The 57,671-nt window shown below is 73.6% G+C and carries 45 protein-coding genes (2 of these 45 only partly in view); 19 read left to right on the forward strand and 26 right to left on the reverse strand.

What is annotated here, in order from left to right; genetic code table 11:
- From MT994_RS00540 to MT994_RS00565, 6 genes are all read left to right on the forward strand, one after another.
- A protein-coding gene (locus MT994_RS00540) for an amino acid permease (RefSeq protein WP_354804621.1) crosses the window boundary here: on the forward strand, positions 1-963 show its 3' portion. It extends 534 nt beyond the left edge of the window; 963 of the gene's 1,497 nt are visible here — the last part of the coding sequence; the start codon falls outside the window, past its left edge; it ends in the stop codon at positions 961-963.
- Positions 964-991: 28 nt separating this feature from the next.
- Positions 992-1,882, forward strand: a complete 891-nt coding sequence (locus tag MT994_RS00545; protein ID WP_354804622.1) for an aminoglycoside phosphotransferase family protein — start codon at positions 992-994, stop codon at positions 1,880-1,882.
- 77 nt (positions 1,883-1,959) lie between these two features.
- Complete coding sequence (locus tag MT994_RS00550) at positions 1,960-3,753, forward strand: AMP-binding protein (RefSeq protein WP_354804623.1); 1,794 nt, start codon at positions 1,960-1,962, stop codon at positions 3,751-3,753.
- A 255-nt stretch (positions 3,754-4,008) separates the two neighbouring features.
- A complete protein-coding gene (locus MT994_RS00555; RefSeq protein ID WP_228485103.1) occupies positions 4,009-5,325 on the forward strand; it encodes an NAD(P)/FAD-dependent oxidoreductase in 1,317 nt (438 codons plus the stop codon).
- A gap of 123 nt (positions 5,326-5,448) precedes the next feature.
- The gene (locus MT994_RS00560; protein ID WP_354804625.1) at positions 5,449-6,003 is read left to right on the forward strand and encodes a PASTA domain-containing protein; all 555 of its coding nucleotides are present in this window, start codon (positions 5,449-5,451) and stop codon (positions 6,001-6,003) included.
- Between the two features lie 110 nt (positions 6,004-6,113).
- Entirely contained in the window at positions 6,114-6,797 is a 684-nt protein-coding gene (locus MT994_RS00565) for an SDR family oxidoreductase (RefSeq protein WP_061267841.1), read from the forward strand.
- A 3-nt stretch (positions 6,798-6,800) separates the two neighbouring features.
- On the opposite strand, the gene MT994_RS00570 is transcribed toward MT994_RS00565, so the two are convergent.
- Both MT994_RS00570 and MT994_RS00575 read right to left on the reverse strand, forming a co-directional pair.
- The gene (locus tag MT994_RS00570) at positions 6,801-7,835 is read right to left on the reverse strand and encodes a hypothetical protein (protein ID WP_354804626.1); all 1,035 of its coding nucleotides are present in this window, start codon (positions 7,833-7,835) and stop codon (positions 6,801-6,803) included.
- A gap of 111 nt (positions 7,836-7,946) precedes the next feature.
- The gene (locus MT994_RS00575; protein WP_144722126.1) at positions 7,947-9,737 is read right to left on the reverse strand and encodes a M28 family peptidase; all 1,791 of its coding nucleotides are present in this window, start codon (positions 9,735-9,737) and stop codon (positions 7,947-7,949) included.
- Between the two features lie 222 nt (positions 9,738-9,959).
- Here MT994_RS00575 and MT994_RS00580 point away from each other — a divergent pair, with 222 nt between their 5' ends.
- From MT994_RS00580 to MT994_RS00595, 4 genes are all read left to right on the forward strand, one after another.
- Positions 9,960-11,354 carry an exonuclease domain-containing protein gene (locus tag MT994_RS00580; RefSeq protein ID WP_354804627.1) on the forward strand — a complete coding sequence of 465 codons (1,395 nt, stop codon included), beginning with the start codon at positions 9,960-9,962 and terminating at the stop codon, positions 11,352-11,354.
- Positions 11,351-12,316, forward strand: coding sequence for a hypothetical protein (locus tag MT994_RS00585; protein WP_354804628.1), 966 nt, complete (start codon positions 11,351-11,353; stop codon positions 12,314-12,316). The genes MT994_RS00580 and MT994_RS00585 overlap by 4 nt, the downstream gene beginning before the upstream one ends.
- A gap of 102 nt (positions 12,317-12,418) precedes the next feature.
- Positions 12,419-12,946, forward strand: coding sequence for an Hsp20/alpha crystallin family protein (locus MT994_RS00590; protein WP_354804629.1), 528 nt, complete (start codon positions 12,419-12,421; stop codon positions 12,944-12,946).
- Positions 12,947-13,246: 300 nt separating this feature from the next.
- Complete coding sequence (locus MT994_RS00595) at positions 13,247-13,981, forward strand: excalibur calcium-binding domain-containing protein (RefSeq protein ID WP_354804630.1); 735 nt, start codon at positions 13,247-13,249, stop codon at positions 13,979-13,981.
- Positions 13,982-13,986: 5 nt separating this feature from the next.
- On the opposite strand, the gene MT994_RS00600 is transcribed toward MT994_RS00595, so the two are convergent.
- Complete coding sequence (locus MT994_RS00600; RefSeq protein WP_076404403.1) at positions 13,987-14,484, reverse strand: heme-degrading domain-containing protein; 498 nt, start codon at positions 14,482-14,484, stop codon at positions 13,987-13,989.
- 25 nt (positions 14,485-14,509) lie between these two features.
- Here MT994_RS00600 and MT994_RS00605 point away from each other — a divergent pair, with 25 nt between their 5' ends.
- A complete protein-coding gene (locus MT994_RS00605; protein WP_354804631.1) occupies positions 14,510-15,880 on the forward strand; it encodes an ADP-ribosylglycohydrolase family protein in 1,371 nt (456 codons plus the stop codon).
- A 40-nt stretch (positions 15,881-15,920) separates the two neighbouring features.
- On the opposite strand, the gene MT994_RS00610 is transcribed toward MT994_RS00605, so the two are convergent.
- The 7 genes from MT994_RS00610 to MT994_RS00640 form a co-directional block, all read right to left on the reverse strand.
- Positions 15,921-18,071, reverse strand: a complete 2,151-nt coding sequence (locus MT994_RS00610; protein ID WP_354804632.1) for a metallophosphoesterase family protein — start codon at positions 18,069-18,071, stop codon at positions 15,921-15,923.
- Positions 18,072-18,305: 234 nt separating this feature from the next.
- Positions 18,306-19,991, reverse strand: coding sequence for a collagen-binding domain-containing protein (locus MT994_RS00615; RefSeq protein WP_354804634.1), 1,686 nt, complete (start codon positions 19,989-19,991; stop codon positions 18,306-18,308).
- A 226-nt stretch (positions 19,992-20,217) separates the two neighbouring features.
- Positions 20,218-21,414, reverse strand: a complete 1,197-nt coding sequence (locus MT994_RS00620; RefSeq protein ID WP_354804635.1) for a PaaX family transcriptional regulator C-terminal domain-containing protein — start codon at positions 21,412-21,414, stop codon at positions 20,218-20,220.
- Positions 21,411-22,694, reverse strand: a complete 1,284-nt coding sequence (gene kynU / locus MT994_RS00625; protein ID WP_354804636.1) for a kynureninase — start codon at positions 22,692-22,694, stop codon at positions 21,411-21,413. Before kynU ends, MT994_RS00620 begins: the two co-directional genes overlap by 4 nt.
- Entirely contained in the window at positions 22,691-23,755 is a 1,065-nt protein-coding gene (locus tag MT994_RS00630; RefSeq protein WP_354804637.1) for an amidohydrolase, read from the reverse strand. The genes kynU and MT994_RS00630 overlap by 4 nt, the downstream gene beginning before the upstream one ends.
- Positions 23,752-24,621 carry a tryptophan 2,3-dioxygenase family protein gene (locus tag MT994_RS00635; RefSeq protein WP_354804638.1) on the reverse strand — a complete coding sequence of 290 codons (870 nt, stop codon included), beginning with the start codon at positions 24,619-24,621 and terminating at the stop codon, positions 23,752-23,754. Before MT994_RS00635 ends, MT994_RS00630 begins: the two co-directional genes overlap by 4 nt.
- A 103-nt stretch (positions 24,622-24,724) precedes the next feature.
- Entirely contained in the window at positions 24,725-25,414 is a 690-nt protein-coding gene (locus MT994_RS00640) for a histidine phosphatase family protein (protein WP_354804640.1), read from the reverse strand.
- A 79-nt stretch (positions 25,415-25,493) separates the two neighbouring features.
- Here MT994_RS00640 and MT994_RS00645 point away from each other — a divergent pair, with 79 nt between their 5' ends.
- Entirely contained in the window at positions 25,494-26,435 is a 942-nt protein-coding gene (locus MT994_RS00645) for a ribonuclease Z (RefSeq protein WP_354804642.1), read from the forward strand.
- Positions 26,436-26,495: 60 nt separating this feature from the next.
- Here MT994_RS00645 and MT994_RS00650 read toward each other — a convergent pair whose 3' ends face one another.
- Positions 26,496-26,921, reverse strand: coding sequence for a ChaB family protein (locus MT994_RS00650; RefSeq protein WP_354804643.1), 426 nt, complete (start codon positions 26,919-26,921; stop codon positions 26,496-26,498).
- Positions 26,922-27,036: 115 nt separating this feature from the next.
- Here MT994_RS00650 and MT994_RS00655 point away from each other — a divergent pair, with 115 nt between their 5' ends.
- Entirely contained in the window at positions 27,037-27,708 is a 672-nt protein-coding gene (locus MT994_RS00655) for a hypothetical protein (protein WP_354804645.1), read from the forward strand.
- Between the two features lie 93 nt (positions 27,709-27,801).
- Here MT994_RS00655 and MT994_RS00660 read toward each other — a convergent pair whose 3' ends face one another.
- The 4 genes from MT994_RS00660 to MT994_RS00675 form a co-directional block, all read right to left on the reverse strand.
- Positions 27,802-28,587: a glycerophosphodiester phosphodiesterase family protein gene (locus MT994_RS00660; protein WP_354804646.1), complete on the reverse strand. Its 786-nt coding sequence runs from the start codon at positions 28,585-28,587 to the stop codon at positions 27,802-27,804.
- The gene (locus tag MT994_RS00665) at positions 28,584-29,972 is read right to left on the reverse strand and encodes an ABC transporter substrate-binding protein (RefSeq protein WP_354804647.1); all 1,389 of its coding nucleotides are present in this window, start codon (positions 29,970-29,972) and stop codon (positions 28,584-28,586) included. The genes MT994_RS00660 and MT994_RS00665 overlap by 4 nt, the downstream gene beginning before the upstream one ends.
- A gap of 97 nt (positions 29,973-30,069) precedes the next feature.
- Complete coding sequence (locus MT994_RS00670; RefSeq protein ID WP_053370565.1) at positions 30,070-30,978, reverse strand: carbohydrate ABC transporter permease; 909 nt, start codon at positions 30,976-30,978, stop codon at positions 30,070-30,072.
- Positions 30,975-31,859 carry a sugar ABC transporter permease gene (locus MT994_RS00675; protein WP_354805088.1) on the reverse strand — a complete coding sequence of 295 codons (885 nt, stop codon included), beginning with the start codon at positions 31,857-31,859 and terminating at the stop codon, positions 30,975-30,977. Before MT994_RS00675 ends, MT994_RS00670 begins: the two co-directional genes overlap by 4 nt.
- Positions 31,860-32,483: 624 nt before the next feature.
- Between MT994_RS00675 and MT994_RS00680 the strand changes: the two genes are divergently transcribed.
- Positions 32,484-33,056: a DUF6318 family protein gene (locus MT994_RS00680; RefSeq protein WP_354805090.1), complete on the forward strand. Its 573-nt coding sequence runs from the start codon at positions 32,484-32,486 to the stop codon at positions 33,054-33,056.
- Positions 33,056-33,943, forward strand: a complete 888-nt coding sequence (locus MT994_RS00685) for a hypothetical protein (RefSeq protein ID WP_354804648.1) — start codon at positions 33,056-33,058, stop codon at positions 33,941-33,943. The genes MT994_RS00680 and MT994_RS00685 overlap by 1 nt, the downstream gene beginning before the upstream one ends.
- Before the next feature lie 126 nt (positions 33,944-34,069).
- Here the strand turns inward: MT994_RS00685 and MT994_RS00690 are convergent, their stop codons facing one another.
- Positions 34,070-34,942 carry a DUF4352 domain-containing protein gene (locus tag MT994_RS00690; protein WP_354804649.1) on the reverse strand — a complete coding sequence of 291 codons (873 nt, stop codon included), beginning with the start codon at positions 34,940-34,942 and terminating at the stop codon, positions 34,070-34,072.
- Between the two features lie 177 nt (positions 34,943-35,119).
- Here MT994_RS00690 and MT994_RS00695 point away from each other — a divergent pair, with 177 nt between their 5' ends.
- Positions 35,120-36,592, forward strand: coding sequence for a histidine kinase (locus MT994_RS00695; protein WP_354804650.1), 1,473 nt, complete (start codon positions 35,120-35,122; stop codon positions 36,590-36,592).
- Between the two features lie 129 nt (positions 36,593-36,721).
- On the opposite strand, the gene MT994_RS00700 is transcribed toward MT994_RS00695, so the two are convergent.
- The 8 genes from MT994_RS00700 to MT994_RS00735 form a co-directional block, all read right to left on the reverse strand.
- Positions 36,722-38,905: a family 43 glycosylhydrolase gene (locus MT994_RS00700; protein ID WP_354804652.1), complete on the reverse strand. Its 2,184-nt coding sequence runs from the start codon at positions 38,903-38,905 to the stop codon at positions 36,722-36,724.
- A 174-nt stretch (positions 38,906-39,079) separates the two neighbouring features.
- The gene (gene mug / locus MT994_RS00705; RefSeq protein WP_354804653.1) at positions 39,080-39,661 is read right to left on the reverse strand and encodes a G/U mismatch-specific DNA glycosylase; all 582 of its coding nucleotides are present in this window, start codon (positions 39,659-39,661) and stop codon (positions 39,080-39,082) included.
- A gap of 21 nt (positions 39,662-39,682) precedes the next feature.
- Positions 39,683-40,336, reverse strand: a complete 654-nt coding sequence (locus MT994_RS00710) for a class II aldolase/adducin family protein (RefSeq protein ID WP_354804655.1) — start codon at positions 40,334-40,336, stop codon at positions 39,683-39,685.
- Positions 40,333-41,583: a 3-oxo-tetronate kinase gene (otnK, locus tag MT994_RS00715; protein ID WP_354804656.1), complete on the reverse strand. Its 1,251-nt coding sequence runs from the start codon at positions 41,581-41,583 to the stop codon at positions 40,333-40,335. Before otnK ends, MT994_RS00710 begins: the two co-directional genes overlap by 4 nt.
- Before the next feature lie 95 nt (positions 41,584-41,678).
- Positions 41,679-42,686, reverse strand: a complete 1,008-nt coding sequence (locus MT994_RS00720; protein ID WP_021482372.1) for a TRAP transporter substrate-binding protein — start codon at positions 42,684-42,686, stop codon at positions 41,679-41,681.
- A 95-nt stretch (positions 42,687-42,781) separates the two neighbouring features.
- Positions 42,782-44,038: a TRAP transporter large permease gene (locus MT994_RS00725; protein ID WP_021482371.1), complete on the reverse strand. Its 1,257-nt coding sequence runs from the start codon at positions 44,036-44,038 to the stop codon at positions 42,782-42,784.
- A gap of 3 nt (positions 44,039-44,041) precedes the next feature.
- Positions 44,042-44,626, reverse strand: coding sequence for a TRAP transporter small permease (locus tag MT994_RS00730; protein ID WP_074803496.1), 585 nt, complete (start codon positions 44,624-44,626; stop codon positions 44,042-44,044).
- Positions 44,623-45,621 carry an alcohol dehydrogenase catalytic domain-containing protein gene (locus MT994_RS00735; RefSeq protein WP_354804659.1) on the reverse strand — a complete coding sequence of 333 codons (999 nt, stop codon included), beginning with the start codon at positions 45,619-45,621 and terminating at the stop codon, positions 44,623-44,625. Before MT994_RS00735 ends, MT994_RS00730 begins: the two co-directional genes overlap by 4 nt.
- A 235-nt stretch (positions 45,622-45,856) precedes the next feature.
- Here MT994_RS00735 and MT994_RS00740 point away from each other — a divergent pair, with 235 nt between their 5' ends.
- Both MT994_RS00740 and MT994_RS00745 read left to right on the forward strand, forming a co-directional pair.
- Complete coding sequence (locus tag MT994_RS00740) at positions 45,857-46,594, forward strand: FadR/GntR family transcriptional regulator (protein WP_354804660.1); 738 nt, start codon at positions 45,857-45,859, stop codon at positions 46,592-46,594.
- A 159-nt stretch (positions 46,595-46,753) separates the two neighbouring features.
- On the forward strand, positions 46,754-47,407 hold the full coding sequence (locus MT994_RS00745; protein ID WP_074803501.1) for a response regulator transcription factor: 654 nt from the start codon (positions 46,754-46,756) through the stop codon (positions 47,405-47,407).
- A gap of 137 nt (positions 47,408-47,544) precedes the next feature.
- On the opposite strand, the gene MT994_RS00750 is transcribed toward MT994_RS00745, so the two are convergent.
- Together MT994_RS00750 and MT994_RS00755 are read right to left on the reverse strand one after the other, a co-directional pair.
- Entirely contained in the window at positions 47,545-48,852 is a 1,308-nt protein-coding gene (locus MT994_RS00750; RefSeq protein ID WP_074803503.1) for an exonuclease domain-containing protein, read from the reverse strand.
- Positions 48,853-48,908: 56 nt separating this feature from the next.
- The gene (locus tag MT994_RS00755; protein ID WP_354804661.1) at positions 48,909-55,502 is read right to left on the reverse strand and encodes a DUF4011 domain-containing protein; all 6,594 of its coding nucleotides are present in this window, start codon (positions 55,500-55,502) and stop codon (positions 48,909-48,911) included.
- 1,474 nt (positions 55,503-56,976) lie between these two features.
- Between MT994_RS00755 and MT994_RS00760 the strand changes: the two genes are divergently transcribed.
- Positions 56,977-57,671, forward strand: the 5' portion of a protein-coding gene (locus MT994_RS00760; protein WP_354804663.1) for an HNH endonuclease. The gene runs 193 nt beyond the window's last position; the window shows 695 of its 888 coding nt (coding positions 1-695); its start codon is at positions 56,977-56,979; the stop codon falls past the right edge of the window.

A 57,671-nucleotide genomic window follows, 5' to 3' on the forward strand; every position in this document is an offset into this window, starting at 1 on the left:
AGCACGCGCGTCAACAGCGTGTTCACGGTCATCAAGGTCGCCATCACCCTGTTCGTCATCGTCGTCGGGTTCTTCTTCGTCGACGCCTCGAACTACACGCCGTTCGTCCCGCCCGCGCAGCCGGCGCCCGAGCAGGGCAACCTCGAGCAGCCGCTCGTCGGGTTCCTCACCGGTCTCGAGCCCACGACCTACGGCGTCATGGGCCTCCTCGCCGGGGCGGCGCTCGTGTTCTTCGCCTTCATCGGGTTCGACGTCGTCGCGACCACGGCCGAGGAGGCCAAGGACCCGCAGCGCACCCTGCCGCGCGGCATCCTCGGCGGCCTCGCGATCGTCACGGTGCTCTACATCCTCGTCACGCTCGTCGTGACGGGCATGGTGTCGTACACCGAGCTCGCGGCGTCCGACGCGCCGTCGCTCACCACCGCGTTCGTCATCGTCGGGGCCGACTGGGCCGGGCGGGTCATCTCCGTCGGGATCCTCATCGGCCTGACGACGGTGATCATGGTGCTGCTGCTCGGTCTGACGCGCATCGTCTTCGCGATGAGCCGCGACGGTCTCCTCCCCCGCGGCATCTCCCGCACGTCGCCGCGCTACCGCACGCCGGTCCGGCTCCAGGTCGGGGTCGGGGTCGTCGTCGCGCTCATCGCCGGGCTGTCCCAGGTGGAGCTGCTCGAGGAGATGATCAACATCGGGACGCTCTCGGCGTTCGTGCTCGTGAGCTTCGGCATCCCGATCCTGCGCCGCTCCCGGCCCGACCTGCAGCGCTCGTTCAAGGTGCCGTGGTCGCCCGTGCTGCCGATCGTGTCCGGCGTCGCGTGCCTGTGGCTCATGGCGAACCTCACGACCCTGACGTGGCTGCGGTTCCTCGGCTGGGTCGTGGTCGGGCTGATCATCTACGGGTTCTACGGCTACCGGCACTCCGTCGCGGGCCGGGACCCGCTGAAGGGCGACGTCGCCACGTAGCGCCGACGCGTCGGTACCGTGGGCGCGCATGAGCGCCCCGGAGACCCCGATCACCGCCGACCTCGTCCGCGAGGCTCTGGCGGAGCAGCATCCCGACCTCGCCCGGCTGCCGCTCCGCGAGGTCGCCGGCGGCTGGGGGAACCAGATGTGGCGGCTGGGGGACGACCTGGCCGTCCGGGTGCAGCGCATGGACCCGACGCCGGAGCTCCAGCTCAAGGAGCGGCGGTGGCTGCCCGTTCTGGCGCCGCGCCTGCCGCTCCCCGTGCCGACGCCGGTGCGGCACGGCGAGCCGTCCGCGCGTCTCCCGCGGCACTGGACGGTCATGACCTGGGTCCCCGGCGAGCCGCTGGACCACGGGACGATCACCCGGGGCGAGCACGCCGCCGACGCGCTGGCGGGCTTCCTCAGGGCGCTGCACGTCGCGGCACCCGCCGACGCGCCGTCGTCCACGGACCGGGGCGCCCACCCCCGCGACGTCACGGACGGCTTCGAGGGCTTCCTGCGCGCCGTCGCCCCCGACGACGCCGCCGCCGTCCGGTCCGTCTGGGCCGACGCCGTCGCGGCCCCCGCGTGGGAGGGTCCGCCCGTGTGGGTGCACGGGGACCTGCACCCCGCGAACGTCGTCGTCGCGGCCGGGACGCTCGCGGGCGTCGTCGACTTCGGCGACCTCTTCGCGGGCGACCCGGCGTGGGACCTCGCCGCGGCCTGGGTGCTGCTGCCCGCCGGCCTCGCGGCGCGGTTCTTCGACGCCTACACGCCGGCCGACGACGCGACGGTCCGGCGTGCCCGCGGGCTCGCGGCGCTCAAGGCCCTCTTCCTCCTGCTCATGGGGCAGAACGGCGACCGCGGACTGCCCGGCGGCAAGGCCCACTGGGGTCCCGTGGGGCGCGCGGCGCTCGACCGCGTCCTCGCGGGCTGACATCTCGTCGCGGCGCCCTCCCCGGCTCGGCACCGCTGCCGCACACAACCTACGCAACCGTAGGTTACGGTGGCGTAGTGAACACTCTGGCGACGAGGCCGTGGACCGACCGTTACGCCCCCGGCGTCCCGACGGACGTCGAGGTCCCCGACGAGCCGGTCACGGCCGCCCTCTACCGCGCGGCCGAGCGCTGGCCGGACCGCGTCGCGGTCGACTTCTTCGGCGCGACCACCACGTACGCGCAGCTCGTGGCGCAGGTCGAGCGCGCCGCGAGCGCCCTGCACGACCTCGGCGTCCGGCGCGGCGACCGCGTCGCGCTCGTGCTGCCCAACGCGACGTCGCACGTCGTCGCGTTCTACGCCGTCGAGCGGCTGGGCGGCGTCGTGGTCGAGCACAACCCGACGTACACGGCCGACGAGCTCGCCCACCAGCTCGCCGACTCCGGCGCGAGCGTCGCGGTCGTGTGGACCAAGACGGTCCCGGCCGTGCTCGAGGCGCGCGCCCACGTGCCCGGGCTGCGGCGCGTCGTCGGGCTCGACATCGCGCGCGACCTGCCGCGCGGCAGCCGTCTCGCGCTGCGCCTGCCCGTCGCCCGGGCCCGGGCGCAGCGCGAGGCCCTGCGCACGCCGCTCCCGGCCGGCGTACCCGACTGGCACGACCTCGTCCGGCGCGCGCGGGCCCTCCCCCCGGCGCTGCCGCACCCCGCCGCCGACGACGTCGCTCTCCTGCAGTACACGGGCGGCACGACCGGCACCCCGAAGGGCGCGGTCCTCACGCACCGCAACCTCGTCGCCAACGTGGTCCAGGGCCAGGCGTGGGCGTCGTTCGAGGAGGGCGCCGAGACCGTCTACGGCGTGCTGCCCTTCTTCCACGCGTTCGGCCTGACGTTCTGCCTCACCCTGCCGGCGCGCGTCGGCGCGACCCTCGTCGCGTTCCCCAAGTTCGACCCGCAGGCCTTCGTCGCCGCCCAGGCGCGGCGGCCCGCGACGTTCCTTCCCGGCGTCGCGCCCATGTTCGACCGCATCGTCACCGCCGCGGCCGACGCCCCGGGCGCGGGCTCCGACCTCACCTCGATCCGCCTGGCCTTCGCCGGCGCGATGCCCATCACCGCGGAGACGGCGCAGCGCTGGGAGGACGCGACGGGCGGCCTGCTCATCGAGGGCTACGGCATGACCGAGACGTCACCGATCTCGCTCGGCAACCCGTGCTCCGACGACCGCCGCCCCGGCACCCTCGGGCTCCCGTTCCCCAGCACCGAGATCCGCGTCGTCGACGCCGACGCGCTCGACGCGGGCGACCTGCGCGACGCCGAGCCGTCCGAGCCGTCCGACGACGGCGTGCGCACCGTGCGCGGCGAGCTGCTCGTCCGCGGCCCGCAGGTGTTCCGCGGCTACTGGAACCGCCCCGAGGAGACCGCCCACCAGCTGCTCGACGACGGGTGGCTCCGCACGGGCGACGTCGTGCGCGTGGCCCTCGACGGCCCCGACGCGGGCCTCGTCACGCTCGTCGACCGCATCAAGGAGATGATCGTCACCGGCGGGTTCAAGGTGTACCCGTCGCAGGTCGAGGAGCACCTGCGCGGGATGCCCGGCGTGCGGGACGTCGCCGTCGTGGGCGTGCCGGGCTCCGGGTCCGACGAGCACGTCGCCGCCGTCGTCGTGCTCGACGACGCGGACGACGCCGCCTCGCCCCCGCGCGTCGACCTCGCCGCCGTGCGCGAGTGGGGCGAGAAGCGCCTCGCCCGGTACGCCCTGCCCCGCACGTTCGCCGTCGTGCCGGAGCTGCCGCGGTCCCAGATCGGCAAGGTGCTGCGCCGTGTCGTCCGCGAGGACCTCCTGGGCCGCGACGACGTCGAGCACCACCGCTCCTGACCGCGACGCACACCCGCACGCCGGGCGCGCGAGGTAGAGCCCGGTCCGCCGAGGTAGAGGCGTGGTCACCACCATGCCTCTACCTCGCCCGACCAGGGGTCTACCTCGCGCGACCAGGGCTCTCCCTCGGGGGCCGGGCGCCTGTTCGGCGTGGGGGCGGGGTTCGCCGTAACCTGGCACACGTCGTCGGCGACGTCCGCGACGCAGTCGGGCGGGCACCGGCGCTCTCCCACCCCGTCGCCCCGAGGAGGCCACGTGCCCGAGCCCGTCACCGCTGCCCCCGCACCGGCAGCCGCCGCCCCCCTGCCGCACGTCGTGGTGGTCGGCGCCGGGTTCGCCGGGCTCGCCGTCGTCAAGGGGCTCGCCAAGGCGCCCGTGCGCGTGACGCTCGTGGACCGCCGCGTCTACAACACGTTCCAGCCGCTGCTCTACCAGGTCGCGACGGGCGGCCTGAACCCCGGCGACGTCACCTACTTCCTGCGCGGGCTGCGGCTCAAGCAGAAGAACGTGCGGGTCGTGCACGAGCACCTCGTCGGCATCGACCACGAGGCGCGCCGCATCCGCCTCCTCAACGACGAGTGGGTCGACTACGACTACCTCGTCGTCGCGAACGGCGTCACGGCCAACTTCTTCGGCACCCCGGGCGCCAAGGAGAACTCGTTCCCCATGTACTCGCGGTCCCAGGCCATGAAGATCCGGGACACGCTCTTCATCCGCCTCGAGAAGGCCGCGGCGAACCCCGGCAAGGACGAGGGGCTGCGGGTCGTCGTCGTCGGCGGCGGCGCGACGGGCGTCGAGGTCGCGGGGGCGCTCGCGGAGCTCCGCACCGCGGGGCTGCGGCCCGCCTACCCGGAGATCCACGGCGACGCGTTCGAGGTGAAGATCGTCCAGCGCGGCGGCGAGGTGCTCAAGTCGTTCCACCCGAAGCTGCGCCGGTACGCGGCGGAGGAGCTGCGCCGTCGCGGCGTCGGCCTGCACCTGGGTGCCGGGGTCGCGGAGGTGCTGCCCGACGCCGTCGTCCTCACCGACGGCACGCGCATCCGCTCCGACCTCACGGTGTGGTCGGCGGGGGTCCACCCCCACGAGGAGGTCGACGACTGGGGCCTGCCACGCGGCGAGGGCGGGCGCGTCGTCGTCGGCGACGACCTCCAGGTCGAGGGCCTGCCGGGCGTGTTCGCGGCGGGTGACATCGCGATCTCGCCCGCCGGGCTGCCGCAGCTCGCGCAGCCCGCGATCCAGTCGGGCGAGCAGGTCGCGCGGAACATCGAGGCGCTCCTCGCCGGGCGCCCGACGACGTCCCTGCGGTACTTCGACAAGGGCACCATGGCGGTCATCGGCCGGCGCGCGGCGATCGCCGAGGTCGTGGGGAGGCTGCGGCTCACGCGCGGCGTCGCGTGGCTCGCGTGGCTGTTCGTCCACATCATGGGGCTCATCGGGCCGCGCAACCGCCTCACGACGCTCGCCGGTCTGGTCACGCGCTACGGCTTCCCGTTCCACCGTCGGCCCATCCCGATCGTCGGCGACGTGCCGACCGTCCGGCCGCCGAAGCGCACCGGCACCGGGCGCCCCTGACGCCCGACGGCAGCCCGCGCGCGGGCCAACCGGGCACCCGTCGCGTACCCTCGATCACGCAAGCAGTTTCAGGGGGCAACCGGGGGCGGTGCAGTGGCAGGACGTATGACGGACCCGTCGGCGATGACGGACCGGACGAGCACCAGGAAGCACGACGACGGGACGCGCGACGCCGCGCGGCCGCGGGTCGTGGGAGCACCGCGACGCGCACGGGCGGTCGTGCTCGCCGTCGTGGCCGTGACCGCGCTCGCCGGGTGCCGCGTGGACGGGCTGCCGGGCGGCCCGGGGAGCCCGTCGCCGTCGCCCACGTCGCAGCCGACGACGACCCCCACCTCCGAGCCGACCGTCGAGCCGACGCCGGACCCGACCGGGGAGCCGACGGGCGGCCCCGGTGAGCCGGGCAGCTCGGACGGGGTCGAGGTCTCGGTCGAGATCGAGCCGGCGTTCTCCATGCCCAACCTCGTCGAGACGCGGCTCAAGCAGGCGCGTGCCGACCTGGAGAAGCGCGGGGCGGTGACGGTCGTCGTCGTGGACGCGCGCGACGTGCGGGCCGGCGCCCTGCCCGGCGCGGCCAACGGCTGGACGGTGTGCGCGCAGGACCCGGAGGGCGGGGACCTCGTGCGCGCCTCGCAGACCGTGACGCTCGACGCCGCACCGAACGCGAAGCAGTGCCCGTGACGCGCCCCTGACCGGGTCCCGTCACACCCGGGCCCGGCCGCCCCGGGTGGCGGCGCGGACGACGACGGAGGACGGTGGACTCCCACTCTCCACAGACAGGAGTCCGCCGCATGAAGATCGCCCTCGTCGGTGCCCACGGCAAGGTGGGCCGGCTGCTCGTCCCGATCCTCGTCGACCACGACGCGACCGTCACAGGGATCGTGCGCGCCGAGGAACAGCTCCCGCTCGTCCGCCGGCTGGGCGGCGAGCCGCTCCTGCTCGACGTCGAGCACGCCTCGACCGAGGAGATCGCCGCCGCGCTCGACGGGTTCGACGCCGTCGTGTGGTCCGCCGGGGCGGGCGGCGGGAACCCGGAGCGCACCTACGCCGTCGACCGCGACGCCGCCAGTCGCACCATGGACGCGGCCGTCGCGGCCGGGGTGCCGCGCTACGTCATGGTGTCGTGGATCGGGTCGGTGCCCGACCACGGCGTCGACCCCGACTCGAGCTTCTTCGCCTACGCCGACGCCAAGCTCGCCGCCGACGACCACCTGCGCGGCACCGACCTCGACTGGACCGTCCTCGGGCCGGGCACGCTCACCGACGACGACCCGACCGGGGCGATCCGCGTCGTCGGCGACGGCCCGGACGGCCTCGACGGCGCAGACGACGTGCCCGACGGCGCGGCCTCCCGCGTCTCGCGGGCGGACGTCGCGATGGTGGTCGCCCAGGCGCTGCGCACGCCCTCGACCGTGGGCCGGTTCATCCGCTTCACCGCGGGCGACACCCCGGTCCTCGAGGCGCTCGATCGATAGCCGTCAGCGCCCGAGGCGCCGGTCCACCCGCTCGCGCAGGTCGAGCGCCGTGCGGCGCCACGTCGCCGCGCGCGCCACGACCGACCCGATGCTCGTCTCCTCGGCCTTCACGTGCACGACGTCGACCCCGCGCTCCGCGGCCGTGCGGACGATCGTGTCCGTCGCGCCGCGCAGCGCGAGCTGGAGCAGGACCGACGTCGTGCTCGCCCGCGCCTCGCCCGTCCCGAACCGCCGCCGGTAGACGACCTCGGTGACCACGCGGTCGAACATCCGGTCCGGTGGCGCGTCGGCGAGGACGTCGTCACCGTCCGCGTCCGGCGGCAGCACGGCGAGGTAGAGCGAGAGCAGGAGCTCGCTGATCTTGCCCAGCACCCACGCCCGGCCGGGCAGCGGGGGCAGCGCCACGACGTACTGCGCGAGGTTCACCTCCAGCGCCTCGGCCGACAGGCACGTCCACGCGGGCGCCGTGCGGACCTCGACCACGCGGTCCCAGTCGACGTCCTTGCCGTCGAGGCCCACCCGCCGAGGGCCGACCGTCACGGCGCCGAACCGGTCGAGCAGCGCGAGCGGCGCCGTCGCGAACCGCGGCACGTACGGGACGAGCCGCACGACCCCCTGGACCGACACGTCCCACTCGCGTTCGAGCGGGTACGTCGGGCGGGGGTAGGCGGCGATCACGCGGCGCACCCACTCCGCGACGACGTCGTCGAACCCACCGTCGGCGCCGTCGGCCACGTCAGCGTCGTCCGCGAGCGCCTCGACGAGCGCGTCCTCCAGCGCGGTGTCGAGGTCGGGTCCAGGAACCGCCTCGGGCGCCGGGTCGCCGTCGTCGCGCCGCGCACGACGGCCGGGGAGCGGGAACGAGGGCCGCGGGAGCGTGGGTCGCGGCAGCGCCCGGAGGGCGGGGACGCGCAGGAGACGTCTCTCGCCGAGCAGCCGCGCGAGCGTGCTGCGCCCGTCGCCCGACGTCGTGCCGGGCAGGTCGGGGCCCTCTCCCGGCTCGTCGTCCGTCGTCGTCAGGAACGGTTCCTTCGCCACGTGGCCCCCCGTCCGTCGCACCTCACGTCGGCGCACCGCGAGCCAGCGTAGACCGGGCGGGGCCGCCCTCCCGTGGAGGACGGCCCCGCCCGTCAGGTCGACGCGGAGGCGTCAGCCGCAGTCGATCGCGTCGTACGCCACGTCGTACCGCTGGTACACCGGGTCGCCGCCGCGCCACTGGTAGGCCGCGACCGTCGCGGTGCCCGCCGCGACCGACGACGCGCGCGTGCTGAACGACTGGTACGCGTTCTTGTCCGGCGCGAGGGCGCTGAACTTCTTCTCGCCGAACGGCGTGATGAGCCGGACGTCCGCGGGGGCGTCCTCGCCGTTGGCGCCGCGCACGGCGACGTACGCCGTGCCGTTGAGGCACCGCGCCTCCGCCTCGACGGCGTCGATGCGCGGGTTGCCCACGCCGTTGATCGCGAACGTGTCCTCGGACAGCGCCGCGACGGCGTGCCCGATGGCCCGCGACATGATGTCGAGCGCGGTCGCGTCGACGTTGTCGATCGTGTCCGCCGGCGAGTGGTAGTTCGGGTCGTAGAAGATGCCCTCGGTGCCGCCGAACATCGCGACCTCCTCGGCCGTCTTCGAGCCGTCCGCGCCGGTGAACAGGCCCGACGCCGGGACCCCGTTCTCGATGAACGCCTGGTAGTCGGAGCGGCCCGAGAACTCGGTGTCGACCCACGGCTGGTCGATGCCGTCGAAGTAGTCGGTGAACACCGCCTCCGTCTCGGCCGAGCCCGGCGGGACCTCGACCGGGGCCGGGTAGGTCGACTCGTTCGCGTCGTACACGCCGATGATGTAGTTCGGCGAGCCGACCATGTCGAAGTTGAGGTACGTCGCGATGTCGTCCAGCGCGGCCGGGTCGTTCGCGGCGAGGTCGCTCACGTAGTGGGTCGAGCCGCGCAAGCCGACCTCCTCGGCGCCCCACCACGCGAACCGGACGGCGTTCTCGACGTCCTGCCCGCCGTCGGTCGCGGCCGCGAGCTGGACCGCCACCTCGAGGATCGCGGCGGAGCCGGAGCCGTTGTCGTTGATGCCCGGGCCGTCCTCGACGCCGTCGAGGTGCGCGCCGACCATGACGACGTTGTGGTCGCGCCCGCCCGGGGTCTGGGCGAGCACGTTGAACGTCTCGAACTCCTCGACGTGGGTCTGCAGGTCGTAGGTCGCGACCGGCTCCGCGCCGCCCGCGATCGCGGCGAGGATCTGCTGGCCCGCGGCCTGCGTGATGCCCACCGTCGGGACCCACGCGTCGTTCTCGGCACCGAGGGTCGGGCTCAGCGCGCCGTCGGTGTTGTTGTACAGGATCACGGCCGCCGCACCGGCCTGCGCCGCGTACAGCGCCTTGTCGGCGAACGGGCACGAGCCGCGGCTGATCAGCGCGACCGCGCCGCTCACGGCGACCCCGTCCCACGTGTCCGGGGTGCAGCCCTGGACCAGCGCGTCGGCGGGCTGCACGATCGGGCCCGTGACGCCGTCGTCCGGGGTGTCGGGCGCGAACTCGGCCGGGTAGACGTCCGACGTCACCTCGACGCCGGCCGCCGTGAGGGACAGCTCGTCGGTCTCCAGGTCCTCGAACGTGAAGTACTGGCGCTCGGGCTCGTAGCCCGCGGCCCGCAGGGCGTCCTCGACGTAGACGGCGCTCGCCTCGTAGCCGGGCGTCTCCAGCGCGCGGTTGCCGCCGTTGGCGTCCGCGATGTCCTGGAAGTCCTGGAGCCGCTGCATGACCGCATCGCCGGTGACGAGGTCCTCGAGCGGGGGCGGTGCCGCGGCGGCCCGCAGGCTGCCGGCGGCCGTGCCGGACGCGGCGCCGAGAGGCTCGGCGCCGACGGGAACTGCGGTCAGCGCCGCGAGCACGAGGCCCGCTACCGCTGCGGACGGGACGATCGTTCGTGGTCTCACGCATCCTCCTCGACAGTGGCCCCCGCGGACCACCCCCGGTCGTGTCGGGGTGCGGCCGAGTCGCACACGAGACGCGACGCTGCGGAGGCTCGTGTGCTCGCGAGCGTATGCCTCCCGGGCCGCGTGCGGAACCCCCGGGCGGCACGAGCGTGAGGAGTTCACACGACCGTAACGGCCGCGGCGCCGGGGCAGGTCGTGGGCGACGTCGGGCAGACTGTGCCCGTGCCCGGATTCGCCGTCGTCGACCTCGAGACCACGGGGTTCTCCCCCCGCCTCGGCGACCGCGTCGCCGAGGTCGCGGTCGTCCTCGTGGACGACGCCGGTCGCGTCGAGGACGAGTGGTCCACCCTGGTCAACCCCGAGCGGGACCTCGGGCCGCAGCACGTGCACGGCATCGCCGCCGCGGACGTCGCGCTCGCCCCGACGTTCGACCGCGTCGCGCCCGCGCTCCTGCGCCTGCTCGCCGGGCGCGTGCTGGTGGCCCACAACGCGGCGTTCGACACGCGCTTCCTGCGCGCCGAGATCGGGCGCGCCGGGATCGCCGCGGCCATCGACCCCGTCGCGTGCCTGTGCACGCAGCAGCTCGCGAGCCGCTACCTCACGGGCTCGCGGGCGCTGGCTGCGTGCTGCGCGGCCGTGGGCGTCGTGCACGACGGCGTCCACTCGGCCCTGGGCGACGCGCGCGCCACCGCGGGGCTGCTCGGGTACTACCTCGACGTCGCGGGCGACGACGAGTGCTGGGCCGTCGCGCGCGCCGCGGCGGACGGCGTCCGCTGGTCGCTGCCCGCCGCCCTACCCGGCGCGGAGCCGGTGCTGCGCGGCGCGAGCCGCGCCCGCGGGCACTGGCTCGCGGCGCTCGCGGACCGTCCCGCCGTTCCGGACCCGTCCCCGCCCGGCGCCCCGGGAGCGGACGCGCGGCGCGACGTGGGCACGTACCTGCGCCTGCTCGACGACGCGCTCCTCGACCGCTACGTCTCGCACGCCGAGCGGGCAACGCTGCTCGCGGAGGCTCGGCACGCCGGGCTCGACCGCGCGACGGTCGAGACCCTGCACCGCGACTACCTGGCCGCACTGGCCCGGGCCGAGCTCGACGCGCTCGACGGGACGACCGCCACGGGCGACCGCGACGAGGGCGCGGCGCTGCGCGACGACCCGGCGCTGCACGAGGTCGCGGGGCAGCTCGGCCTCGACGCCGACGACGTCGCGGGAGCCGTCGAGGCGGCGCTCGGGACGCGCCTGGTCGACGCGGTCGCGGACGTCGGGGCCCCGGGTGCCGCGGCACCGGGCGCCGCCGTCCTGGGCGCCACGGTCCCGACCCGGCCCGCGTTCGTGCTGGCCGCGGGCGACGAGGTCGTGCTCACCGGCTCGATGTCGCGGACGCGCGAGGCCTGGGAGCGCGACGTCCGTGCCGCGGGCCTCTCCCCCTGGCCGTACGTCACGCGCCGCACGCGGCTCCTCGTCGCCGCCGACCCCGACTCCCTCTCGACGAAGGCGCGCACCGCGCGCCGCTACGGCGTCCCGGTCGTCACCGAGGCGGCGTTCGCGCGCCTGCTCGCCGCGCACGAGGGCGCGAGCGGGCGCACGCTCGAGCCCGGGGTGCGACGCTGGGCGTCATGAGCACGCGCAGGACGACGGGCGCCGCGACCGAGGAGGCGGGCGAGGACGCGGTCGACGTCGACGCGCTCGTCGACGACCTCTTCGCTCTGCCGCTGGAGCAGTTCGTCGTGGCGCGCACGGCCGCCGCGAAGCGGATCAAGGCGTCGGGCGACGCGGTCGGTGCGGAGCGCGTCGGCCGGATCACGAAGCCGACGGTGGCGGCGTGGGTCGTGAACCAGGTGGCGCGCGAGCGGCCGGACGACGTCGCCGCGCTCGTGAGCCTCGGGGACGAGCTGCGCGACGCGACGGCCGACCGCGACCGCACCCGCCTGCGCACGCTCGACCGGCTGCGGCGCGAGCGGGTGGAGCGCGTCGTCGGGGAGGTGCGCGACGCGGGCGAGATCGCGGGCCGGGCGGTGTCCGGGACGGTGGTCGACCGGCTCGCGGAGACCCTCACGGCAGCGGTCATGGACCCGGACGCGGGCGCGCTCGTCCGGGCCGGCCGGTTGTCGCAGGCGCTCCAGCACGTCGGGTTCGGGATCGTCGACGAGGGTGGCGAGCCGGCCGACGTCGTCGAGCTGCGCGCGCGCACGGGCGCGGTCACGGACGGCGGCGGGACGACCGACGGCGACGAGGAGCCCCCGGCCGACGCCGAGGAGGACGCCGAGGCGGCGGCCGAGCGCGAGGTCGAGGAGAGCGCGGCCGTGGTCGACCGGCTGGAGGCCGAGCGCGACGACGCCGACGCCCGCACGCGCGAGGCGAGGGACGCCGTCGGGCAGGTGGAGGACGAGCTCGCCCGCGTCAAGGACGAGCTCGCACGGCTCGCCGACGAGCGCGAGGCGCTGCGCGCCCGCCTGAGCGACGCGCGGGACGCGGAGTCCGCCGCGCGGGACGCGCTCGACGCGGTCGACGAGCGGCTCGACGCCGCCGAGGAGCGCGCCGCGGCCGCGCGCAAGGCCCGCCGGGCGGCGCGCCGGCGCTGAGGCCGTTCGTCGTGCGCGAACTCGGGACTGAGCGGGGCACGCTCAAGGTTGCACAGGTCAGACGCCACGGCCCCCGTGGCACGACCGACCTGGAGGACCACCATGATCAGCACCTACACCGTGGCGCCGTTCCGTCCGCTCCCCACCGAGCGGCTCGTGCGCCAGCTCTGGGCGCGCCCGTCCGGCTCGGGCGTCGCCCCGACGGGCTTCGCGCCCGCCGCCGACGTCTACCGCGAGGGCGACGACCTCGTCGCCCGCTTCGACCTGCCGGGCGTCGACCCGGAGCGCGACGTCACCGTCGAGCTCGAGGGTCGCCGGCTCGTCGTCCGCGGCGAGCGTCGTGACCAGCGCGTCGTCGAGGCTCCGGCCGACGAGGCGCCCGACGACGCCGAGCAGGCCGAGGGCGAGCAGCCCGCGGCGGGCACCGACGAGGCGGCCGAGGCCGCCCCGGCCGGGCGCCGCGTCCGCGAGGTCCGGTTCGGCGAGTTCCGCCGCACCGTCACCCTGCCGAAGACCGCGGAGGCCGACGCCGTCCGCGCGTCCTACGACGCGGGCGTGCTCACCGTGACCGTCGCCGGCGTGTTCGCCGGCCGCGCTCCCCAGCGCATCGAGGTCACGCGCGCGGCCTGACGCCGCACCGCCGGCGCGACGCCCGACGTCGCGCCGGCCCTCCGACCCGGCCGCGCACGCCCCTGCGCGGTCGGACGGCGGGGCCGGCACCCTCGTGGTGCCGGCCCCGACCGCTCTCTCGCACGGCTCACGGGACCGGCTCACGGGACCGACGTCCCCGACCGGGTGTCTGACGTCCTTTCACCCCGTCCCGCCCTCCCCGAGGCGGCTGACCGCGCGTTAGCGTTCACCTCACGCCCCCAGGAGGGTTCGGTCGTGCCCGTCGACGTCGACGCGGCGACCGCGAGACGAGGACGACGCATGGCCCTGAGATTCAACGCCCCTCCCGGCTGGCCCGTGGCCCCCGGGGACTGGCGCCCCGAGCCGGGCTGGGCCCCGGACCCTGCCTGGCCGTCCGCGCCGGAGGGTTGGACGTTCTGGGTCGAGGACACCACCACCGCACCGTCGACCGGGACCGCGCGGCCTCGACGCGGGCGCCGGGCGGCCCTGCTGACCGCAGCGGGCGTCGCCCTGTTCGTCGTCGGGCTGCTGGTCGGACAGGGCAACTCGGGCCGGGCGCTCGACGAGGCGAGGACCCTCGTCGCGCAGGCGGCCGACGAGCAGGACGCGGTCGAGGGCGAGCGCGCCGAGCTGGACGCCGAGCGGACCGCGCTCGAGGAGCAGACGGCCGCCGCGCAGGCGGCCCAGACCGAGCTGGACGAGCGGGCGACGGCGCTCCAGACGTCGGAGGCCGATGTCGCGGCGCGCGAGGGTGCGGTCGCGACCGTCGAGGCCGACCTGGCGACCCGGGTGTCCGACGTCGAGGGCCGTGAGGCGGCCGTCGCCCAGGCGGAGGCGGCCGCCGCCGCGGCCCGCTCGACCCAGCAGTCCCGGCCCAGCGCCCCGGTCGGGGACGCGGACACCGGGGGCAGCACGTCCACGTACTACCAGAACTGCGACGCGGTGCGGGCCGCCGGCGCTGCTCCGCTGCTCCGTGGCGAGCCCGGCTACGCCCCCAAGCTCGACCGCGACGGCGACGGCGTCGCCTGCGAGTAGGTGCGTCAGCCCTCGGTCGCGCCCGCGCGACCGAGGAACGACCGCAGCGCCTCGGTGACGAGCGCGTGGTCGTCGCCCTGCGCGAGCCCGGACACGGTGACGACGCCCACGATCCCGACGCCCTCGACCCGGACGGGGAACGCGCCGCCGTGCGCGGCGTACTCCTGGAGCGGGAGGTCGTGCTTCTCGTTGAACGACGTCCCCGTCGCCCGTGCCCGTAGGCCCACGAGGTACGACGACGCCCCGAACCGCTCGACGACGCGCACCTTGCGCTCGACCCACGTGTCGTTGTCCGGCGTCGTGCCTGCGCGCGCGGCGTGGAACACCTGCTGCGGCCCCTTGCGGACGTCGATCGTCACGGGCAGGTCGCGCTCGTCGGCGAGCTCGACGAGGAGGCAGCCGAGCCGCCACGCGTCGTCGTGCGTGAAGGTGCGGAGCACGAGGTCGCGCTCGTCGGCCTCGACGGAGGCGACGAGGGCGGCGAGGTCGTCGGGCGTCGTCATGCGGTCATCGTGGCACGATCGCGACGTGACGACGACGCCCGTTCCCCGCCCGGCACCCCTCGACCCGCTCGACCACGGCCTGCTCGACCGCGCGTCGGGGGTGCTGCTCGTGCAGGCGGCGGGCGACGCGCTCGGCGTGCCGTACGAGTTCGCGCAGCCGCCCGGGCCAGGGCACCGCGACGAGGTCGCGGTCATGCGCGGGGGCGGGCTCGGCCCGTACGCGCCCGGCGAGTGGAGCGACGACACGCAGATGTCGGTGTGCGTCGCGCGCGTGACGGCCGCGCACGACGTCCTCTCCCCCGTGCCCGACGCGTTCGGGGCGGCGCCGCTCGACGACGTCGCCGCCGCGTTCGAGGCCTGGCGCACCGGGGGCGCGTCCGACGTCGGGACGCAGACCGCCGCCGTGCTGCGCGACGCCGCCGCCCGCCGTGGTCCCGCCGCGACTCGGCTGCGCGAGGCGTCCGCGGCGCTGCACGCGGCGACCGGCCGCACGGCGGGGAACGGCGCGCTCATGCGGACGGGCGTCGTCGGGCTCGTCGCGCTCGGCGACCGGGACGCGACCGCCCGCGCGGCGCGCGCCGTCGCGGAGATCACGCACACCGACCCGCTCGCCGCCGAGTCGTGCGTGCTGTGGTCGGAGGCCGTGCGCGTCGCGGTGACCGAGCAGCGGCTCGACGTGCGGGCCGGCCTCGACCTGCTCGACGCGGAGGCCGCCGCGCGCTGGTCGTCGTGGGTCGCGGACGCGGAGTCCGCCCGGCCCGAGGCCGACCTCCGGCAGAACGGCTTCACGGTGACCGCGCTCCAGGCGGCGTGGCGCGCGATCGCGACGACGTCCCCGCCGGAGCGCTCGCGGTTCGCGGGCCGGGACCACCTGGTGGCGGCGCTCCAGGCCGCGGTCGCCGTCGGCGGCGACACCGATACCGTCGCGGCGATCGCGGGCAGCCTGCTGGGCGCGCGGTACGGCGCCCGCGCGGTGCCCGAGGAGTGGTCCGCGGCCGTCCACGGCTGGCCCGGGATCGGCCGCCGCGTGCTCACGGCGCTGGCGCGCCGCACCGCCCAGGGCGGCCTCGTGCGCTCCGAGGCGCTCGTCCTGCCCGACGGCGACGCGCGCCCCGTGCAGCACTGCCCGCTGTGCGGGACGCTGCTCCGCGAGAACCCCCGCTACCCGCGTCACGTGTGCGGGTGGTGCGCGCAGGACGTCACCGACGAGGCGGGCCGTCCCGTCGTGCTGGCCAACGCGAGCCTCACGGGCGGGTACACCGCGCAGCGCCCGGACGGCTCGCCCGCATCGTCCGACGTGCTCGCGGGGAGGGTCTGGATCGACGGCGTCGCACTCCGTGCGCAGGAGGCCCGGTTCGGCGGGGTCGTCGTGCAGCCGCTCGACGACCCCGCCTGAGCCGGCAGCGCGCTCGCGCTCCAGGCCCGGGGGCGTGGCCTCAGCCGCAGGAGACCGCCGGGAAGGCGACGTCCTGGGCGGAGGAGGCGCCGCCGTCGGGCAGGGTGCCCGTGACGGTGACGGACCCGGCGTCCGCGGCGACCGCCCGCGTCGAGAACGACTGGTATGCAGACTTGCCCGGCGCGACCGCCGCGACCGTGCGCGTGCCGAACGGCGTCGCGAGGGTGACGTCGGCCGGGATGTCACCGGTGTTCGTGGCGCGGACCGCGACGTACGCGGTGCCCGCGAGGCAGCGGGTGCTGGTCTCGACGGCGAGCGCGGGGCCCGCCTCGTCCTCGCGTCGGAGCGTCACCCGGTCGACGACGCGCTGCGACCCGGTCACGTAGGTGGTGACGGTGAGCGACGTGGGCGTGACGTCGAGGTCGGAGTAGCTGGCCTCGCGCGACTGCTCCCAGCGCGCCGTCCACGGCTTGGCGCCGTCGAAGTCGTAGAACTTCGAGCCCGACGACGAGTTGCCCGTCAGGTAGAGGACCTGGTCCTCGTCCGGGGTGAGGACGTCGCCCTCGGCCGGCGCCGCGGCCGGGACGACCGGCGTCGCGCCCTCCATGAGGTACGAGCGCGTGTAGATGTGGTCGTGGCCCGCGAGGACGAGGTCGACGCCCAGGTCGCTGAAGACGGGCGACAGGGTCTCGCGCAGGCGCACCACGTCGGTGTCGCGCGAGTGGAACGCCTGGCTGTAGAGCGAGTGGTGGAACGTCACGACGACCCAGTCGTACGCGTCGCCGTGTGTGCCGACCACGTCGCGCAGGAACGCCTCGTGCCCCGCGATCTGCGTCGCGGACGAGTCGTTCGAGTCGATCGCGACGACGAGCACGTTGTTGTACGCGTACCAGTAGTCGCGGCGCTGCTCGGTCGAGAGGTTCGGCATCGCGTAGTGCTGGTCGTAGAGCGCCGACGCGGTGTCGTGGTTGCCGTCCTGGACGGCGAAGCGCAGCTCGCGCATCTGGCGCGGCGCGAGGAAGCCCGCGTACTGCTGGCTGCTGCCCGCGTTCTCGACCTGGTCGCCCGCGGAGATGAGGAACGCGGTGTCCGGGTGCCGCTCGGTCATGGTGTCGAGGTTGGCGGCCCAGCGCGCCGCGTCGTTCGCGGCGTTGCCGCTCGCACCGATCTGCGCGTCGCCGACGAACAGCGCGGAGAACTCGTCCCCGAACGTCCCCGTCGTGAACGTCGACGGCTCGGACCAGCCGGCCGCCGCGCTGCCCACGCGGTACACGTACGCCGCGTCCTCCTCGAGCCCGGTGATCGTGGCGTGGTGGTACGTCGCGCCGTCCGCGGCCGCACCGCTCCGGGACGACGACGTCGGGGCCGTCCGCCAGTCGACCTCGCCGCCCGTCTCGTCGGCTCGGGCCCACTGCACCTCGCCCGCGCCGGGCAGCGTCGAGAACCACGCGACGTTGGCCTGCGTCTCGTCCGCGCCGACGTTCAGGGCGACGTCGCGGACCTCGCCGTGCGTCGGGACGAGCGAGCGGACGTCGAGGTAGATGTCCGAGCTCGTCGGCGCGTCCTGGTAGAGCGCGACGGAGATCGTGTTCTCGCCGGGCTCGAACGCGTCGGCCGGGACGACGAACGTGCCCGTCACCGGGTCCGTGCGGCCGTTGCCGTGGTACTGGAGGTTCTCGGTGATCTTCCGGTCGTCGTCGCCGAGGCGCACGACCTCCTCGCCGTTCACGTAGACGATCGCGGCGTCGTCGTAGACGATCTCGCCCTCGAACGCCGGGACGCCGTCGAGGTCGGCCGCGGTGAGCTCCACGTCGGTGCGGAAGAAGAACGTGGGGACGTCCGTCGTCGTGCCCTCGATGTACTGGGTGAGGAGCGTCGTGATCGGGAAGGCGGCGCCGATACCCGTCGCTGCGCCGCGCTTCGCGCCGAACGCGCCCGTCGCGGACCTCCACGCGGAGTCGTCGAAGGCGGTGGTCGTCCACACGCGCTGGTCCACGGCGGATCCCGCCGGGTTCGTGTTGTCGTCGAGGTAGCGCCAGGTCGTGCCGGACGTCGAGAGCAGGGACTCGTCGGCGGCGGCCGTCGAGGTCGCGGTCGCGGCGACGAGCGCCGTGCCGACGAGCGAGACGGCGAGCGCCGACGCCGCCGCGCGCGCGAGCGCGCCGGGCAGCCGGGAGGCGTGCGGGTTCATGGGTTCCTTCGCAGGTCAGGGGTCCGCGCGGCGACGACCGTCGGACCACCGTGGCGGCGTCGGACCCGTGGTGGGAAGCGCTGTCACAGTAGGGAGCGGGGATGGCTCCCACGCGTCGTCGCGGTGAACGCGCGGCGGCGGCCAGATGGCCGTCCTCCGCCCGGCCCGGGAGACGCACGACGCCGCGCCCCGGAAGGGACGCGGCGTCGAGGCCTGCGACGAGGGGAAGGCGGCTCAGGCGCCCCGGCGCCGCCGGAGGACGAGGACGCCCGTGCCGAGCGCGACGAGCAGGAGCGCGGCGATCGCGACACCGGCGGCCTGCACGCCGGTCGTCGCGAGACCACCCGTGCCACCGTCGGCCGGTGCTCCCGGCCCGTCGGGCGTGCCCGGCACGTCGGGCGTCGTGGGCACGGTCGGGTGCGTGGGGTCGGTCGGGACCGCGGGATCGGTCGGCGTCGTCGGTGTGGTCGCGCCCGGCTCGTCGGCGGTGTTGGTCAGCTCCACGGCGACGGCCGCGCTCGTGGAGACCTCCACGCGCACCGTGCCGTCGTCGCCCGGCTCGACCGTGCCACCGTCGACCTGCCACGTCGGCGCGCCCCACTCCACGCCCTCGACCGTGGGGAAGTCGGGCTCGCCCAGCACCACCTCGGCCCCGAGCGGGAGGTCGTCGAGGGTCGCCGTACCGTCCACGGGGAGCGTGAGCTCGCCCGCCGACCCGTCGACGGCGTACGCGACGGTGAACGCGGTGCCCGCGGGGACGACCGAGGCGGCGTCGCCCAGCACCCGCTTGGTCACCGTGAGGCTGCCGCTCTCGGCGGGCACGGTGCCGCACGGGATCGACCCGGCGAAGAGGTAGGCGTGCGCCTCCCCGCCGAGCAGGGTGAGGTCGCGCGCCACGACCTGCCCGTCGAGCGGGGACGCCTCGACGGTGAGGTCGGCGGTCGGCGCGTACACCGACCCGTCCAGGCGCGCCCCGCCGGCACCGAGCGTGACCGGGCCGTCGAGCCGCGACAGGTCCCACATCACGAACGAGGCCGCCTTGCCTGCCTCGCCGAACACGGAGCCCTTCAGGTCGGTCGTCCCGGCGGGGACGGAGACGATGAGCGGGGCGTCGGCCGACGGGAGCACGCCGTCGGCGAACTGCACGGTGTACGCGTCCGCGATCGCCGCGTAGTCGACGACGTTCGGCCGCCCGGCGTCGAGCGGGGAGAGGACGACGCGGTCGCCGACGTCCTCCGTCACGGAGAGCACGTGCGCCGCGCCGCTCGGCACGAGGTCGGCGAGGCACCGGCGGACCTCGGCGGCCCCCGTGGCGCCCGTCTCGACGTACGCCGCCACGGAGCCGCGCTCCGTCGCCACCGTCGCGGCGCCGTCCGGCCACTTCTGGTTCGTGGCGTCGACGGCGGGCGAGTCGTCGAGCGCCGTGCGGTACCGCACCCAGTCGGCGCGCTGGTACGTGCCGAACGCCGGGTCGTCACCCACGACCTTGAGGTAGCCCCGGAGCGCTGCACCCCGGTCCGCGGGCGCCCCGCCGTTCGTGATCTGGACCGTCCCCGACGTCGGCGCGTAGCCACCGACGAGGAGACGGGTGGGGTCGCCGTCGACGGTGGGGATCGTGTAGTCGGCCGTCCCGGCCGCCTGGTGGAGGATCGCGTACATGCCCCCGTCGGCGCGGACGGAGAGCTCGCCGCCGACCGCGACCGAGCCCTCCGTCTCGTGGTTGCCGAGGTGGGCGTCCTCGCGGGCGTAGACGCTGAACCCCCCGGCCAGGTCGAAGGGGTTCACCGATGCGTCGGCGGCGACGGCGCCCGACGCGGGCAGCACGAGCGCGGCACCCGCCAGCGCGACGACAGCAGCGGCAGCGGTGCGGCGCCGACCGGGACGAGTAGTTGACTGCGGCAACAGAAGTGAGGGCAGCATCGAGCGGACAGCTCCATCAGGTGGGGGAAGGGTCGGTCCCGACGGACCGGGTCCAGCCCGTCCCTCTCACCGTAGGCCGAACTGGACGAGCGTCCAGAACGCGTGCCGGGTGAAGTCGCGCCGGTGTGATCGACCCCACCTCACCGTGCGCACGGGCGGCCGGACCTGTCGGTCATGTCGGGCGTCCGAGGATCCTCGAGAGGCGGCGCGTGCGCGCGGCCCCAGGTCAGGAGATGACGAGGCTCGCGATCAGCCCGTCGCGCAGGCGGACGGTGAACGTGCCTGGCCCGTTGTACCCGTCCCCCGAGACCGTGAGGTCGAGCAGCACCTCGTCGGGTGCGGCCCCCGGCCGCAGCCCGGAGACGTCGAAGTGCGAGCGCTTGCCGATGTTGTCCGTCCGGTCCCAGCTCGCGAGCTCGGTGCGGCCGCGGAAGCGGCGGCCCCCGTCGTCGAGGACGGCGTCCTCGGTGAACGCGGTGAGGAACCGGGCGGTGTCGCCTGCGTTCGTCGCCTCGACGAGGGTCCGCACCGCAGCCGGGAGGTCCTGCGTCACGTCGCTCATCCCCTCACTGTGCTCCCCTCGACGCCCGACGACGACCCGGACGTGGCGAGACGCGGCGTCCGCGAGCCCGCGCCCGAGACGGTCGAACAGCGCGACGCTCGCCGTCCCCGGCCAGTCCGCGGGCAGCGCGGCAGACGGCAGCCCGGGGTCGGCGTACGGGATCGGGCGCCAGTCGTCCACGGCGCGCACCCAGCGCGCGAACGCGTCGCGCGGCTCGTCCGCTCGCGTGGACGGGGCGCCGTCGGCTCCCGCGTCGTCGTGCCGGGCGAGGAACGTGCGGTGCAGCGCCGCGACCCGGTCGAGGTCCCACCAGCGCGCCGCAGCGTCCGCGAACGACCCCGCGACGCGCGGCGCCCCCGCGAGGAACACCGTCGCGGCGTCGCGGACCTCCAGCGCCACGAGGATCTCCTCGACCTCGTCCACGAGGTGACCGGGCGTGATCCACAGCCCGTCCGCGACGCTCCCGGCGCCGATCCACGCGAGGTGCCGGCGCAGCTGGTGCCGCGCGTCGCGCCGCTCCTCGGGCAACGAGTACGACACGAGGCACCACGGGTCGCCGCCGCCCTGCTGCCGGTAGCCGAAGATGCGCCGGTCGCCGCGCGCGAGCATGGGCCCGGCGTCGGGCGCGAGCCGGTACCCGGCGCGGCCGTCGTCGAGCGTCTCGGGCACGAGCAGACCCTTGGCCTTGACGCGCGAGACCGCGCTGCGCGCCCCCGCGGGCGGCACGCCGAGCGCGCCGAGCAGGTCGACCAGGTCCGCCACCGCGACCGCACCGCCCAGGTCCCGGACGTACAGCCCGACGACGGTGCGCAGCAACGACGTCGTGCTCCCGGGCCGGGAGTCGAGGTCGTCGAGGATCACGCGGACCCGGCCGCGCCGGTCGTGCGGCCGCCGAGGACCTCGGCCAGGGCGTCGCGCACCGCCTCGACGCCGACGCGCACCTCGTCGAAGCTCGTCGAGAGCGGGGACAGGCCGAGGCGCAGGCCGTTCGGGCGGCGGAAGTCGGGGATCACGCCGCGCTCCCAGAGCAGCGGGAGCGTCGCCTCGAACGCGTCGTGGTCGACGGTCACGTGGCCCCCCCGGCGCTCGGGGTCGCGCGGCGACGCGTACCGGGCGCCGAGCGGGAGCACCAGGTCGTCCACGAGGGCGGTCGCGTGCTCGGTGAGCGCGACGGACTTCGCGCGGACCGCCGCCATCCCGGCCGCGTCCACGAGGTCGAGCATGTCCTGCATCGCGAGCATCCCGACGATCGCGGGCGTCCCCGAGAGGAAGCGCCGGACGCCGTCGTGCGGCGCGTACGCCGGACCCATCTCGAACGGCGCCGCGCTCCCCATCCAGCCCTGGATCGGCTGGGTGAGCGCGCCCTGGAGGTCGGCGCGCACGTAGCCGAACGCGGGCGCGCCGGGACCCCCGTTGAGGTACTTGTACGTGCAGCCCGCCGCGAGGTCGACGCCCCACGCGTCGAGCTCGACGGGGACCGCGCCCGCGGAGTGGCACAGGTCCCACAGGACGAGCGCCCCGGCGTCGTGCGCGAGGGTCGTGATCGCGGCGGCGTCGCTCACGTACCCCGACCGGTACGCGACGTGGCTGAGCAGCACGAGCGCGGTGCGGTCGGAGAGGACCTCCGCCACCTGCTCCGGGGTCACGCCGCCGTCGTGGTCGGGCGTGATCCACCGCAGCGTCGCGCCGTGCTCGCGCGCGACGCCCTCCAGCACGTACCGGTCCGTCGGGAAGTTCCCGGCGTCGAGCACGATCTCGTCGCGGCCCGCGACCTGCGGTGCCGAGAGCGCGGCGCGCACGAGCTTGTAGAGGATCACCGTCGTCGAGTCCCCGACGAACGTCTGGCCCGCCGCCGCACCGAGCGTCACCGCGCCGATCCGGTCGCCCAGCGTCAGGGGGAGCTCGTACCACTCCTCGTCCCAGCCGCGGATGAGCCGCGCGCCCCAGACGTCGGTCGCGAACCGCGCGAGCCGCTCGGCCGACGCGCGAGTGGGCCGGCCGAGCGAGTTCCCGTCGAGGTAGGCAGTGACCTCGTCGGAGGCGACGAACGCGTCGCGGAACCGCGCGAGCGGGTCCGCCGCGTCGAGCGCGGCCGACCGCGCGGCGTGGTCGGTGGTCGTGGCGTCGGTCGTGTCGGTCATCGCCGGTCCTCCGGGGTGCGGGGTGCGCGCGGCGCACCGTGGGGCTCGGGTCGCGCCACGACGACGGCGCGCGCGAACCACGCGGCCACGTCGTCGGGGTCGTCGAGGTCGGGCGGGTCGCCGGGGACCCAGGTCGCGACGCCGTCCGGGTCGGGCGCGGCGCCGTCGTGCGCGATCGCGCCCAGGAGGGCGTGCGCGTCGAGGCCGGCCTCCGCGAGCGCCCGCAGCTCGCGGGCGTTCACACCGGGCGGGAGCGGGCCGTTGCCGAGGTCGGTGCCGTAGACGACCGTCCCGCCGAGCGCGACGAAGTGCCGCACGTTGTCGATCACGACGTCCTGCTCGGCCGTCGGGCTCCCCCACCCGTGCACGTCGAGCGTGCTCACCCAGCTCACCCGGCTCACCTGACCCATCCGGCCACTCCCCGCCCCGCCGAGCACGGGGTGACGGTCGCCATCCGGCTCATCTCGCCCGTCACCCCGTGCTCGACCGCGTGGAAGGTCGTGCTCGGCGGGGCGGGGCGTGGCCATCGCCGCCAGGAGGTTCTCGGGCAGGCGCTCGCTGAACGGGGCGTGCGCCAGCCGGTCGACGCCTGCCTCGAACGCGCGGGCCGCCATGCCGCGCCCCTCCACGTGCGCGACGACGTCCCGGCCCCGCGCGTGGGCGTGGCCGACGAGCGCGGCGAGGGTGACGTCGTCGGGCACCGGGCCGGCGCCGGAGTGCAGGGCGACCTTGACGAACGAGGCCCCCGCGGCGACCTGGCGATCGACGGCGGCGACGGCCGCCTCGGGCGAGCCGACCTCCTCGAAGGACCCGGCGGGCGCCCACGACCGGTCCGACGGGTAGCCCCCGGGGGCGGTGAGGAACGCGCCCGCGAACGCGACCGCCGGGAATCCGGGGCGTCCGGGCCAGGTGCGCGCGACGTCGGCCACCCACCCGAGGTCGTGCACGACGGCGATCCCGCCGCGGCGCACCGCGACCGGGTCGACGAGGCCGAGATGCACGTGCGCGTCCGCGAGCGGCGGGAGCCAGGTGCCGCCGTCGCCCGCCCGGCCGAGGCTCACGACCGCCCGATCTCGGTGCGGACGGCGAACAGCTCGGGGAAGAACGTGAGGTCGAGGGCGCGCTGGAGGAAGCCGACGCCGCTCGACCCGCCCGTGCCGCGCTTGGTGCCGATGATGCGCAGCACCGTCTTCATGTGGCGGAACCGCCAGAGCTGGAAGTTGTCCTCGAGGTCGACGAGCTCCTCGCACGTCTCGTACGCGGACCAGTACGTCTCCGGGTCGTCGTAGATGCGCCGGAAGACCTCGACCAGGTCGTCGTCGAGCGTGTGCGCGGCCGTGACGTCGCGGTCCAGGACGCGCTGCGGGACGTCGTGGCCGTGCCGCGCGAGGTGGCGCAGGAACTCGTCGTAGACGCTCGGCTCGGCGAGCAGGCGGGCGAGCTCCGCGCGCGCGTCCGGCTCGGCGTCGAACACGTCGAGCATGCGCGCGTTCTTGTTGCCGAGCAGGAACTCGACAGCGCGGTACTGCCACGACTGGAAGCCCGACGCGTGCCCGAGGAACCCGCGGAACTGCGCGTACTCGCTCGGCGTGAGGGTCGCGAGCACGGACCACTGCTCGGTGAGCGTGCGCTGCACGTGCTTGACGCGCGCGACGCGCTTGAGCGCGGCGCCCAGCTCGTCGGCGGCGAGCAGGTCGCGCGCGGACAGGAGCTCGTGCAGCACGAGCTTGAGCCAGAGCTCCGTCGTCTGGTGCTGCACGATGAACAGCATCTCGTCGTGGTGCTCCGGGTCGCTCACGGGCTCCTGCGCGGCGAGCAGCGTGTCGAGGTGCAGGTACGACCCGTACGTCATCTGCTCGCGCAGGTCCGTGACGATGTCGGACTCCAGCGCGCGCTCGTTCGGCGCGGGCAGCGGTGCGTCGGCCATCCGTCGAGCGTATGTCACGAACGTGACGACCGCTAGATCCGTGCGATGCTTCGGGACGTCGTAATGATCGAATCATTGCGTCATTCCGACCGAGTGGTAGGGGTCAGTCGTCCGCCGCGGCGCGGCGCTCCTCCTCGTCGACGGACTCGCCCGTCGGGTCCTCCGCGACGAGGTCGTCGAGGAACGCGCCGCCCAGCGGCCCGTCGCTCAGCCCGACGAACCGCCAGCCCGACGCCGGGTCCCCCTCGACCTCGACGAGCCCGGTGTTCGCGAGCGGGGTCCACGCGAGCCGGTCGACGTCGACGCCCGCGGCGCGCGCGCACGCCCACGCGCGGATCGCCGCGCCGTGCGACACGACGACGGCGGTCTCCCACCCGGTCCGCGCGACGGCGGCGAGGGCGTCGTCGTACCGGTCGAGGAACTCGGTGCCGTCGGGGCCGCCGGGCACCCGCCGGTCGGGCTCGCCGCGCCCCCACGCGAAGACCGTCTCGAGGTAGAGGGCGTGGTCGTCGTGGTCGGCGGACATCTCCAGGTCGCCCGCGTCGACCTCGCGCAGGCCGTCGAGCTCGAGCGGCTCCAGACCGTGGCGCTCGACGAGCGGCGCCGCGGTGAGGTGCGTGCGCACGAGCGTGGACACCGCGACGCCGTCGACCATGTGGCCCGAGAGCGCGTCCGGGATCGCCGCCGCCTGGCGCGCCCCGAGGGCGGTGAGGCCCGGCCCGGGCAGGGCGGTGTCGAGCAGGCCGGCGACGTTGGACGGGGTCTGTCCGTGACGGACGAGCAGCAGGCGCATGGTTCTCCGGTTCTCGGGTGCGGGGGTCTTCTGCCACCCTACGAGCCCGGCAGCGAGCGCGGCGTGGCACGCTGGGCGCATGTCCCGCCGCGAGCTCGTCGTCCTGGGGACGGCCAGCATGGTCCCGACCCGCACGCGCAACCACAACGGGTACGTCCTGCTCTGGGACGACGAGGCGATCCTCTTCGACCCCGGCGAGGGCACCCAGCGGCAGATGACGTTCGCCGGGGTGTCGGCGACCGACCTCACGCGCATCGCGATCACCCACCTGCACGGCGACCACAGCCTCGGGCTCGCGGGCGTCTCCCAGCGCATCAGCGGCGACGGGGTGCGGCACACGATCGGGGTGACCTACCCGGCGTCGGGCCAGCGGTGGGTGAACCACCTGCTCGACGCGAGCGCCCACTATCGCCGCGGCCACCTGGAGCTCCAGCCGGTCACGACGGACGGCGTGCTCCCGCCCGTCCCCGGCCGCCCCGAGCCGGGCTTCACGCTCCGCGCCGAGCGTCTCGACCACACGATCGAGGCCGTGGGCTACCGCCTCGACGAGCCCGACGGCCGCTCGCTCGACCCCGCGCTCCTCGCCCGTCACGGGCTCGCGGGGCCGGTCGTGGGCGAGCTGCAGCGCGCGGGCCGCGTCACGATGCCCGACGGCCGGACCGTCACCCTCGACGACGTGAGCGGCCCCCGGCCCGGCCAGTCGTTCGCGTTCGTCATGGACACGCGCCTGTGCGACGCGGTGCACCGGCTCGCGGACGGCGTCGATCTGCTCGTCATCGAGTCGACGTTCCTCGACCGCGACCGCGAGCAGGCCGAGCGCTGGGGCCACCTCACGGCCCGGCAGGCGGCGACGGTCGCGGCCGAGGCGGGCGTCCGGTCGCTCGTCCTCACGCACTTCTCCCAGCGCTACCCCGACCCGACGGAGTTCTGGCGCGAGGCCCGCGAGGTGTTCGACGGCGAGCTCACCGTCGCGCAGGACCTCGACCGCGTGCGGGTCCCCCACCGCCGTCGGCCCGCCTGACCCCGACGAGCCACCACGGCTCTACCTCGCGGAACCAGGGCTGGTCGCGGGGTTTGCAGGTCAGTCGCCGCGGGCGCGGCGGGTCGCGCGGTCGTTGGCGCGCTGGATCGCCTCGACGAGCTCGTCCTTGGTCATGGTCGACCGGCCGTCGACGTCGAGCCGGCGGGCGACGTCGAGCAGGTGCTCCTTGGTCGCGTTCGCGTCGACGCCCCCGGCGGTGTCCGTGGTCGAGTCGAGCCCGCCCTCCTCGGCGCGCTCGTCGGACGGGCCGGGCTCGTCCTTCGGCTCCCAGTGGTCGCCGATCTTCTCGTGCGTGTGCTTGAGCGCGGCGAACGCCACGCGCCGCGCACGCTCATCCGAGCCGTACTGCTCCCTCGCGGCGTCGTAGGCCTTCGCGAACGTGCGCTGCGCCTTCTCGTCCGAGCGCTGCAGCGTGCTGGGGATCTCGGACTGCTTCGCGTCGCCGTCGCGCGTCGTCTTCGGCACGGGTCACCTCCTGCTGCCCGACGGCGGTCGCCGCCTCCCCCGAGCGTCCCGCCCCGGGCGACGGCTCGCGCGCCGAACGGGGGCGGGCGCGCCGGGCGCGGCCTACGCTGCCGGGATGTCGAGCGTCCTGCGGTTCCGCGGCCGCATCGCGGGCTGGGGCACGGCGTCGGGGACGCGGGTCGTCGTCGGGCGCTGGGACGCGTCGCCGTTCGGCGCGTTCGCCGACGTCATGGTCGAGCGGCCCGACGGCGAGCGCCTCCTCCTCGCGCCGTCGCGCCCCGTCGCGGAGCTCGTCGCGTCGACCTACCGCTTCGACCGGGTCGTCCTGGTGCCGGTCGCCGTCACGGACGAGCCGGCCCACGCCGCGCCCGCTGCTGCCCGCGATCACCCGGCGGGTGCGCGACCGGGCCGCGGCCGCCGGCCGGACTGGCACGTGGTGGCCGGGCCGCTCGAGGCGCGGCTCGCCGTCGGGCCGCGGACGGCCCTGGGTCACGTGCTGCGCGCGGTGCCGCACCGCGTCGCGACGTCGCGGCACGCGACCGTGCTCACCGACCCCCTCGCGCGCGTGCTGCTGCGCGGGGTCCGGACGCGGGGCAGCGCGGGGCCGGGACGCACCGAGCACTACGGCGCGACCGACGTCCGCGCGCTCGTCGCCGCGCAGACGTGCTGGGACGGGACGTCGTTGGGCGACCTGCGCGACGTCGTCCCGCCGGTCCGGTTCGGCTTCGGGTCGACCCCGCCCCGGCCGAGCGTGACCGACGTCGTCACGACCATCGTCGTGCGCTGACCCCGGGAGGCGTCCGCGGCGGGACGCGAGACCGGGGCCGCGCGCCGGACGACGAGCGTCCGGCGCGCGACCCCGGTGCGACCGGTCCGGGCCTCAGACCCCGCGGGCCCCGAGCCAGCCTGCGAGCCGGTCGGGACGGTCGGTGATGATCGCGTCCACCCCGAGGTCGACCGCGGCGGCCCAGTGCGCGGGCTCGTTGAGCGTCCAGACCGCGACCTCGAGACCGGCGTCGTGCAGGCGCTGCACCAGGCCCGGGTCCTCCAGGAGGAGCGCCCCCATGGGGTTGCACGTCACGACGTCGAGCTCGGCGCACCGCGCGAGCACGTCGTCGTCGAGCGCCACGACGAGCAGCCCACGGCGCAGGCCCGGGTCGGCCTCGCGGAGCGCCGCGACCGTCTCGGGCCAGAAGCTCTGCGCCACGACCCGGTCGGCGAGGCCCGCGAAGCGGATCGGCCCGGTGACGCGCCGCACCTGCTCGGCCGTCCACGACCCCTTGAGCTCGAGCAGCAGGTCGGTGCCCGGCCGCCGCACGAGGAGGTCGACGACCTCGCCGAACGTCGGCACGCGCTGGCCGCCGAACGCCGGGGAGAACCACGACCCGGCGTCGAGCGCCCGGATCGCCGCGCGGTCGAGCCGTGCGACCGTGCCGCTGCCGGACGTCGTCGCGTCCACGGTGTCGTCGTGGATGACGACGGGCTCGCCGTCGGCCGTGAGCTGCACGTCGATCTCGATGCTGTGCGCGCCGGCCCGCCACGCCGCCTCGAACGCGGCGAGCGTGTTCTGCGGCGCGACGGAGCTGTTGCCGCGGTGCGCGATCACGCGCGGGCGCGCGGCCCGGTCCGGCACCGAGCCCGTGGGCGCGAGGGCGGTCGCCGTCACAGGTACGGCTCCACGTTCTCGCTGTACGCCGTCTCGATGCGCGGCGCGACGGACTCGAACGCGGCCGCCGGGTCGGCGCCCTCGATGACGATCTGCTCGATCGCCTCGTTGAGCAGCGCGTCGGCGCCCGGGATGAAGACGCGCGCGTCGTCCTGGGGGCGCGCCTTGTCGGCGAGCTGGTCGACGGCCGTGCGGAACTGCGGCGTCGCCTCGTAGATGGCCTTCATGGTGTCGGACTCGACGGCCGACGTGCGCACCGGCATGTAGCCCGTGTTCTGCGAGAAGTACGCGGTGTTCTCGGTGTTCGTGAGGAACGCGAGGAACATCGCCGCGGCGAGCTGCTGCTCGGGCGACTTCGACGCCGGGATGGCGAGCCCGGTGCCGCCGGTCGGGGTGCCGCCGCCGTCAGGGCCGTCGGGCAGGTAGGCCGTGCCCACCTCGAACGACGCCGCGTCGAGCGCACCCTTGAGCGAGCCCGTCGAGCCGATGGTCGAGGCGATGAGACCCGACGAGAAGTCGACCATCGCGTCGTCCGCGGAGAGCGTCGCGACGCCCTTCTCGTGGAAGAGGTCGTGCAGGAACTGGCCGCCCGCGACCGACTCCTCGGAGTCGAGCGTGAGGTCGAACCCGTCGGAGTACGCGCCGCCCTGGCCCCAGATCATGTTCTCGAACCACCACGCGCCCCACGACGGCCCGGTGGACAGGCCGAGCGTCGAGCCGCCGGACGGGACGAGCGGCTTGAGCGACGCGTCCCACTCCTCGAGCTCCGCCCACGTCTCCGGCCCGCGGTCGGGCAGGCCGGCCGCCGTCCACAGGTCCTTGTTGTAGTAGAAGAGCGGCGTCGAGCGCGCGTACGGCACGGCCCAGTGCTGGTCGTCGTACTCGTAGTCCGCGTAGAGCGCGGGCTGGAAGTCGTCCGCGTCGGCGTCGACGAACTCGAGCACGTCGTCGAGCGGCAGGATCTGGTCGTTGAGGTGGTAGCGGAACCACCACACGTCGGACGCGATGACGACGTCGGGCAGCTCGTCGGTCTGCGACGCGGCCTGGAAGCGCTGCGCGACCTCGTCGTAGTTGGCGCCCGCGGTCACGAGGTTGACCGTGATGCCGGACTCCTCCTCGAACCGGTCGATGAGCTCCTGCTCGATCTCCTGCGACGTGCCGGGGTGGTTGCTCCACCACGTGATCTCGGACGCGGGCTCGACGGCGGACCAGTCGACGGCCTCGGCCGCCGCGTCGTCGCCCCCGGTGCCGGCGCCGTCGGCCCCGGCCACGCTCGGCCCGGCGCACGCGGTGAGCGCGAGGGCGGTGACCGCCGTGAGGGCGGTGGCGGCGGCGCGGGCCCGACGGCGGCGCGCGGGCCGGCCGGGTGCGGTGCGGTGGGACACAGGTGCTCCTTCAGGTCGTGCACCGGGTGTCGGTGCGCTTCGGGGAACCCGGACCGCTGCGGGCGAGCCGGGGAGTCCGGTGGTCGGGCGGTGCGCGTCAGCCGGTGACGGCGCCCGCGGTGAGGCCCGCGACGAGGCGACGTTGCAGGACGAGGAAGACGACGAGGATCGGCAGCGTCACGACCACGGTCGCGGCGAGCAGGACGCCCCAGTTCGTCATGCCGTCGGTGTTCTGCAGCAGCGTGAGGCCGACGGGGAGGGTCATCTTGTCCGGGCGGTCGATGACGAGGAACGGCCACAGGTAGTCGTTCCACTCCGTCACGACGGACACGAGCGCGACGGCCGCGAGCGTCGGCGTGCTCATCGGCACGACGAACCGCCAGAGCTTGCGCCAGTGCCCCGCGCCGTCGAGCTCGGCGGCCTCGAGGATCGAGCGCGGCAGCGTGAGGAAGTGCTGCCGGAACAGGAACGTCCCGAACGCGCTCGCCAGGCCCGGCACGAGGATGCCCTGGTAGGTGTTGAGCCACCCGAGGCTCGCGACGAGCGTGTAGTTGGGGATGATCGTGATCTGCGGCGGGATCATGAGCGTCGCGATGACGAGCCCGAACACGACCTTCTTGAACGGGAAGTCGAGGAACACCAGCGCGTACGCGCACGTGAGGCCCAGCGCGACCTTGAGGCCCGCGCCCACGACCGTGATCCCGACGCTGTTGAGCAGCAGGCGCCCGAGCGGGATCGAGTCCGCGGCCTGCGCGTAGTTGTCGAGGTTCACGCTGCCCGGGAGCCACTGCAGCGGGACCGTGTAGAGCTCGGCGGGCGTCTTCATGCTCGCGAGCACCATCCACACCAGCGGCGCGCCGAGCACGACGGTCGCGAGGACCAGGGCGAGGTACCCGCCCGGCTGGAGGGCCCGGCGTCGGGCACGGGGTGCGCCCGACGGGCGGGGCGCGAGGGCGGCCGGCGTGGCGGGCGCCGTCTCGGGACGGGCGGGCGCGACGGCGCTCATGCGTAGTGGACCTTCCGCTGGACGAACCGCATCTGCACCGCGGTCACCGCGAGCAGCACGAGGAACAGGACCGTGGCGACCGCCGACGCGTACCCGGCACGCCCGTTGACGAAGCTCTCCTCGTAGATCGAGTACATGAGCGTCGTCGTCGAGCCGAGCGGGCCGCCCTGCGTCATCGCCTTGATGATGTCGAAGGACTGGAGCGACGCGAGGAGCATCGTCACCACGAGGAAGAACGTCGTCGGGGTGAGGAGCGGCAGGACGATCGAGCGCAGCGTCCGGGCCGACGACGCGCCGTCGAGCGCGGCGGCGTCCTTGAGGTCCTGCGGCACCGACTGGAGGCCCGCCAGGTAGATGAGGGCGACGTACCCGAGGTTCTTCCACAGGTAGACGACGACGATCATCACGAGCGGCCACGGGCGCTGCGTGTACCACTGCGGCGACGCGACGCCGACCCAGCCGAGCACCTCCTGGACCAGCCCGTAGCGCGGGTCGAACATGAACAGCCACAGGATCCCGACCGCGAAGCCCGACAGCACGTACGGCGCGAACGCGACGGTCCGGGCGACGCTGCGGCCCCTGAGGCGGCGGTTGAGCAGCAGCGCCAGGCCCAGGCCGAGGACCATCGCCCCGCCGACCGTGGCGAGCGTGAAGACGAGCGTCGTCGTGACGATGCGACCCGTCGTCGTGGCGGTGAACCACTCGACGTAGTTGCCCAGCCCGACCGGCCGCGCGACCGGCGACCCGAGGTTCCACTGGAGCGTCGAGAGGTAGAAGCTCTGGAGCAGCGGCCGGTAGACGAACACCAGCAGCAGCAGGACGTTCGGGCCCGCGAGCAGGAGCGCCCACAGCAGGTTCCGCCGACGGCGGCGCGCGCCCAGGCGGCTGCGGTGCAGCGTCTGGACCTCGCGGTCGGTGCCCGACGACGTCGGGCCGGCAGGCGATCCCGGCGCGCCGGGACGGGTCGCGCCCGGGCCGGTGGCCGGGGAGGTGGGGCCCGGCGCGGCGCCGCGGGGCGCGCCCGGGGAGCCCGGGGACTCCGGGGTGAGAACGGTGGTCACAGCACAGGTCCGCTCGTCCGAGGGTGCAGGTCACGGCCGGCGCGGCACCCGTCCTGCGGGTGGGCGGCCACTCGGAGCATAGGAAGCAGGTGCGCCCGTTCTGTCCGGGAATGGGCGGGTGCGGGGGCGGGCGTCGGTCAACGTTCACCGAGCCGTGCCCGCCGCGCCACCCGCACCTGTGGAGCGGTCACGTGGTGGACACCTCGTGAAGCGTCGTCCACAGGGCGGGACGGACGGTTCCGCGTCGCACGGCGTTTCGCTAGGTTCGTGGCGTTCGCGCGGTGCCGCCCGGTCCGGGCCGCGCCGCCCGGTTCGCGGGCAGGGGGTCTGGTGAGTCGTACGCGTCATGCGCCGGTCGAGGAACGACCGGCAGGAACGGTGAGCGCCCGAGCGCTCCGGTCGAGAAGCAGTGCCCGACGGCGAACGCTCGCCCTGGGCGTCGTCGTGACGGCCGGGTGCCTGGTCGCCGGGTGCACCGGCGGGGGTGAACCCGCACCGTCACCTCCGGTCGAGACGTCGGCCGAGCCGTCTGAGACGGAGACACCCGAACCCGAGCCGACCACGACCGGGCCGCCGAAGCCCGAACGACCCGCGGCCATGGAGCGCGACGACGCGGAGGGTGCTGCTGCGGCGGCGGCGTACTTTCTCGGGCTCTACTCAGACATGATGTCGAGCCAGGACAGCGCCGAGTGGGAAGAAATGTCACACGCAGAGTGCGGATACTGCGCGGCTTCCCTAGACAAGGTCGAATGGCTCCGCGAATCTGGAAGCGCCTACGAGGGCGGTCGCATCACGCTGGACGTGGACGACCCTTTCAAGTACGTGAGAGATTCACAGACTGGTGTGTTTCCGCTGGACGGGACGCTCTCCCAGGATGCCTTGAAGGTCACAGCAGCTGATGGATCGGAAGTCGCCAGCGAGTCGACGACATCCATGGCGGTTCGGATAGAAGTCGGGAAGTCGGATGACGACTGGGTGATTGTTGAGATCGCGCCACTCCCTGAGGATGGTGCCTAGTGCCGTTCCTGCAGACCCTAGGCGTAGTCGCGACGAGTGGTCTCGCGCTCGCGTTTCCCCCTGGCGACTGGAGCACCACTGGGGACATCGAGGGTCAGAACGTATCCGTAGAAGCGGAGGTCCAAACTCGAGGCGGACGCGACTACGAAACGGGCCGCCCAGGCACGCCAACGACAGAGAAGTACTTTCGCGCGGCGCAGACGACGTGCGCACTATTCGATGGCCTCGACGACCCGACGTCTGATCTGTCTGGCCGCTGCGCCGAGTGGGAGCGGCTCGTCACCGAAGGGCTCGAATGCGACGCGAACTCCTACTACCTGGGCGCGTTGTACCGGCAGACCCGTGAGATCGCCTCCGACGGCACCCCTGGCGAGTGGTCGACAGCAGGCGCACCCGTGGCCGACCAGTCGTGCGTGACGCCTGCTGACCTCGCTGACGAGGCAGCGCGAGCGCTCGCCACCCTGACGCTCGCGCCGTCGCCCGTCGTCGTGCAGCCGCCGGACGGCTGGACCGTGGTCAACGTGCCGACGATCACCTACACGGAGCCCGACGAGCAGGTGCTCGACACGACGCTGCTCGGTATCCCGGTCCAGATCCGGGCGACCCCACGGTCGTTCACCTGGGACTACGGCGACGGGAGCGGTCCGGTGACGACGACCGACCCGGGCGCCGCGTACCCGCACCACACCGTCGCGCACACGTACGGCCAGCCGGCGGACCGGGTGACGATCACGCTGACCACGACGTGGTCCGGGCAGTTCCGGATCACCGGCACGCCGAGCTGGACCGACGTCACGGGCACCGCGACCACGACGAGCGCAGCCGACCCGCTCCAGGTCTACGAGGCCAGGTCACGCCTGGTCACCGAAGACCTCCCGGGCGGTTGATGCGCATCGCCGCGCACCTCTGCCCCCGGAGTCAGGGTGCGGGGTGCGCGGCGGTGCAGCGAGCGCGGGATCGTGTCCGTCCGTGACTCCGGCAGGTCGCGACGGCCCGGGAGGCGCGCCTTGCGCTCAGCCGAGCGACACCTCGACCCCACCGGAGAAGAAGGAGTCGTGCAGCGTCACGCTTGCGGGGACCGCGTCGGCGGGGACGTCGAACACCACGGTGCCCTCGACGCTGTTGCCCGGGTTGATGTCGGTGAGGAACGAGTTCGCGTCGCCGAGGTAGATCGCCGCGCTGGTGTCCGCGGAGTGCTCACGCCCGGCGGTGTCGACGAGCTTCTGGCTGCTGCCGTCGAACATCTGCGCCTGGTCGCCGATGTTCGTCACCGTCACGTGCACGAGCACGAACTGGCCCTGCGCCTGCGCGTTGACGAACTCGTCGCCGACGGTGGGGACCCCCGTCTCCACGGACGTCACGGTGAACTCGAACTTGCCGTCGCGCACCGGCGTGCCGACCGCGGCCGCCGCGGGTTCCGGAGCGGGCTCCTCGGCAGGCCCGTCCGGCGTCTCGGGGGCGGGCTCGGCGGGGTCCTGCGGGGCGCTCGACCCCGCGACCGCGGCCGGTGCCTCGGGCTCGTCCCCTCCCCCGCCGCCGAGCGCGGCCCCGATCACGGCGAGGATCACGACCACCCCGAGGCCCGTGAGGATCTTGTGCCGCGCGAACCAGCTCTTGCGCGGCGGGATGCCCGGCGCCTGCCCCGCGAACGCGGCCGCACCCTGCTGCCCCGGAAAGCCCGACTGGCCCGGGATGCCTGCCTGACCCGGCTGACCGGCCCAGCCCGCCTGACCGGGGTGGGGGGCGTGCGGCGTCGGGCCGGCTGCTCCGGGGGCGCCCGGCCCGAGGGGCGACGAGTAGGGCTGGCCCGGGGGCGGCGTCGGGCCGGGCTGGGCCGGGTACGCGCCCGGCTGGTCGGGGCGCTGGCCCTCGTGGGGTGCGGACATCGTGGTCTCCTCGGTGCGTCGTGGTCGCTGCGTTCGAGGACGATCGTGGCCGCGCGGCACCGTCGGGCGGATCGCCCGACCGGCTCGTCCGGGCCGGCCGACCGGAGGAGATCCGGGCCGGTCGCGCGAGCCGGTCGGCGGAGGCCGGGCGTCGGCGCCCGTGCGTATGCTCGCCGCATGTACCCCCCGCCGCAGCAGCCGGGCGGCCCCGCGGTGCCGCCGGGCGCCGCGCCTCCACCGGGCTACCCGGCGCCCGGCCACCCGGGTGCCCCGCCACCCGGGTATCCCGGGCCCACCTGGCCGCCGGCGCCGACCGGCCCGGCCGCCGCGGGCACCCCCATCGGCCACCTGTCGCCGCACCCCGTCGGTGGCGCGCGCCCGACGGCGGCCCCCGCCCCCGGGCGGGCGCGGCGGTTCTGGTCCGGGGCAGGGACCGCGCTCGCGGTCGCCGCGACGTTCTTCGTCGGCATCGTCGGCCTGTCGTTCGACTCGGCACGCCACGGCCAGGAGCTGAGCGGGGGCCAGCTCGGGCTCTCGATCCTGTGGCTCGTCCTCGCCGCGTGCGTCTCCGCCGCGGTGATCTGGCGCATCCGCCACCCCGTCGCCGTCTGTCTCGGGACCGCCGCGGCAGGCGTCCTCACACCCGTCGGCGCGCTCGCCCCGCTCCTCGCGCTGCCGTTCGTCCTCGCGCGGGAGGACCGGCGTCCGGTGCTCCTCGGGTCGATCGCAGCCACCGCGGCGGCCGTGGCCGCGTCGTTCTGGCGCGACGGCGCACGACCTGGCGACTCGGTGATCTTCTCCTTCACGCCCGCCACCGGCGGGGAGACCACGTACCTTCCCCCGGCCGGCTACGTCGTCATCGGGGTGTTGCTCGTCGCGCTCTCGGTGGGTGCGGGACTGGTGCGTCGCTACGCGGGCCGGGCGCACGTCGCCCAGCAGACCGCCGCCGTGGAGACCCGTCGCGCCGAGACGCTGCGCACGCACGCGGAGGACCTGCGCAGCCAGACCGACCACCTGCGCACCGAGCTGTCGCGGCAGGACGAGCGCGAGCTCATCGCGCGCGAGATGCACGACACCGTCGCGCACAACCTGTCGGTCATGTCGTTGCAGGCGTCGGCGCTCGAGGTGACGACCGAGGACCCGGAGGTGGCCGACGCCGCCCGGACCATGCGCTCGTCCGCCCACCGCGCGCTCGAGGAGATGCGGTCCCTCATCACGTCGCTGCGCGACGGCGCGGAGCAGTACACGGGCTCCGCCCCGGCGCTCGGCGACCTCGCCACGCTGCTCGACGAGGCGCGCTCGTCGGGCGTCGACCTCGCCGCGACGGTGTTCGTCACGGACGCGGACTCCGCGCCGCCGGCGCTCACGCGCGCGGTGTACCGGGTGGTGCAGGAGGCGCTGACGAACGTGATGAAGCACGCCCCGGGCGCCCGCGCGGACGTCGACGTGCGCGCCCGGCCCGGCGACGGCGTCGACCTCACGGTCCGCAACGCGCTCACCGCGGACACCCTGGGCGTCCCCGGCAGCGGCACCGGGATCGTCGGGATGCGCGAGCGCTGCGAGGCGCTCGCCGGGACGTTCTCGGCGGGCGTCGACGACGGCCGGTTCGTCGTCCGGGCCCACCTGCCGTGGGACCGTCCCCGGGACTGACCGCCGCACGCCCCCGCCCCGACCTGTGGCGCAGCCCTGGGCGCACGAACCTGTCGCCCAGGCCCGGACGCATGACCGCGGTGCCGCCCATCGGCCGGGCGGCACCGCGGTCTGCTGGTCAGGAAGCGACTACGCGCAGGTGAGCGCGTCGTACGCGGCGGTCACCTCCGTCGTCGTGCCGGCGACGTCGGTGACGGCGACGAGCGCCTCGCCCGCCTCGAGCGCCCCGCCGCGCACCTTGAACGACTGGTACGCGCTCTTGCCCGCGTCCACCTGGGCGAACACCCGCTCGCCGTGCGGGGTGGTGACGGCGAGGGCGACGGTCTCGTCGCCGTCGTTCGTCGCGCGGACGGCGAGGTACGGGATGCCGCCGAGGCAGCGGGGCTGTGCCGTGACGGTGACCTGCGGGTCGACGGGCGGCGCCTCGGCCGGGAAGACGTCGAGCGCGTCGAGCTCGGTGTACCAGGTGAGCTTGGTCAGGGTGACGGTGTTCCACCCCTGCTGGAGCTCGACCTGGTGCGTGACGGACTGCCAGTTGCCCCACGTGGTGTGCGGGAAGGTGACGACCCCGGCGTCGGCGCCGTTCACCGTGACGGCGCTCGACGACGGCAGCGTGTACCCGCCGCGCTCGGAGCCGTTCGCGAACCGCACGCCGAGCGTGTACGGCCCGGCCTCGTCGGCGTGGACCTGGAGGGCGACGGAGCTGTCGAGGAAGTCGAGCCCGCCGACCTTCTGCCCGCCCGACGCCCCGGCGGCGCTCCCGACGGAGCCGCGCGTGATGACGCCGTCCTCGAACTCGTACCGCGTCGCGTCGGACGGGATGACGGGTGGGGCCGACGGGCGCGGGTCGCGCGTCGCGGGGTAGACGTCGAACGCGTCGAGCTCGGTGTAGAACGTCGCGCGCGTCAGCGTGATCGTGTTGGTCCCGGCGACGAGGTCGACGAGGTGCTCGGACGTCTGCCAGTTGCCCCACGTGGTGTGCGGGAAGACGACGGTCTCCGTCACCGCGCCGTTCACGGCCAGCGTCCCGGTGGACGGGACGCGCGTCGAGCCGTCCTGCGAGCCGTTCGCGAACCGGATGCCGAGCAGCGCCGGCCCGGCCGCGTCGGCGTGCACCTCGACCGTCACGGACGAGTCCGCGAAGTCCAGGCCGCCGACCTTCGCCCCGCCCGACGCCCCGCCGTCGGCCACGACGCGCGCGTTCGTCACGACGCCGTCCTCGGCCTGGTAGCGGTCGGACGCCTGCGGGACGGACGGGACGCCGTCGGCCGACCACTCGAGGTCCGCGACGTACATGGCGCGGTACGTGAACGCCGCGTTCCAGCCGTGGAAGACGATCGCGTCCGAGCCGTCCGGCGCGGTGACGACGTCCTGGCCGCCCGGGCCGCGCACGTCGCCCTGGAAGCGGTCGCTCGTCATGAGCTCCGTCGTCGCCTTGGTCCACGGCCCGGCCAGGCTCGGCGCCGTCGCGTACGACGTGCGGTAAGCACCGCCGTAGAAGTCGTTCGCGGAGTAGAAGAGGTAGTAGGTGCCGTCGCGCTCGACGACCGTCGGCGCCTCGACGACGCGGCCCTCGTACGCCGTGTCGACGCGGATCAGCTCGGTGGCGGGGCCGGTGAGCGTGGTGCCGTCGGGCGACAGCGGCTGGGCGAAGATGATCGCCGTCTTGCCGGTGCAGCAGTTCCCGTCAGCCTTCCACAGCAGGTAGAGCTGGTCGCCGTCGACGAACGTCCCGGCGTCGATCGCTCCCCCGAGGTCCTCGGTGCCGTCCTCGCCGTTGGGGCAGACGAACGGGTCGTCGCCGACGGGCTCGAACGGCCCCTCGGGCGAGTCGGAGAGCGAGAGGCCGATGCACTGGCGCGGCGACGTCGCGTCGCGCGCCGTGTAGTAGAGGGCGTACCCGCCCTCGACCGCGGCGACCTCGGGCGCCCAGACGCAGCGGTCGGTGGCGCCGCCCGGCGAGAAGGTGCACGCCTCGCTGACCCAGGCGCCCAGATCGGGGGCGACGTCGTTCGGGGCGCTCCACGTGACCAGGTCCGTCGAGGTGCGGTGCTGCACGTTCCGGCCTTGGTCGTTCGTCGCGTAGGCGTGGTAGACGCCGTCGACGAGCAGGATGTCCGGGTCGGGGAAGTTGGCGTCGACGACCGGGGAGATCGTCGGGGCGACCGCGGCGGAGGCTGCCGTGGGTGCGGCGGTCGCCGCTGACGGGGCGGCGGCCGCGGCGGCGGCGCCCGAGACCACCAGCCCGAGCGCGACGAGCGCACCCGTGACAGCGGTGGCACGCGTGCGCGCCCGGGACAGGGAGAGCTTCATGGGGTGTCTCCTCGACGGTGAGGGGGCAAGAACCCGGGACGGCGTCGACCTCGGGACCTCGAGTGTCCCGGGCCGATTCACACAAGTCAACAACTTCTCGCAAGAGTCAACAAGCAAGATGTCACGGCCGAGGCGCGCGCGGGCGGCGACAGCTCGGCTCTCCCCGCGCGGCGCTCAGGCCCGACGGCGGTCCGGCAGCCCCGCAGCGACGCGCAGCTCTGCGTACGCCGCGCCGAGCGTCGCGACCGTGTGGTGCGCGTTGAGACCGCTCGGGTTCGGGAGCAGCCACGCCCGCGCGGGGCCGACGCGACGCTCCAGCGGGCCGGTCGCGGCGCGACGGTCCGCGAAGGCCGTGCGGTACGCGCCGAGGCCGAGCACCGCGACCCACCGCGGCCGGTACGTCTCCGCCGTCTCGACGAGGCGGCGTCCGCCCCCGACGATCTCCTCCGGCGTCAGCTCGTCGGCGCGGGCCGTGGCCCGGCGCACGACGTTCGTCATGCCGAGCCCGGCGGCCAGGAACTCCTCACGCTCCCACGGCCCGAGCACGCGGTCGGTGAAACCCGCCTCGTGCATCGCCTTCCAGAACCGCGTTCCCGGGTTTGCGAAGGGCAGCCCGACCGCCGCCGAGTACAGCCCGGGGTTGATCCCGCAGAACAGCACGTCGAGGCCCGGCCGCAGCCAGTCCTCGATCTCACGGCCGCGCGCGGCGGCGAGGTCGTCGGCGGTCGGGCGCGCGTACGGCGGGTCGGTCGGCACCGGACCATCCTCGCCCGGACGTCAGCCCCAGGGCTGCCCGTACGCCTCGACGAGCTCGCGCACCTCGTCGTCGGTGAGGAGCCGCGCGCCGAGCCGGTCCCCGAGCAGCAGCCGGACGCGCGCCGCCTCCTCGATCTCGACCGCGCGGTCGACGGCCTCCGCGACCGTGCGCCCGGCAGCGATCGACCCGTGGTTCTGGAGCAGGGCACCGTGGAAGCGCAGCGCGCTCCCCCGCACGCGCTCGGCCTGCGCCGGGTCGCCCGGCGCGGCGTACCGCACGAGCGGCACGTTGCCCACGCGCATGACGACGTACGGCGTGACCGGCGCGAACGCCGTGTGCTCGCGCCACGGAGCGAGGCACGACGCCGCGACGGCGCTCGGCGAGTGGAGGTGCACGACGCAGCGGTACTCCGGGTCGCGCGCGTACATCGCGAGGTGCAGCGGCCACTCCTTGGTGGGCCGCGGCGTCGGGCCGTCGCCCTCGGTGATCGGGGTGCCGTCGAGCGTGGTGCGGGCCATCTGCTCGGCGGTGAGGGTCGCGAGGGACGTGCCGCTCGCGCTCATGCGCACCTCGTCGCCGACGCGCACGGACACGTTGCCCGACGTCCCGGGCGACATCCCGTTCGCGGCGAGACCGCGCCCGGCGGCGAGCAGCTCCTCGACCAGGTCGCTCATGCAAGCTCCTCCCACGCGGTGACGAAGAGGTCCTCGGTGCCGAAGTTGCCCGACTTGAGGACGAGGTTGACGTCGTCGGCCCCACGGCGGCGACCGCGCAGCCAGGACACACCCGGGCTCAGGAGCTGCCCGACCTCGAGCACGTGCACACCGAGCCCCTGGACGACGCTGCCCGACGTCTCGCCGCCCGCGACGACGAGCTGCGTCGCGCCCGCCTCCGCGAGCCGCGGCGCGAGCGCGGAGAACAGCCGCTCGACCACGGCGGGGGCGTCCGCGGTCACCGCACGGCCGCGCGCGACGTCGTCCGGCTCGCCCACGGAGTACACGAGCACCGGCCGGTCGGGCTGCTCGGCCCAGCGCTCGCGCGCCCACGCGAGGAGCCGCTCGACCTCCGCGCCCGGGTCCGCGAGCGCCGCCGCGACGTCGACCTTCTGGTGCGGCAGGTGCGGCAGGGCCGCCCGGACCTGCGCCTGGGTGGCGCGCGACGCGCTGCCCGCGAGCACCGCGCGTCGGCCCGGGACCGCAGCGATGTCGCCGAGCGTCGCGCCCGTCGGGTCGAGGCCGAGCGCGAGCCCGGAGCCACCCGTGACGAGCGGGGCGTCGGACGTCGCGCGGGCGATGACGGCGAGGTCGTCGTTGTCGATGCTGTCAACGACGACGTACCGCGCGCCGCCCGCCTCGGCCGCGACGATCGCGCCCCGCAGCGCCTGCTCGCCGGCCCGCACGACGCCGACCGGCACCTCGGCGACCGGGTGCGCGGTCTGCGCCGCGAGGAGGTTCGCGACGCGCGAGTCCCACATGGGGTTGAGCGGGTGGTCCTTCATGGGGCTGCGGTCGAGCGGGTCGTCCCCCACGAACAGGTGGCCGCGGAAGACGGTGCGGCCCGCGTCCGGGAAGCCCGGGACGACGACGGCGCTGCGCGCGCCGGTCTCCTCCAGCAGCGCGTCCGCGACGGGTCCGATGTTGCCCTCGGGCGTGGAGTCGAACGTCGAGCAGTACTTGTCGTAGACCTGCGTGACGCCGAGGGCGGCGAGCGCGCGGCAGGCCGCGCGCGCCTGCTCCACGGCTTGGGGGGCGGGCACGGAGCGGATCTTCAGCGCGACCACGACGGCGTCGTGGTCGGCGAGGTCCGCGAGGTCGTCCGGGCCCGGGACGCCCAGCACGACGGCGGTCCGCAGACCTCGCGCCCTCCAGTTGCCGGCGAGGTCGGTGGCCCCGGTGAAGTCGTCGGCGATCGCGCCGCGCATCGGTGTCTCCTCTGGTCGGTCGGGTCGTCGGTCGTTGCGGGCGTCGCGGGCGGCGCGGTCGACGCGCCGGCGCGGCTCGGGGCCGCGGTACGGCGTCACGCGTCGCCCGAGCGGATGCGCTCGGCCCACTCCACGACCTGGGGGTCGACGTGGTCGAGCACCTCGGACGAGGCCTCCGCCCACTCGGCGCGGTCGATCTCGTGCAGCTCGACGCCGCGCTCGACCAGGAAGTCGACGTTCTCCTGCCGCTCGGCGATCGACGTCTCGCGGTACCAGGAGGAGACGTCGTCGATCTCGGCGTCGACGATCGCGCGGAGGTCGTCGGGCCAGCCCTCGTAGGCGTCGGCCCAGACCTGGAAGTGGAAGTTGCCGAACACGTGCTCGGTGAGCGTGACGTGCGGCGCGACCTCGTAGAACGAGTTGAACCGCACGACGTCGATCGGGTTCTCCTGGCCCTCGACCGCGCCCTGCTCGATCGCGGGGAAGACCTCGCTGAGCGCGAGCGGCATGGGGCTCGCGCCGAGCGCGTGCCACGTGTCGAGGTAGGTCTGCTGGGTCGGGACGCGCAGCTTGAGGCCGCGCGCGTCGGCGAGCTCGGTGACGGGACGCTGCGTGTTGAGCACGCGCCCGCCGCGGTACATCTGGCCGAGCAGCAGGAACCCGGAGTCCTCCCGGATGGCCTCGATGATCTCGTCGCCGAGCGGGCCGTCCCAGACCTCGAGGAACTGGTCCTCGTCCTCGTAGAGGAACGGCACGCCCTCGATCGCGGCGAGGTCGGTGTAGCGCTCGAGCGAGCCGACGGACTCGACGACGATGTCCACCGCCCCGAACTCCAGGCCCTCCTGCATGTCCTCCCAGCTCCCGAGCTGGGAGGCGGGGTAGACCTCGATCGTCACGCGGCCGTCGGAGGCGTCGGCGACCTGCTCGGACAGCCGGTTCGCGGCGCGGTCCTGCAGGCTCCCGGCGCCGTACGAGTGGCCGAGGCGGAGCAGCAGGTCGGGCTCGGGGTCGGTCGTCGTGGCCGTGCAGCCGCCGAGAGCGAGCGCGCTCGCGACGACCAGGGCGGCGACGCGACGGTGCGGCGCGGTGGTTCTCTTCCCCACGGGAAGCTCCTTCGTGTGCGGGGCGGGCGAGGGCGCGGGACGCCCTCGCCCGCCGGGGTGCTGGTGCCGGTGGCGGGTGTCGACCGTCGCGCCGGCTAGTACATGCCGGTGAGGACGGGGACGTACGTGACGAGGAACAGCAGGGCGACCGAGACGCCGAGCCACGGGAGCATGTCGCGCAGCGCCCGTTCGGCCGAGATCCCGGCGATCCGGCTCGTGATGAGCAGGTTGATCCCGACGGGCGGCGTGATGAGCCCGATCGCGAGGTTGATGACGACGATCAGCCCGAAGTGGACCGGGTCGACGCCCGCGGCCGTGACGATCGGCAGGAGGATCGGCGTGAAGATGATGATCGCCGCGTTGCCCTCGACGACCGTGCCGATGAGCAGCAGGATCACGTTGGCGACGAAGAGGATGAGCAGCACGTTGTCCGTGAGCCCGAGCACGGCGTCGGCGACGATCTGCGGCGTGCCGCCGGTCACGAGCGCCCACGAGTAGGCCTGCGCCATCGCGATGATGAGCATGATCGCGGCGACGAGCATCGTCGTCTCGCGCATCGCCTTGACGACCCGCTGCCAGGACAGCTCGCGGTAGACGACGACCCCGAGGATCACGGCGATGAGGACCGCGACCGCGCCGCCCTCCGTCGCGGTGAAGACGCCGAGCCGGATGCCGCCCAGCACGACGACCGGGATGAGCAGGGCCGGGAGCGCCTTGGCGGCGGTGCGCACGAGCTCGCGCGCACCCACGCCGCGCTCGGCCGGGTAGCCCTTCTTGCGGGCCACGAGCCAGCCCGTGACCAGGTACACGAGGCCGAACCCGAGGCCGATGTAGAGGCCGTGGAAGAACAGCGCGCTGATCGAGACCTCGGCCGCGACGCCGTAGATGATCATCGTGATGCTCGGCGGGAGCACGAGCGCGACGATCGACGCCGTCGCGGTGACCGACGCCGCGTCGCCGGGCGCGTAGCCGCGGCGCAGCATCTGCGGGATGAGGAGGCGGCCGACCGACGACGCGTCCGCGACCGCCGAGCCGGACATGCCGCCGAACGTGATGTTGGTGAGGACGTTGACGGCCGAGAGCCCGCCGCGGATGCGGCCGACGATCGCGTAGGCGAAGTCGATGAGTCGCTGGGTCACACCGCCCGCGTTCATGAGCGACCCGGCGAGCACGAAGAGCGGGATCGCGAGGAGCGGGAAGGAGCGCATCCCGGCGACGAACCGCTGGGCGCCGACCTCGGGCGGCACGCCCTCGGCGGCGAGGCTCGCGAACGAGGCGAGGCCGACGGCGACGCCCACCGGGGCGCCGATGACGAGGATGAGGAGGAGGAGCCCTCCGAGGATGAGGGGCATGGGTCAGACGTCCTTGTCCTGGGAGGTGGGCGCGACGAGCTGCTCCGCCTCGGCGATGTTCGCCTCCACGGCGTCGTCGGGGGTGTCGAAGTCGCCGCGCAGCGCCTCGACGAGCTTCTCGACCGCGTAGACGCAGGAGAAGCCCATGCCGATCGGCACGACGACGTACATGGCGAGCAGCGTGATGTCCGTGCCCGTCGCGATGGTCAGGCCGGTCATGAGCTGGCGCGCGCCCGTCGGGAGCATCATCGCGGCGTAGACGGCGACGAGGCCGAACAGGCCCGCGGAGAGCGCGTAGCCGAGCGCGACGAACGCGCGGCGCACCTTCCCGCGCAGGCGGTCGAGGAGCAGCGTCACCGCGATGTGCTCGCTGCGGCGCACCGCGACGGGGATCGCCGTCATGACGCACCAGACGAACGCGAGCGTCGCGAACTCCTCGGACCACACGGTCGGGCTGTTGAGCACGTACCGCATGAAGACCTGGAGCACGAGGACGGCGCTCACGAGCGTGATCGCGACGCCCGAGACCACGAACAGCGCGCGCTCGGCGCCGGACAGGACGCCGCGGACGGCGCGGGCCGCGCTCACGGGACCATCACCAGCTTGACGATGTCGCCCGGCCCCTCGGCGGCCATGGTCGTCGTGATCGCAGCGCCCTCCTCCAGGGAGGTCGTGCGGGACACGAGCACGTCGGCGAGCCGGGGGTGGCGCGCGAGGACGTCGAGCGCGGTGCGGAAGTCGTCCTTCGTGTACATGGCCGTGCCGAGCAGAGCGATCTCGCGCACCTGGAGCTGCCCGACCGGGACCGGCACGGGCTGGTTGAACACCGCGACCTGGACGATCCCGCCACCGGGCGCGACGGCCTCGAACGCGCGCTCGACGAGCGCGGGCACGCCCGCGGCGACGAAGACGGCGTCGTACGAGCCGGGCTCGAGCGCGGCGTCGGGCAGGTGGACGCCCGTCGCACCGACCGCGCGCAGGACCTCGTGGACGTGCTCGCGCGGCTCGACGACGTCGACCACGGTGCTGCCGCCGTCGGCGAGCACACGCGTGACGAGCGCGCCGATCGTGCCGCCGCCGAGGACGAGCGCGCGCTCGCGGCGCCGCTCCCCCAGCTGCGCGACGGCGTGGGCCGCGACCGCGACGGGCTCGGCGAGAGCGAGGTGCTCGTCCGCGACGTCGTCGGGCGCGGGGACGAGCGTGTAGGCGGGCACGACGACGTGCTCGGCGAACGAGCCGTCCCACTCGGCGATGCCGAGCATCTGCTTGCTCGCGCACAGGTGGTAGCCGCCCGTCGCGCACAGGTCGCACGTGCCGCACGGGCGCTGCGGGTCGACGACGACGCGGTCGCCGACGACCACGTCGGCGACGTCCGGGCCGACCTCGACGACGCGGCCACCGGCCTCGTGGCCGGAGATCAGCGGCGGGACGCGGAACGGGTGGGTGCCGCGGAGGGCGGCCAGGTCGGAGCCGCACACCCCCGTGGAGGTGACGGCGAGGAGGACCTCGCCGGGGCCGGGGACCGGGCGCGGGATGTCGACCACGTGGGCGGTCCCGGACGTCTCGAATCTGATGGCGCGCATCGTGGAACAGCTCTTTCCCCGCGACTGGGAAGCCGCGTTGCTCTGCGTGCGGGTGAGGGGAGACCTGCCTGTACGGGTGCCCGACGTCGGACGCTCGGCTCGGCAGGTTGAGTGACTGTATCCTGTCATACCAGTTGAGCCAACCCCGTCTCACGACCGTGAGCGCCGACCGCGTCCGGGCAGGTCGCGGCCCCCGTGAGGCAGAATGGCGCGGTCGTCACCCCGAGGAGGAACGGTGCCCGAGCCCGATGCGACGCTGCCGACGAGCGGCATCGTGCGACAGCGCCGGCTGTCCGACCAGGTCGCCGACGCGATCCGCGACGACATCCTCGCGCGCGAGCTCCAGCCCGGCGACCGGCTGCCCTCCGAGCGCGAGCTCTGCGAGTCCTACGGCGTCTCCCGCACCGTCGTGCGCGAGGCCGTGCGCGCCCTCACCGCCAAGGGGATCGTCACCGCCACGCCCGGCTCCGGCCTGAACGTCGGGCGCACCAGCATCGACGACGTCGGCCAGATGCTCCAGATGTTCCTCCACCACGGCCCCAACGTGCCCTACCTCCAGCTCCACGAGGTCCGCGCGACGCTCGAGGTCGCCGTCGCCGGCATCGCCGCCGAACGCATCGACGACGCCGCGCTCACCGGCCTCGCTGACCTCGTCGACCAGCTCCCCGGGCACGCCGACGACATCGTCGCCGCGTCCAAGAACGACTACGCCTTCCACCGCGGGCTCGCCGTCGCGACCGGCAACGACTTCTTCGTCATGCTCTACGACGTGCTCGGCGAAGGGCTCATGGAGACGCGCATCGCCACGTTCTCCTACGACCCCCGCCGCATCGACGTCGTCACGCGCGCGCACCGTGCGATCGTCGACAACCTCGACGCGCACCGCGCCGACGGCGCCCGCGCCGCGATGCTCGACCACCTCACCGAGGTCCGCGAGACCTGGGTGCGCCACCAGGACGGCGCGCCGGCCTGACGGTGGTCGCGCCGCGCACCAGACGCGGCGGGCGGTGGTCGCGAGGGGCGGCGGTCGCGAGGGGCGGCGGTCGCGACGGGCGGCGCGGCCGTTGCGACCGGCGCCGAGGACGGCGGTCACGGCGGACGAGCCGTGGGCGCGCGCCGCTAGGGTCGGGGCGTGATCAAGGTGCTCGTGGTCGACGACGACCCGATGGTGCGACGGCTGCTGCGGACCATCCTGCGGCCCGACGACATCGAGGTCGTCGCCGAGGCCGCCGACGGCGACGAGGTCGTGCCGGCCGTGCAGGCGCACCACCCCGACGTCGTGCTCATGGACCTGCGGATGCCACGGGTCGACGGCGTGGCAGCCACGCGTTCCTTGCGGACGCTCGCGGACCCTCCCGGGGTCATCGCCATGACGTCGTTCGACACCGAGGCCGTCATCCTCGACGCCGTGTACGCCGGCGCGTCAGGCTTCCTCGCCAAGGACGCATCCCCGGAGGAGATCGTGGCCGCCGTGCGGGCCGTCGCTGCCGGCGACGGCGCGCTCTCGCCGCGCGCCGCGCGGACCGTGATGACTCAGGTGAGCTCCGCGCCAGGAGCGGCCGGACGGCGCGAGGCCGCGGACAAGATGGCCACGCTCACCGAGCGCGAGCTCGAAGTCGCGCGGCTCGTCTCGGAAGGCCTGTCCAACGCCCAGATCGCGCAGCGCCTGTTTCTCGGCGAAGCGACCGTCAAGACGCACCTCGCCGCCGCGTCGTCGAAGCTCGGGGTCACGAACCGCGTGCAGCTCGCGGTGATCGTGACGCAGTCGTCACCCGGTAGTGCGTGACTGCGACCCCACCCTCGACGTGACCGCGCAGCTCGACCACGACGCCTGTCAAGTGACAACGCTTCCGTTGTCTTCCTGCCAGCGCACCAGAACTCAGCGCGTCACGCATGAGGCGAGCTCACCACGACGCCGTGAGTTCAACCGAGGGCGTCCAGCATCTTGGCGAACGCTTGCTCCGTCACGATAGGGACGCCGTAGTCGACCGCCTTGCGAGCCTTGCCCGAGAGCGAGTCAGGATCCGCCGCCACGAGCAGACGGACCTTCTTCGTCACGTTCCCGTTCGGGACGATCCCGACGGCGCGCGCTCGGGCCTCCCATTCCGAGCGTGGGATGGTCATCTCCCCGGTGAGAACGACGAGGTCGCCAGGTTCGAGCCGGAACGCACCAGTGCCGGGCCGCGGATTCTCCATAGAGCTCTCGATGCCACGGCCTGGCAGGCGCCCAGTCTCGTCGCTCGAGCCTGATTCGATGCGAGGTCGTGCTGCGTCCAGCAGTGTGTCGAGCTCTGCGACCGCGATGTCGAGCAGTCCGGCGACGGCGGCAAGGTCAGCGCGCTCGTCGTCCGTCACGACGCCGTCGGCCCAGGCCGCGATGGTCAGCTCGGAGAGATAGGAACGATGGAGCTCGTATGCAGTGCCTGCGTCGATACCCAATTCCGCCGCGGTGTCAGCAAGAGCATCGTGCTCGCGGGCAGACAGGTACCGATCGAGGAGTGCGCGGTCAAGGAGCGCCAGGTACTGCTCTCGCTCCCACGACTCAAGTGAGCGGGGCAGGCTCGAAGAGAGACGCTCGAGGAAGGGCACATCACGACCGGCCGCTACACCACGCACGACGGGCGCAACGTCGAGCACCGGGATCGAGGGCCACCGGGCGGTCTCGGCTAGCTCGTGCGCCAAGTCCCACCATGGCAGCGCCGGAGCACGTTCGCCGTCCAGTCTGTCGCGCGCCGCGATAAGAAGGTCAAGCACACCGGCGGCCGCGCGGGCGTCGGCAAGCGCCTCGTGCGCTCCGGCATGCTCAATGCCGAGGTGCGCGCAGCAGCCCGCGAGCGAGCGCGGCGCACCCGGCAGCAGCGCCGCCGCCGTACGCATCGTGCACAGCGTCGTCGGCCACACGAGGGGGACGTCGTGGCCGCAGCTCTGGAAGGAGTGCTGGAGGAATCCCAGGTCGAACGCCGCATTGTGCGCGACGAGGACACGTCCTTCGAGCAGGCCAGCGAGCGTACCCGCGACGTCGGCGAACCGAGGCGCGTGGCGAACGTCCGCCGCGGTGATGCCGTGGACCACCTGCGGCCCCAAATCACGCTCCGGGTTGACCAGCGTCGACCACGTGCGCTCGACGCGCCCTGCTGCGTCGACGTGCACGACCGCGACCTCGACGATCCGATCGTGCCGCGACGGTCGTAGGCCCGTAGTCTCCACGTCGACGACGGCGTATCCAGCCATGGATGTCTCGTTCCTTTCGCAGTGAGCTGCCACGAGATGCGGTCGTGCCCGAGCCGCTATGGCACAGTGACGAAACCAGCGTGAGTCGCGAGGCGACCTTCGTTCACTGCTGCGGTCAACGTGCCTTCGAGTCGCTCGCGCACCTTCGCACCCAGGCGCAGGATGCCGAACACCCGCGCGGTCTCGCGCAGGGCGTCGTCCGTCGTCATCCCGTGCGCACCGCGCACCGCTTCGACCATCGCGTTGCGAAGCTCGTGGTACGGGATGTCTGCGATCTCACGCTTCTCGCCCGGGCCCGGCACCCGATAGGTGTCGTACGACGTTGGGTCAGATCCCGGCCACGCGATCACGTCGCCGTTGGGAGCTCTCTTCGCGAGGCCACGCGGCAGGCGCTGAAGAATCTGTTCACGACGTCCCTCGCGCACGCGGGCCAGATCGAACCGCGCCGCCACGACACGGGCTAGCCGCTCGACGAGCACGGGGCCCTCGATTCGCACCACCTCGACGAGCTCGTCGCGCAGCTTGGCACGAGAGGCGCCGGACGCATCGTCGAGCATCCACGCCCCGTGCCGCACAGTCGTCGCCGCCGGCGTGAACACGGGTCGTGACAGCGCGGCCGTCGACGGAGCCGGTGCCACGACGGCGGCACCGCGCACGGGCACGGCGTCCCCCCTGGAGCGCAGGTCTTCGATCGGAGCCTCCGGGCGTTCGAGCTCGAGCCCGACCACGCGCTCGCTCAAGATGCTCGATCGAAGGGACGGGGGAGGCCCCGCTGCCACCGCGTGCGCGGGAGCATCCGGGTGCTGCTCGCTGGCGTTCTCTGCGGCACCGACGATCGACGCGACCACCGGTCCGGGGTCGCGCACCCAGGTGGGTAGCCAGACCCTCTCGACGCGCGACCATCCCATGCGACCCGTGAGGACGGAAGTCGGAAGACCTTCGCGGTCACCCACGCTCGTGCGCTCCGCCCAGACCGGACCGTCCAGCATGACCGCGATCCAAGCGCGGTCCGCCGCGGCACGCACCGCGAGATCGACGGTGAAGTCAGAAAGGCCGACACCCGTGCGCACCTCGAGCCCAGCCACCCGCAGTGCGCTCCCCACGTCCTCGAGATGACGATCACGGGCATCGGCACGTCGGAGCCCAGCGGACTCCACGCCGTTGCGAGCAGCGAGCAGGTAGTCCTTGAGATCGGCAAGACCCTTTGCCGTCGAGTTGGTCAGGTCGAGTTCGTGAGGCTCGAACGAGCAGAACACGACGACCTTCTCCTTGGCGCGTGTCACCGCGACGTTGAGGCGACGCTCGCCACCGGCTCTGCTCAGCGGTCCCCAGTTCAGCGGGACCTTGCCGCGGGCATCCTTCGCAAAGGCGAGCGTGAAGAGGATGATGTCGCGCTCGTCACCCTGCACATTCTCGAGATTCTTGACGAAGAGCTTCTCCTCCTCGCGAGTCAGGGCGATCTCGACGAGGGAGTCGCGCTGTCTGACCTCCTCGAGGAGGTTGAGGATCAGCTCGCGTTGTTGGGTGTTGAAGGTGACGACCCCGATGCTCCGTCCGGCGTCCTCGACGAGGAGACGCTGCACTTCGGCAACGACGGCGGCGGCCTCGGCCCGGTTGACGCGTGCGGCGCCACGGCCGCCGCCCTCCCAGTCACCAGCGACGCGGTGGAGCTCGAGAGCTGGCGGACGGCCCGCCGTCACCGGCGGCGTGGGAAAGCTCGAGAGCCGACCCTCGTAATAGTGGCTGTTGGAGAACGCGATGAGCGTCTCGTCCTTGGAGCGGTAGTGCCAGCTCAGCAGCAGTCGCGGCAGCCGTGACTCCACACCTTCAGAGAGAATCGACTCCAGGTCAGCGGGAACCGGAAGCGCGTCGTCGACCGGACCGTCGTCGTCTTCCATGGCGCCCGCCGGACCGAACATCGAGGTCGGGGGCATCTGCTTCGAGTCTCCGACGATGACGACCGATCGACCGCGGCCCATCGCACCGATCGCCTCGGGTACACGAATCTGGGACGCCTCGTCGAACACGACGACGTCGAAGTCGACCGCATCGGCCGGCAGGAACCGCGCGACCGATGTCGGGCTCATGAGGAAGCACGGCGTCACCTGCGTGACGAGGGACCCGAAGCGGTGCAGCAGCTGGCGCACGGAGAGGCCACCGCGCCTGCGTCCGAGTTGTTGACGCAGCTCGGCGACCATGCCCGTGCGCGCCGTCGGGTCGAAGGTGCGGGCACGGACGATCCGTGCGGAGAGCTCCGCGGTCATGCGCTGGCGGACGTCGTCTCCCGTGCGGACGAACCGCTCGACCAGACGCTCCCGTTCAGCGTGGTCGAACCCAGACAGGCCGGTCGAGTCGAGTCGCTCGTCGAGTACCGCACGTGCGACACCCAGCCGGACCTGGTTCTCGACGTCGGCCCCTCGGAGTGCGCCCGACCGGACCGACTCTGCGATGGCTCCGAGGCCTAGGTCGTCGAGGCGCGCGAGCGCCGAGCTCACGCGGAACCACCGCTGGAGCCGGATGAACGCTCCACCCGCAGCGTCCGCCGTCCAGCTCGGGACATCGTCGGCCATCGCACGACCGCGCGAACGCCCTCCGAGCCAGCGGACGACGTCAGCGTCCGCGCTGCCCAGTACGCGCGTGAACCCGGCCCACGCAGCACCGAGGCGTCGGACCTGCTCCCCGGGCAAGAGCGCGTCCTGCTGGGTGGTGCGGAGCAGCTCGTCAGTCACCTGATCGATGGTCTGGCGTGCGGCCTCCGCATTCGACCGCCCGGCACCTAGCCTCGCGCGCAGGTCGGCGGCCACCTCGAGGCCGTAGACGGCTCGATCGAGTACTACTGCCTGCGCGTCGTCCAGGGGATTCCACCCGTAGGGCACGCTGACGCCGGGAAGCGTCGAGACGTGCTTCGCGAGGCCACGAGTCGCGTCACGCACGCCCACGAGGTCCCGCAGCACCGGTGTCAGCTGCTTGAGCGGGAAAGACGCCGGACTTCGCATGACGTTCTGCAGCTCTGCGAGGATCGCGAGCCGCCGCTTCTTCTTGCCGAAGAGCTTCCCGTCGGCCTCGGTCGCACGTGCCACATACCCGTCAAGATCGACGTCGATCACCGCGGGCAGGAAGACCCCGAGGCGGGGGGCGTACGTCGCACGGAGGTGTCCGACGGCGTCGCGCGCCTGGTGTGCCTGTGTCCGCCAGGCAGGGGTGACGATCCGCGAAGCCTCCGCCGTACCGCGACCCATGGCGCCTCTGGCCGCGTCGAGCCAGGTGGCGACGGCATCAGCCTCAGTCGGTGACTGCACGAACGCGGTTGCGGCCCGGAGGACGGGCCCCACGACACCCGCATCTGCGGTGACGAGCTCCTGGAGCGCGTGCGCGATCGATCCACGGTCGAGGCTCGACGGGTCGAGCGCTCCCGCAAGGCGCCACGGTGCGTCGTCTGGTCGCACCCCGAGATCCAGCAGTGCGTTGCCCAGGTCACGGGCAACGTCATAGACCTGCGTGAGCGGCGACTGACCCATGACAACCTCGCGCGGCACCTCGACCGTCGGTACATCGCTCCCACCGACGGCCTCCTCGAGCTCGAGGAGAACCTGGCGCGCGTCCCAGGCGGACAGGTCGGCTGGCCCGGCCTCGTGCACCTGCTCCGGATAGCGTGCGAGCGACTCGACGAGCGTCCGGTAGCTCGAACGCAGCGCCTCCCATGTCGACGAGGACCCTGCCTGAACCTCGAACGCGTCGCTGATCTGCTGCCGGACGGCGGTGACCGTCTGGTTCTTCCCGTGCAGATCGAGACTCAGCGATCCGAGCCCGACACTGTCGAGACGCTTCTTCACGACGTCGAGCGCCGCCTGCTTCTCGGCGACGAACAGGACCTTCTTGCCCTCGGCGAGGCAGTGCGCGACAAGGTTGGTGATGGTCTGCGACTTCCCCGTCCCGGGAGGCCCTTCCAAGATGAACGACTTGCCGGCGGCTGCCCAACGGACGGCCTCGATCTGCGACCCGTCGGCAGGGATCGGCAGGTACGTTGTCGCCTCCGCTGCGGACTCTGGCGCGGGAGGTTCGATGTCGTCCACGTAGGGACGTCCCGGCGTCTCGATCAGGTGCTTGACCGCGGGACGTTCCATGAACCGCGGCCAGCTGTCCCGAAGGTCGCGCCACATCTCGAGCGTCGAGAACTGCAGCAGGGCGAGGCGCGAGGTCTCCTCGACCCGGAACGTCATCGCCTTGGCACGGAGCAACGTCGTTCGTACCGCTGCGAGCGCACCCGCGACGTCGATCCCGGACTCGTCCTCGCCGGGTTCGGTGAGCTCGGGGATCTCCAGGCCCCAGGCGACGCGCAGCTTCTCGACGAGGCAGAAGTTCGGCTCGAGCGTGCGCGTGTCGTCGAGCTCGAGGGTGAACGCCGTGCCACCGCGCCCACCCGTCAGCCGAACCGGCATCAGGAAGAGGGGAGCCCTACCCTCCTTGCTACCCGTGGGCTCCTTCCACTCGAGAGTGCCAAGGGTGAGATAGAGGCTGTCGGTCCCGGTCTCTTCGAGGCTGGCCCTCGCCTTGCGTTGCAAGCCGCGCAGCTGGGTCGTGTACTGCCGCTCGCCGACTGCGACGAAGAGCGCGTTCTCCTCGTCCATGATCCGTCGCAGTGCCTCAGGGTCCACGTCCGCGGCCGTCCGGGCCCCCTGAGCGCGGTGGATCTGCGCCAGCTCGTCGTGCGGGGCAAGGACGATGCGGTGGTTCGCCGAGACCTTGTCCTCCAACCGTGCGAGTCCCCCGGCGGGAACGTGCACCGGAAGGCTGGACGAGTCCTTCATCTTGAGGAGGGGGTTGACATACGTCATGTCGAGCAGCGCACGCTGCCATCGCTCGACCCGCGCGGGGATCGCCGGGGCGCCCGCGGCACCGGGAACCACCTGCGGGGTCGGCGTCCGACGCAGCGGCGCGGCCACCGCCTCACGAACGACCTCGACGACCCGCACGCCGCCTTCCGTGCGGATCGACGGCAGCGGCTTGACGCGGCGGTGCGCCGCGTGGACGTCGAGAAGGCTCTCGACCTTCGCAAGATCCTCGCGCCACCAGTGGCGCACGGCCCCGCGTGCGTCGTCGAAAGAGACGGGCTCGTCACGGGCACACAGAAGGGTGGTCTCGACGGCGTCGAACAAGTCGGAGTCCGCAACCGTGACAATCCCGCTGGGCTCGCTTACCGTGACCGACGGAAGCTCGCTGTCGTCGGTGAGGTAGCCGGCGAAGGCGTGCCCGTCGACGAGGGCGAGCACGGGGTGCACGCCCGCCTGCTCGAGCGCAGCTGCGAACGTGCAGGCAAGGTCGAGGCAGGTACCCCGCCGCTCCTCGAGCACCTGGGCGTGCGTGCGGATGCGCTGGCCGGTTCCTTCGAACGACGACGGCGCCTCCACGTAGGTGATCCGCCGCGCTCCCATTGCGTCGTAGATCGCCTCCGCGATCTGGTGCACCCGCTCTGAGCCTGACTGGTAGCCCTCGAGCGACGGTGACCCCGTGCGTTCCAAGAGCAGCGCGCTCGCCTCCGTGAGCAGGGTGACGACAGCAGGGTCGTTGGGACGGACAAAAGCCGCGAGGCTCTCGGGGATACCGACGGCCCACCACTCCTCGGCGGTGAGCAGCCGCACATCAGCGGAGTCGCGGACCCGGGTCGCCGGGTGCGAGGGGATACTCGCAGCAGACTCGCCGACCGAGACCGTGAGATGGATGCCCGTGAGGACCGCCTCGTCGAGGGTCACGAACGGAGCCGGGCTCAGCCGCCAGGCGCGCTGGTGTGCGGGGATCTCGATCTCTGCGCCAGACTCGACCGTGCCCACCTCGATCGTCAGGGGCGCGGCCACGGGTGTTGCGACGAGCGACGGCGGGGTGTCGAGCTCGAAAGCAAGGACGACGTCGTCCACGGGGCCGCCACCGCGGTTCACCACGAGGACTCCGGCGATCGCCGAAACCCGGTTGTGGACAAGTGCGTAGTTGATCGCCTCGCGGAAGTAGACGACGACGTCCAGCTCGTCCACTCGGGCCGAAAGCCGCCCCATGCCGTTGGGCACGTCTCCGCTGAGGGGAACCTGGACGGCGCGCCCCGGCGTAGTCGCGGAGTCAACAGCCTCGGCCTCGGTGACTACGGTGGGGCCTTCCACAGGGCTGAGGGTCGCTGAATGGGCACCGGCGTCCTCGCGAACTGCCGAGGCTGCCTCCCCTGGACGATCGCCGAGAGCCTGCAGCGCCGTGAGCTGCTCCACCACCGCGCCTAGCTCCAGCGACTCCGCAAGAAGCATCATGGTGTCAAGAGCGCGGTCCGCCTGCAGCCGCGAGACGCTCGTCGAGTGCGCCGCCCTGTTGGACGCCTGGACGAGTTCGTCGATCCACGCGCGCTGAGACGCATCGATGTCGGTGAAGACACCGCGCTCGAAACGCAAGACTCGTAGCAGCAGACGCGGGTCGGCAGCGTCAGCCCGATGCGGTCGGCCGAGGCGGACGGTCTCCTTCGCCTCGTAGAGAGGCACCCACGGCTTGCCGTGCGCGGCACGCGTCATCCGCTCGTCGACGAGCGGTCGGAGCGCACGGCCCAGTTCGTCGAGCCCCCTGACCTGCCGTTCTTTGTCAGTCAGCGCGCTCGCGAGCGTCTCGACCCGATCCATCCTGCGTTCTCCCTCGTGCCGACGAGCACCGATGCGGCCACTTCACCCCTGGGCGCCCGGGCGAAGCATCCCAGACAGCACCATCGAGGCGATACCCGCCTTCGGGTGAAACTGCCACGCACGCTAGCGATACGACCCCAGCTCTACGGTGATCGACTGGGTGAGCGTCACTGTGATGGAGACAGCGAGCGCGCTGCTGGCGATACGCGAAGGGCGATGCTCTACAACGTTTCGAACGCGCTGCTCGAGCTCACGCTCCAATGCCGCGGTCGCCCAGAGCAACTCGTTGACTCGCGCTCGATCCCGAGACGTGAGCCTGCCAGATCCTGCGCGGGCGCGTAGACGGGCTAGCTCCCCTTCGGCCTTGCGACAAAAGTGCTGAACCTCAGCCTCGAGCACCCCCTGAACGGCAGAGCTGTACGCGACAAGCGCCGAGTACAGCCTCGCCCGCAGGACACCTGCATGATCTGCACGGTCGACCAGGCCGTACCCGCACTGCAGTAGGTACGTCCTGAGGCTAGACGCTGCCACAGCACCGTCTTGGCTCGCGCTCCGAAGAGCGAGACGCGATGGATCGTCGCTGGGGGGAGCCCACCCTAGTTGCGCGACAACAGGCAGAGGAGACTCCGCGAGTGGGGTGACCCACCCGATCATGGCGCTGATGTCCTCAACCCGGTCAAGCTCCGAGAGAATCCCGAGTGGGGTTGACGCGATCAGCAGGCTGCGGGCATAAATCCCCGCCACTGCTACGCGCTGGCGCTCGTCCACGACCATCGGGTCAGGCTGCCAGAACTGCCAGTCCTTCGGTGCTCTGCCCCAGGACCGTGGTGAGCGCCAGCCCAATGGTGGGCTCCACCCGCGCGGGGGTGCGGGCCATGATGGAGGTGAGCACCAGACGAGCGGAACCGTCGAGTAGTCGATAGCGCCCCAGGCCGACGAATCCTCCTCGATGGCGTAGATCTCGCCGAGGCGGGAGTGCGCTGTATCCGACCCGATCGGCTCTTCGCCGTCAAAGTCCCACCATTGCCAACTGCGGTCGGGGGGAGGCCAAGCAACCCCCGGCCGCCACGCCGCTTCGGGGTACCACGCACGATGAGGCTCGGGCCAGCCGGGAGGGGCCAACCATCGGTAGGTTCCGCCAGACGGGGTGGTTCGTCCTGGTCCCACGCGAGGGTCACGGTCGACGAACGACGACCATCGCGAGCCGTCCCACCACCGCCACGCCGGAGCTCCACCCGGATCTGGGTGCCAGCCCGGGACGGTCGGGCCCGAGTCGCCCTCCGTACGCAACTGTTCGATGGTCATCTTGTCGCCACCGTCCCACCTGGCGTGGTCGTCTCCCCGCTCGGCCTTGGCTTCCCCATGGAGCCACCCTTTCGGATCGAAGATCCGTGGTCCACGGCTCACGGCCATGAACCCGAACTTCACCCGCGGCGCCCTTGAACACCGATTGCCAGAATGGTGAGCTGCCGGCATGGAATCCGCCGTCGAAGCCGCTCTCCGCACACGGATCATCCAGTGGGTGCACGACCGGGCCGAGGCGAACGGCGGGTTCCTCCACCGGGACGAGCTGCTCGACTTCCACATCGACGGCCGCAAGCTCCCGGTCATCGACTACTCACGCGGGATCCGCAACCCGCAGAGCTTCTCCTCGACGCTGTCGATCGTCAGCTCGGCGAGCGGACCGTACGACGACACCGAGTCCGACGACGGTCTCCTCCACTACGCGTACCGCGCCGGTGACCCGTGGAGCGGCGACAACCGCAAGCTGCGCGAGGCGATGACGAGCGGGATGCCGCTCATCCTGTTCCGCAAGGAAGTCCCGAACATCTACACCCCGGTCGCCCCGGTGTACGTCGTGGACGACGAGCCGGAGAACAGCCAGTTCCTCATCGCCCTGGACGAGGCCTTCCGGTTCATCCCCGACCCGGCCCACCTCACGACGCCGCAGCGCGAGTACGCGCTCCGGCTCGCCAAGCAGCGTCTGCACCAGCCGGCGTTCCGTACCCGCGTCCTCGTCGCCTACGAGACCCGGTGCGCGATCTGCGAGCTCAAGCACGGCGCGCTGCTCGACGCGGCGCACATCGTCCCGGACAGCGAGAAACATGGACCGCCGACCGTGAACAACGGACTCGCCCTCTGCAAGATCCATCACGCCGCCTATGACCA

It is taken from the genome of Cellulosimicrobium sp. MI9406 (assembly GCF_040595865.1).
Classification (GTDB): Bacteria; Actinomycetota; Actinomycetes; order Actinomycetales; family Cellulomonadaceae; genus Cellulosimicrobium; species Cellulosimicrobium funkei.

Excerpts from the sequence above, each read along its gene's own strand:
- MT994_RS00545 (WP_354804622.1), top strand. The coding sequence starts at position 992 with ATGAGCGCCCCGGAGACCCCGATCACCGCCGACCTCGTCCGCGAGGCT.
- MT994_RS00560 (WP_354804625.1), top strand. The coding sequence starts at position 5,449 with ATGACGGACCGGACGAGCACCAGGAAGCACGACGACGGGACGCGCGAC.
- MT994_RS00565 (WP_061267841.1), top strand. The coding sequence starts at position 6,114 with ATGAAGATCGCCCTCGTCGGTGCCCACGGCAAGGTGGGCCGGCTGCTC.
- MT994_RS00585 (WP_354804628.1), top strand. The coding sequence starts at position 11,351 with ATGAGCACGCGCAGGACGACGGGCGCCGCGACCGAGGAGGCGGGCGAG.
- MT994_RS00590 (WP_354804629.1), top strand. The coding sequence starts at position 12,419 with ATGATCAGCACCTACACCGTGGCGCCGTTCCGTCCGCTCCCCACCGAG.
- MT994_RS00595 (WP_354804630.1), top strand. The coding sequence starts at position 13,247 with ATGGCCCTGAGATTCAACGCCCCTCCCGGCTGGCCCGTGGCCCCCGGG.
- MT994_RS00600 (WP_076404403.1), bottom strand. The coding sequence starts at position 14,484 with ATGACGACGCCCGACGACCTCGCCGCCCTCGTCGCCTCCGTCGAGGCC.
- MT994_RS00610 (WP_354804632.1), bottom strand. The coding sequence starts at position 18,071 with ATGAACCCGCACGCCTCCCGGCTGCCCGGCGCGCTCGCGCGCGCGGCG.
- MT994_RS00615 (WP_354804634.1), bottom strand. The coding sequence starts at position 19,991 with ATGCTGCCCTCACTTCTGTTGCCGCAGTCAACTACTCGTCCCGGTCGG.
- kynU (WP_354804636.1), bottom strand. The coding sequence starts at position 22,694 with ATGACCGACACGACCGACGCCACGACCACCGACCACGCCGCGCGGTCG.
- MT994_RS00635 (WP_354804638.1), bottom strand. The coding sequence starts at position 24,621 with ATGGCCGACGCACCGCTGCCCGCGCCGAACGAGCGCGCGCTGGAGTCC.
- MT994_RS00640 (WP_354804640.1), bottom strand. The coding sequence starts at position 25,414 with ATGCGCCTGCTGCTCGTCCGTCACGGACAGACCCCGTCCAACGTCGCC.
- MT994_RS00645 (WP_354804642.1), top strand. The coding sequence starts at position 25,494 with ATGTCCCGCCGCGAGCTCGTCGTCCTGGGGACGGCCAGCATGGTCCCG.
- MT994_RS00655 (WP_354804645.1), top strand. The coding sequence starts at position 27,037 with ATGTCGAGCGTCCTGCGGTTCCGCGGCCGCATCGCGGGCTGGGGCACG.
- MT994_RS00670 (WP_053370565.1), bottom strand. The coding sequence starts at position 30,978 with ATGAGCGCCGTCGCGCCCGCCCGTCCCGAGACGGCGCCCGCCACGCCG.
- MT994_RS00690 (WP_354804649.1), bottom strand. The coding sequence starts at position 34,942 with ATGTCCGCACCCCACGAGGGCCAGCGCCCCGACCAGCCGGGCGCGTAC.
- MT994_RS00695 (WP_354804650.1), top strand. The coding sequence starts at position 35,120 with ATGTACCCCCCGCCGCAGCAGCCGGGCGGCCCCGCGGTGCCGCCGGGC.
- MT994_RS00700 (WP_354804652.1), bottom strand. The coding sequence starts at position 38,905 with ATGAAGCTCTCCCTGTCCCGGGCGCGCACGCGTGCCACCGCTGTCACG.
- MT994_RS00710 (WP_354804655.1), bottom strand. The coding sequence starts at position 40,336 with ATGAGCGACCTGGTCGAGGAGCTGCTCGCCGCCGGGCGCGGTCTCGCC.
- otnK (WP_354804656.1), bottom strand. The coding sequence starts at position 41,583 with ATGCGCGGCGCGATCGCCGACGACTTCACCGGGGCCACCGACCTCGCC.
- MT994_RS00725 (WP_021482371.1), bottom strand. The coding sequence starts at position 44,038 with ATGCCCCTCATCCTCGGAGGGCTCCTCCTCCTCATCCTCGTCATCGGC.
- MT994_RS00735 (WP_354804659.1), bottom strand. The coding sequence starts at position 45,621 with ATGCGCGCCATCAGATTCGAGACGTCCGGGACCGCCCACGTGGTCGAC.
- MT994_RS00750 (WP_074803503.1), bottom strand. The coding sequence starts at position 48,852 with ATGGCTGGATACGCCGTCGTCGACGTGGAGACTACGGGCCTACGACCG.
- MT994_RS00755 (WP_354804661.1), bottom strand. The coding sequence starts at position 55,502 with ATGGATCGGGTCGAGACGCTCGCGAGCGCGCTGACTGACAAAGAACGG.